The sequence below is a fragment of the Roseateles sp. YR242 genome, assembly GCF_900109745.1.
Taxonomy (GTDB): Bacteria; Pseudomonadota; Gammaproteobacteria; order Burkholderiales; family Burkholderiaceae_C; genus Roseateles.
On sequence record NZ_FOAV01000014.1, the window covers coordinates 1 to 57,407 of the forward strand.

A 57,407-nucleotide genomic window follows, 5' to 3' on the forward strand; every position below is an offset into this window, starting at 1 on the left:
CGAGGTTCTGGCAGCGTCTAAAGGCTCAGAACAAACCCGGTAAGCTGATCGTCGAGGCCTGCATGCACAAGCTGCTGGCCATCGTCTACGGCGTGCTCAAGTCCAAGCAGCCCTTCAACCCCCACCAAATCTCGATCGAAGAGACTTGACGCTTAGAACGGTGTCTTGACTTACGTAAACAGCCCCCGAATCGCCGCTTCCCGTCACCGAGCCCCCCCACGACTGCCCTACGCCACCGCCCTTGCGCCCCCACCGGCATACCAAGTCCTCACACCGCTGCCAAACTTCGCCGCTCTCGCGCCAGGAGCGGCACGAATGACGCTTCTGGGTAGTCATTGCTTCCTGCTACCAAGTCCTCACGGTTGCCCTATTTCGTCGCATTAACGCCCCGACGTACGAATGTGGTTTCACGATAGTCATTGCCGGCAGTAACGAGAACAGACGGCTACCTTACTTCGCCGCCTTCCTCCCGACGGGCACGGATGGTATTTCTGGGTGGTCCTTGCTTTGGGAAAGTGACGGTTCGGTGCCCTTTTCCGTAAGTCAAGGAATGAATGGCTGGCGAAGCCAGACAGAAGGGACATGGAGGAAAAGGGTACCGAAGCGGCGCTTTCCGGCGCAGGCAGAGGACCAAACGAGCCATGGACGAAGAGGGAGCCGAAGCGGCGCTTTCCGGCGCAGGCAGGGGACCAAACGGGCCATGGACGAAGAGGTGAGGAAGCGGCGCTTTCCGGCGTAGGAGAACAAAAACTGAGCCACCGAGGAAAGGGTGCCGAAGCGACGCCTTACAGCGCAGGCAGGGGACAACACCAAGCCCTGAATCCAAACCCAGCCATATCAGAAATAATAGGGACAGATTGCACAACGCAACCAAGCTCCTCAGATATGGCACGACTCGCAAGACTGGCACTGGCCAACCACCTCCACCACATCATCCACCGAGGCCACAACCTGCAGTTGATCGCCCAGGATGACGACGACCGCCGCGCCTTGATGGCCGCGCTGCAGGACTGTGCTGCCACCCACAAGGTCGCCATCCACGCTTATGTGGTGATGCCCAACCACCTCCACCTCCTGGCCACGCCCACCACCGACCAGGGCTTGAGCCGCATGATGCAAGCCCTGGGCCGCCGATATGTGGCGGCTTACAACCAGCGTCACCAACGTGTCGGTACGCTCTGGGAGGGGCGATTCCGAGCCGCTCCCGTTGAGGCCGCGACCTTCCTGCTACCCCTGATGCGCAGCCTCGAACTGAATCCCCTGCGCGCCGGCCTCGCCACCGAGCCGGCCGATTACCCGTGGTCATCCGCAGCCCACCACCTGGGCCGCCGCCGCGACCCATTGATCACCGACCCGCCAGGTTTCTGGGCCTTGGGCAACACCCCTTTCGAACGCGAACTGACTTGGCGGCGTTGGCTCGAAGAGGGCGAGGTGGAATCAGAACGCAAGCGCATCGTCGATGCCGCCATCAAAGGCTGGCCACTTGGCTCCGCCGCATTTCTGGCCTCACTCGGTGATCTGAGCGCCCGCCCCACCAGCCCAAGACCCCGAGGCCGCCCTCCCAAGATTAAATCTGTCCCCATTTAATGAGCAACGCTGCTTCCGTCTGACGATAATTCGACACTGACCCCATTTAGTTCTGCTTGTGTGCGCTAGGTGACAGCAGTAATCTGCGCGAGTTTGTCATAGACCCCCTGGAGGCCACCGATGTCGGCAGCTCAAGATCGTCAGGCGCATCCCGCCGCCCCATCCACCGCAATGTCTTCGGTGTCGTCCATGGCCTCGGCGTCAGGCGTCAATCCCTCCACGGAGACCTCCGCCGAAGAAATCCGCGCGCTCGCTGAACACGGGCTGTACCGCCCGTCCAATGAGAAGGACGCCTGCGGCCTGGGTTTTGTGGCCCACATCAAAGGCCAGAAGAACCACCACATCGTTCAGCAAGGCCTGAAGATCCTGGAGAACCTCGACCATCGTGGCGCCGTGGGCGCCGACAAGCTGATGGGCGATGGCGCGGGCATCCTCATCCAGATCCCGGACGACTTCTATCGCGAAGAAATGGCCAAGCAAGGCGTCTTGCTGCCGCCCCCCGGCGAATACGGCGTGGGCATGATCTTCCTGCCCAAGGAACATGCCTCCCGCCTGGCCTGCGAACAGGAACTGGCCCGCGCCATCAAGGCTGAAGGCCAGGTGCTGCTGGGCTGGCGCGATGTGCCCGTGGACCGCGACATGCCCATGTCGCCCACCGTGCGCGAGAAAGAACCCATCATTCGCCAGATCTTCATCGGCCGCGGCCCGGACATCATCGTCCCCGATGCGCTCGAACGTAAGCTCTATGTGATCCGCAAGACCGCCTCCAGCGCCATCCAGGCGCTGAAGCTGACGCACAGCCGCGAGTACTACGTGCCCAGCATGAGCTGCCGCACCGTCATCTACAAAGGCCTGCTGCTGGCCGATCAGGTGGGCAAGTACTACCAGGACCTGGCCGACCCCCGCGTGGTCTCCGCCATCGCCCTGGTGCACCAACGCTTCTCCACCAACACCTTCCCGGAATGGCCGCTGGCCCACCCCTACCGCATGGTCGCCCACAACGGCGAAATCAATACCGTCAAGGGCAACTTCAACTGGATGCGTGCCCGTGAAGGGGTGATGAAGTCGCCAGTGCTGGGCGACGACCTGAAGAAGCTGTACCCCATCAGCTTCGAACACCAGTCCGACACCGCCACCTTCGACAACGCCATCGAGCTGCTGACCATGTCGGGCTATCCGCTGGCGCACGCGGCGATGATGATGATTCCCGAGGCCTGGGAACAGCATGAGCTGATGGATGAACGCCGCCGCGCCTTTTACGAGTACCACGCCGCCATGATGGAACCGTGGGACGGCCCCGCCGCCATGGTGTTCACCGACGGTCGCCAGGTCTGCGCCGCGCTGGACCGCAACGGCTTGCGCCCCGCTCGCTATTGGGTGACCGACGACGACATGGTGGTGCTGGCCTCCGAGTCCGGCGTGCTGCCCATCCCCGAATCCCGCGTGGTGAAGAAGTGGCGCCTGCAGCCCGGCAAGATGTTCCTGATCGACCTCGAACAGGGCCGCATCATCGATGACGAAGAGCTGAAGACCCAATACGCCAACGCGCGCCCATATCGTCAGTGGATCGAGAACGTGCGCGTCAAGCTGCACGACGTCCCCACCCCTGAAGCCGCCGCGGCCGCGCCTGCCGAGGATGCTGCCGGTGCTGCCACCTCGCTGCTGGACCGCCAGCAGGCCTTCGGTTTCACCCAGGAGGACGTCAAGTTCCTGCTGGCACCGATGGCCGCCAACGGCGAAGAAGGCATTGGCTCCATGGGCAATGATTCGCCCCTGGCCGTGCTCTCCGACAAGAACAAGCCGCTCTACAACTACTTCAAGCAGCTGTTCGCGCAGGTGACCAACCCGCCGATCGACCCGATCCGCGAAAACATCGTGATGTCGCTCAACAGCTTCATCGGCCCCAAGCCCAACCTGCTGGACATCAACGCGATCAACCCGCCAATGCGGCTGGAAGTGACGCAACCGGTGCTGGACTTCGAGGACATGGCCCGCCTGCGCGCCATCGAATCTCACACCAATGGCAAGTTCAAACCGTACGAGCTGGACATCACCTACCCGCTGGCCTGGGGCCGCGAAGGGGTGGAGGCGCAACTGGCCTCGCTGTGCGCCGAGACGGTGGACGCCATCCGGAGTGGCCACAACATCCTGATCATCACGGACCGCCGCCTGAGTGCGGACCGCGTGGCCATCCCCGCGCTGCTGGCACTGTCCGCCGTGCACCACCACCTGGTGCGTGAGGGCCTGCGCACCACCGCCGGCCTGGTGGTGGAAACCGGCACCGCTCGCGAAGTGCATCACTTCGCGGTGCTGGCCGGCTTCGGCGCCGAAGCCGTTCACCCCTATCTGGCGCTGGAGACCATCGCCTCGATGCACGCCGAGCTGCCGGCCAGCCTGTCTCCGGACAAGGCCATCTACAACTACATCAAGGCGGTGGGCAAGGGGCTGTCGAAGATCATGTCCAAGATGGGCATCTCGACCTACATGTCCTATTGCGGCGCCCAAATCTTCGAAGCCATCGGCCTGAAGAGCGACTTCGTTGCCAAGTACTTCCGCGGCACCCCCACGCAGGTGGGCGGCATCGGGGTGTTCGAGGTGGCGGAAGAAGCGCTGCGCCTGCACAAGGCCGCCTTCGGCGACGACCCGGTGCTCGAAAACATGCTGGACGCCGGCGGCGAATACGCCTGGCGCACCCGCGGTGAAGAGCACATGTGGACGCCGGACGCGATCGCCAAGCTGCAGCACGCCACCCGCTCCGGCAAGTTCGACACCTACAAGGAATATGCGCAACTGATCAACGACCAGAGCCGCCGCCACATGACGCTGCGCGGCCTGTTCGAGTTCAAGTTCGACCCTGCCAAGGCCGTGCCGCTGGAGGAAGTCGAATCCGCTGCTGACATCGTCAAGCGTTTTGCCACCGGCGCGATGTCGCTGGGCTCTATCTCCACCGAGGCCCACGCCACGCTGGCCGTGGCCATGAACCGCATCGGCGGCAAGAGCAATACCGGTGAAGGCGGCGAGGATCCGGCGCGTTATCGCAATGAGCTCAAGGGCATTCCCATCGCTGCCGGCACCAAGGTGTCGGACGTCGTGGGCCCCAAGGTCATCGCGGTGGACTACGAGCTGAAGGCCGGTGACTCGCTGCGCTCCCGCATCAAGCAGGTGGCCTCCGGCCGCTTTGGGGTGACGACCGAATACCTGGTGAGCGCCGACCAGATCCAGATCAAGATGGCGCAGGGCGCCAAGCCGGGTGAAGGTGGCCAACTGCCTGGCGGCAAGGTGACCGAGTACATCGGCTTCCTGCGCCACTCGGTGCCGGGCGTGGGCCTGATCTCGCCGCCGCCGCACCATGACATCTATTCGATCGAAGACCTGGCGCAGCTCATTCACGACCTGAAGAACGTCAACCAGCGCGCCGACATCTCGGTCAAGTTGGTGTCCGAGGTGGGCGTGGGCACGATTGCCGCCGGTGTGGCCAAGGCCAAGGCCGACCACGTGGTCATCGCCGGCCATGACGGCGGCACGGGCGCCTCGCCCTGGTCGTCCATCAAGCACGCCGGCACGCCGTGGGAGCTGGGCCTGGCGGAAGCCCAGCAGACGCTGGTGCTGAACCGCCTGCGTGGCCGCGTGCGGGTGCAGGCGGACGGCCAGATGAAGACTGGCCGCGACGTGGTGATCGGCGCGCTGCTGGGCGCGGATGAGTTCGGTTTTGCGACCGCACCGCTGGTGGTCGAAGGCTGCATCATGATGCGCAAGTGCCACCTCAACACCTGCCCGGTGGGTGTGGCCACGCAAGATCCCGCGCTGCGCAAGAAGTTCAGCGGCCAGCCGGAACACGTCGTCAACTACTTCTTCTTCGTGGCCGAGGAAGCCCGCCAGATCATGGCGCAACTGGGCATTCGTAAGTTCGACGAACTGATCGGCCGGTCCGACCTGCTCGATACCCGCAAGGGCATCAGCCACTGGAAGGCCAAGGGCCTGGACTTCACCCGCGTGTTCCACCGCCCGGAACTGCCGGCCGAAGTCGCCCGCCTGCACAACGACCGTCAGGAGCACGGCCTGGAGCGCGCGCTGGACGTGAAGCTGATCGAGAAGTGCCTGCCTGCCTTCGAGAAGGGCGAGAAGGTGCAGTTCATGCAGGAGGTGACCAATGTGCGCCGCACCGTGGGCGCGATGCTCTCGGGCGAGCTGATCCGCCGCAAGCCGGAAGGCCTGCCGGACCACACCATCTTCATCCAGTTCGAAGGCACGGGCGGCCAGAGCTTTGGCGCGTTCCTGGCATCGGGCATCACCTTCTATCTGATCGGTGATGCCAACGACTACACCGGCAAGGGCATGTCGGGCGGTCGCATCGTGGTGCGTCCGTCCATCGACTTCCGCGGCGACGCCACCAAGAACATCATCGTGGGCAACACGGTGATGTACGGCGCCACCAAGGGCGAGGCCTTCTTCCGGGGCGTGGGTGGCGAGCGTTTTGCGGTGCGTCTGTCCGGCGCTTCCGCCGTGGTGGAAGGCACCGGCGACCACGGTTGCGAGTACATGACCGGCGGCACGGTGGTGGTGCTGGGCAAGACCGGGCGCAACTTCGCGGCGGGCATGAGTGGCGGTATCGCCTACGTCTACGACGAGGACGGCCAATTCGCCAAGCGCTGCAACACCAGCATGGTGACCCTGGACAAGCTGCTGCCCTCCCACGAACAGGAAACAACCGTGGACCGCGCCATCTGGCACCACGCCGGTGACGGCGAAGGCAAGACGGACGAGGCGCTGCTGCGCAAGCTGATCGAGGACCACCATCGGTGGACCGGGAGCCAGCGCGCTCGCGACATCCTGGACCATTGGGCCGAGTCGCGCGCCAAGTTCGTGAAGGTGTTCCCGAACGAATACCGCCGCGCGCTGGGCGAGATCAATGCCGCCAAGGAAACCGCCGTGACCATCGCCCAAGCCAAGGCCCCTGCGGCCAAGGCGAAGGTGTGATGCGCCGCTGACGTCAGAGACAAGATCAGGATCAGGAGAACGCCGACATGGGAAAAGTCACCGGCTTCATGGAATACGAGCGGCTGGAAGAGGGCTATGAGCCCGTTGCCGTCCGCCTCAAGAATTACAAGGAATTCGTCATCGGCCTGAACACCGAGCAGGCGAAGGTACAGGCTGCCCGCTGCATGGATTGCGGCACACCGTTCTGCAACAGCGGATGCCCGGTCAACAACGTGATTCCCGACTTCAACGACCTGGTGTACCGGGGCGGCGAGACGGATTGGAAGAGCGCCATCGCGGTGCTGCACTCGACCAACAACTTCCCCGAGTTCACGGGGCGCATCTGCCCGGCACCCTGCGAGGCCGCCTGCACGTTGAACGTGAATGACGACGCCGTGGGCATCAAGTCGATCGAGCACGCCATCATCGACCGCGCCTGGGCGGAGGGCTGGGTGACGCCACGGCCGGCCCCGGTGAAGACCGGCAAGACGGTGGCCGTGGTGGGCTCCGGCCCGGCGGGCCTGGCAGCGGCGCAGCAGTTGGCGCGGGTGGGCCACAGCGTGACGGTGTTCGAGAAGAACGACCGCGTCGGCGGCCTGCTGCGTTATGGCATCCCGGACTTCAAGATGGAGAAGAGCCACATCGACCGCCGCGTGGCGCAGATGGAAGCCGAAGGCGTGGTGTTCCGCACCGGTGTGATGGTGGCCCATCTGCCGGAAGGCTCGAAGGTGACGAACTGGGCCAAGGACGTGGTGTCCGCTGGCGAGCTGCTGGAGCAGTTCGATGCGGTGGTGCTGGCGGGTGGGTCGGAACAGTCACGCGATCTGCCGGTGCCGGGGCGTGACCTGGCCGGTGTGCATTTCGCGATGGAGTTCCTGCCACAGCAGAACAAGGTGAATGCCGGTGACAAGCTGAAGAACCAGATGCGGGCCGATGGCAAGCACGTGATCGTGATCGGCGGCGGGGATACCGGCAGCGACTGCGTGGGCACCAGCAACCGCCACGGCGCCAAGAGCGTGACGCAGTTCGAGCTGCTGCCTCAGCCGCCGGAAGTGGAAGACCGCCCGATGACGTGGCCTTACTGGCCGATCAAGCTGCGGACTTCTTCCAGCCATGAGGAGGGCTGCGAGCGCGAGTTCGCGATCGCCACGAAGGAGTTCATCGGCGAGAAAGGCAAGCTCACCGGTGTGAAGACCGTGCGCCTGGAATGGGTCAACGGCAAGATGACCGAGATGGAAGGCTCCGAGCAGGTGCTGCAGGCCGACCTGGTGCTATTGGCCATGGGGTTTGTGTCGCCGGTGGCCTCCATCGTGGACGCGTTTGGGGTGACCAAGGACGCGCGTGGCAATGCCAAGGCGTCTACCGACTTCACCGGCGGATATCGGACCAACGTGGGCAAGGTGTTCACGGCCGGCGACATGCGCCGGGGCCAGTCGCTGGTGGTCTGGGCCATCCGGGAAGGCCGGCAGGCGGCGCGGGCGGTGGATGAGTTCCTGATGGGGACGAGTGACTTGCCGCGCTGATCGCTTCCTGATCAGTCTTTGGTTCGAGAGGGCCTCCTGTTGAAAGACAGGAGGCCTTTTTCATGGGTGGTTGGCGCGCTGCCAATGAAAAAGGCCTTCGTCGTGAGACGAAGGCCTTTGTTGGGGTGCCAGATGTCTGGCGGGGCTGATCAGATCAGGATCAGTTGCGCAGCGGGATTTCGCGCCAGTTGATCAGGCGGCTGGAGCCCGTCGAGCCCGAAAGGTTACCACCCAGCGGGGTGTCCTTGTTGGTGGTCAGGCCCGTGGAAGTCGTCGGGTCAAGAGGCGCTTCGTTGCCGGAGACGGTGGCGAAGACCTTGCCATCGAATTCCACGAATCGCGTCGAAGTGACCAGGAAATTGACCTGGTAATTCGTGACCACCCCGGTGACCAGGTCGATCAGACCCGACCACGACGTGCCTGTGGTGGAGCAACCGCCATTGGCCGCTGTCGGTTGAATGGCGGAGTACACCAGATAGTTGCCGTAACCATCACCCTCACCAATGACACGGTACCCGGTGGTGCCGGTGGCCGTCCGCAGGTCGATGAAGTAACCCATCTTGTCGTTGGCCAACGGCGCCTGCATGGCCGTAGTGCTGTTGTTCTGCAGGTCGTGACGCGTAGTGTTGCTCTCCCGGATGGGCCAGGACACACCGACCGGCAGGCTGGCCGCCGTCGCAAAGCTGTTGTTGCCACCATCGCGAATGGCAAAGTAACGGTCCTGCGCGGTACGCGAGATGTCATCGGTACTGAGCAACTGGCCCGTTCCCACCGCCACCCAGCGACGACCCAGGTCGTCCACATGGATCACAGGCTTGCTGGTGACCTGCAGCTCGTTGTTGCTGGCATCCGTGAGCTTGGCAATCTTGACAGGCGCGGGGAAGGTGCCCGTGCCCGAGACGTCCAGGCGCCACAGGTTGCCGTGGAGGTCGCCTGCGTACAGGCTTTCCGCCGTGAGGTCGGTGGAGTCCGGTTGCCACACACCGATGTGGGTCAGGCCCGTCGGTGCTGCAGTGGTGCCGTCGTCCAGTGTTCCCGACGTGCCAGTGGTCGGCAGCGCCACACGTTGCAGCAGGGCGCCGGTGCGGGCGTTCAGGATGTAGAAGGCCCCCTTGCCGTCCGACGTGTTCATGCCGGCACCAAACACCACCACCCAGCCGTATTGCGCCATCTTGGTGACGATCGGCTTGCCGAAGGTGAAGCCCATCCCCGTGTCGGTGTATTCCCACAGCACCTTGTTGGCAGCGCCTGCCTCCGTGCTGGTGGAAGCTGCCGTGGTCAGGTCCAGTGCAAAGATGCTGCGGCCGCCCTTGCCCAGGCCGCCCACCACGATGCTGTGCCAGTCATTGGCCGAGGCCGTAGAGCCCGCCGTCTTCTTGAAATCCACTTCGGCCACGGCGAAGTAGCCGTTCACCAGGTAGTGGTGGACGTAGTTCGGGTTGCCTACAGCGGCCATGCCGTCTGCGCTTGGCGTGCCGCTCGGGCCGGTGATGGCTGCCGATGGGACATAGGCGAAGAGCTCGGTGCCCGCAGCGTCCGCCGTCAGCGAACCATTGATGATGTGCACCATGCCCGCGTTGTCGCCGGCAATCAGGATGTTGGGGCGCGACACATAGCGGGTGGCATGGGCGGCGTAGCCCGGGTTGGCCGCGTCCGACAGTCTGCCGGCTTCGGTGGAGGGTTTGCCCAGCACCGCCACGCCACCTTCGCCGATGTCACCGACCATCTTGGTGGCGGTGCGGACGCGGTAGGCGCGGCTGCTGCTGGTGCTGACGGCGTTCTGCTCCTGGCTCTGGTCGCCACGCAGGTACTTCACGTAGAGATCACCGTCGGCTGCAGAGGTGTAGGAGGGATCCAGTGCCGTCTTCTGCGCGGCCGTCAGGCTGTCATACCGGAAGGGTATACCAGCGCCGGTGGTCGGGTTGTAGGTCACGATGCGGCGGCGATCCCAGCCCTGGCCATCCGTGCCCATCTGGGTGTAGAGCTTGTCCGAGAAGCTCCAGCTGACCCGGTTGTACTGGATCGGCTTGCCCTCTTCGATGGCGCCCACAGGTGCCGCCCAGACGTCACCGGACCAGCCGCTGGAGTCGTAGGTGGTGCCGTAGGAGGCTTCACCCACGTCCAAGGTGTTGTCGGCTGTCTGGAACGACGAGGTGGGCGCCTGGATGGCCGCAGCAATGGACGCGAAGGCGGTGGTCAGCCCCGTCACCATCGTGTCTGCCTTGGCGGCCGTGTAGTAGGTGTCCGGACGCAGTTGCGAACCCACGGTATCGGTATCCGGGCCGGAATGCCACCAGCTCTTGTTGGTGGAGAAATCCGCCGCCGTGGCCGTGGCAGGGTCAAAGCCGGTGGGGACCGTGAAACCACCGTACTTGGCGGCCAGGTAGAACTGGTTGTTGGCCTCGAACGCCTGGTACTCCAGCACGTCCAGCCAATAGGTCTTGATGGTCTGCGTGCCTGTGATGTCGGCACGGATGTCCGTGGTGTTGGCGTAATACGCCATGCCCGCCATCAATGCACCGTTATTGTTGCAGCACCCGTTGTAAGGCTGTGTGCTGCCTAGCGTGGTCCCCAGGCCCTGTAGCACGCCAACCCGGTTGGTCCAGGCCACCGTGTCCAGCGTATCGGCAGAGACAGTCGCCGGCTTGGTGGGTTCGGACTTGCCGGTGGCGCCGGGAAGGTCCCGGTCCGCGTGGGTGTTCACGTCCCCAATGCCCAGAATGAAGTTCTTCTGGCAGGCGTAGAGAATGGGATCGTCCCAGGTGCTGATGGCCGGGAAACCGTCCGCCCAGGTGGTCTTGGTGGACGTGCTGGCGCTGCCAGGGGCGGAATACTCCGGGACATTGCCCAGATTGCGGTAGTAGCGCAGCGCGGCGTAATACAGCTCGCCCACCGGGTCATACGTCTTGTAGGAGCCGGGGGTGATTTCGCCAAACTTGTTGAGGTAGTTCATCACCCCGCTATTGCTGATGGTGATGCCGTAGTAGGTCGACATCGCCGCCGCATCGGCGGTGTCCGGGTTGGTGATCATCACGCCGGTCGTGCCGTTCCACTCCGCCACCGTGTTGGTGATCGGATCCGCACCAGGCACCGGCTTGGTGGGGCCCACGAACTTCATGCGTGCGCGAAGGGCGCCGCCATCGCGTGTCAGCGTGGCATCGTTCAGGTAGCCGAAGGCGCTGAAGCGGATCTTGTCCGAGTACTGCTGGATCAGCCCTTCGGGCTTGTAGCCGGAGGCGTACTTCACGCAGTTGGCTTCCAGGCTGCCGGCCGCCGTGCTGGAATCGCACACCTTCACCCGTGCGCTGACCTCATAGACGGTGTCCTCGGCCATCTTGTCAGTCGAACCATAGGCTGTAGCCGTCGAAACCTTGTTGTTGTCGCCGGTGGAAGTGAACCAGAGCTTGTTGCCCAGGCCCTGGATGCGCAGCTTCACCGTGCCCCAGGACAGTGGCGTGGCAGTGGTGATGTTGGTCTTCATCGTCCGGTCGGGGAAGTTGCTGGTCCCCCCCTGGCCCGTGGCGTAAGCCTTTTCGATGATGGTCTCGGTGGCTGTATCCCGCACGCGATACCCACCCGTCAACGCCCACCGGAACGGGTCGATGGTCTGCATCGTGGCCCAGTTCAGGAAGTTGCCGCTCCACTTGCTGCTGCATGCGTGGTTGGTGCCCGCCAGGCCGGCGGGCTGGAAGTAGCGCTTGGACTCGTCGGAGTCGTAGTTGTAGGTGTAGCACTTCGCCGGGTCGAAGTAGCCGATGTAGTTGGTCGCCGGCACATAGGTCGAATCCAGGTGGGTGTTGCTGACGGCCGTTGGGTATTCCACCGACAGCGTCAGGGCCAGGTTGCCCGGGGCTGCAGTGGAGGCCAGCACCGGCTGGTTCGCCAGGGTGGTCTGTGCCTGTACCGTGCCGGACAGCAACATGCCGGCCAACATCGTGGCCGCGCCGATGCGGCGAGGTAGGGAAGAGAACTGGTTCATGAGAGGCCTTAGTTGCTCAAGGTCGCCTGATAGAACGATTGCGATCCGCGGGGTCCATCGACCCGCACCGTGACGCGGTAGACGGGTTTGCTGGTGGTCGGAATGCCGCCGGAACCGTCCGTGCCCTGGCTGGGATTCGACGGTGTGAGGCAGTTGCCGGTGTCCATGTCACCGGTGGCCCGGCACAGGCGGTCGATCACGTAGTACATGGTGACCTTCGGCGCGATGGCCGTGCCGTAGGCGGGAGCGGCGGTGAGGTCCACCACGTTGGAAGCGGCGCCCAGACCGCCGACCGTGGTGGGCGTGGTGCCCAGCAAGGCATTGGGGATGCCTTCCGGGGTGGTGGGCAGCATGGTGGCGCTGTAGTTGATCGAGGTGGCGTTGCTCGTGAGCGCAACGCCGCTGTTCAAGCCGACCATCGCCTTTCGCAGGGCGATTTCGGCCTGGTTGCCCATGTCGCGTTTCATGCCGACGTTGCCGGCGCCGGTCAGCGTGGCATTCATCGCGCGCAGGGCCGCGACCGCGCCCACCATCATGATGGCGAGCGTGATCAGCGCAATGACCATGATGATGCCGCGCTGACGGCGGGGAAGAGGAGAGTGCTTGCGCATGGAGTTGGTGAGGTTGGAGCGCCGGAGCGGATGCGGGGTGTTCACGACGGAATCGCCGTTCTGACGCTGGCAAGCACGTTGCGCAGCGGCACGGTGAACTCCACCACGTTGTGGCGGCGCTGGCGGTCCGCGACCGTGTAGGTGTCCTGCAGGGCCGAACCCAGGCTGGAGAACAGCCTGAGGGTCGGAGGCGCCACGAAGTAGGTGGACCGGGTCGTGGACTGGTTGGTGTTGCTGCTCTGGTCTTCGATGGTGTCCGAACGCAGCACCATGGAGATCTTGACCGCGATCACCTGTCGGGCCCTGGCCTGGTTGGTGGTGATGTCGGTGGCGGTGTAGTTGACCGCGTCCGGCCGAACCCACGAGTCGATGATGCCGTCGCCCGTGGAGTCGATGCCATAGCGCACCCGCATCATCATCACGCCATCAGCCAGCGGCACTGGCTCCGTGGACGAGGCACCGCCGTTGCCAAAATTCAGCAGGTCATAACGCACCAGTTGGTTGCTGGCGTTCACCCCCAGCAGGTTGAAGCGCGGCGGATTGTTGTTGGTCGCGTTGCCTACGATGAAGGACTTGGCGTAGCTGGCGCCCGTCGCCCGGTCGTTCAGGGCCTGGCCGTTGATGACCGCTGCGTAGTAGGCGCCGGCCAGGTCCACCTGGTCGCTGGTGCCGGTGTAGGAGGCGGACACCTGCTCCAGCATGCAGGGGCGACCGGCGTCGGTGATGAGCAGCAGGTCATCGGCCTGTATGCCCACGGTGGAGGTCAGCCGCATGATGTTGGTGGCCACGCTCTTGGTCCGCAGCGGATTGGGGACTTCGCCCACGCCGCCCGTCCCGGTCATCACCTGAATGACGTCCGAGCCGGTGGCGGAGGCCGCCGCCGCCACGGGATACACCACCAGAGGCACCATGCGAATGGACTGGGGCACGCTGGCAAACGGTTCAGGGAAGGCTGCAGGCGCGGGCAAGGCCTGGGCGCTGTTGCGAGAAGCGGTCAGCTCGCAGCCGTAGGTATCGGACCAACTGGTCGAGAAGCCGGAGCCAGCGCTGCGAATCTGTCGGTCGATGTCGTAACTGAGGAAGGCCGAGGTCGACGACATGTCCGAGGAGGACGCGCTTTCGCGCTTCGCAGTCTCGAACTTGTTGCTGAGCAGACCCATGGTGATGATCAGGCCCATGCCGATCACCAGGGAGACCATCAGCTCGACGAGCGTGAACCCGCGCGCAGCGCGAGCACGTTGACCGGGCTGGAAGAAGCGAAGCTTGGTCATGATCAGTTGTTCAGCCGCACGTCGGTGAAATATTGGCGCGGAGTCGTCGAACCTGGCGGCTGCCAGGTGATGAGGATCCGCGCGTAATTGATGCTGGTGTTCGGCTGGGTGACCGAGCCGACACCGGTGGCCAGCCCCATGTCGGTGGGGCTGGCCACACGGGTCCTCCAGGCGGCCAGGGTGGCGGCAGGCACGTTCACCGAGCCACGCAGCCACATTTCCGTGGCCAGTTCGTTGGCCAGTGAGGCCGCACGCTGGGCGTCATCGGTCGCCACGGTGGCCTGGGAGGCCTTGGCCATGACGGAGACCAGGCCCAGCAGGCCCAGCGTCATGACCAGGATGGCGCACAGGATCTCGATCAGCGTCATGCCACGGGCACGGCGCCGGTGGGGCAGGGGGCGGAGTGTCGGCTTCATGTCGTAGGCGTCTGGTTGACGGCAGGGCACCCATCGGGTGCGGCGGAGGACAGACGGTTGGAATCGCAGGTGCGCACCGAACCCCCCAGGTTGATCCACACCTGCAGCTTCTTCACATTGGCCGTGCTGGTGGTGGTGTCCACGCCGTAAATGATCCGGTTGTCCGTGCCGGTGGTGCAGGCGACACCCACGCCGGTGATGCCGCTGGCGAGTGCTGTCGGGCGGCCGGCACCGCTGAAGCAGACCGCCGTCGGGCCGGTCACGGCCACGGTTGGCGCCGCTTCGGTCAGGCTGCCGCAGAACGCGACCGTGGCGCTTTCCGTGGAGACGATGGGCAGCAGTTTCACCACCCAGCGCGTGCCGGTGGATGACGCCTGCGCCGTACCGGTGCAGGTGGTGGCCGCCGTGCGGAAGAACACCACCTGGCGGAAGGTCCGGGAGGCTTCGGCCTGGGCCTGCTTGACAGCCACCTGCAGGCTGGTGGCCGTCGTGCGCAGCTGCGCATTGGCGGACCAGGCCCGCAGGCCCGGCATGGCCAAGGCGCTCAGCATGGCAATGATGGCCACGACGATCATCAGCTCCAGCAGGGTCAGCCCGCGGTGATGGCGGCGTGTCAATTGCATGAGTCGCCCTTGCGCGTGATCCACTTCGTGCCGGTGCAGGTGGCGGTGTTCCAGCCCGGGGTGTTGGTGATCGTGGTGGTCTTGGAATCCAGCTGGTTTACCGTGTAGGTGAAGCCGGCGACGTTGCCGCTGCCCGTTGCGGTGAGCTTGTAGGCCGACGCGGTCACGTCGGCGGTCGGGCAGGTGATGGTGAACTTGCCCACCACCATGCCCGTGCTGACGGCGGCGCAGGGCGGAGAGGTGGTGCCGACGGCCTGATAGGTGCGGTAGTCCTGGTAGTACCGTTCCATGTCGGCCCGCATGTTGGTCAGGCCGGTGATGGCGTCCGTCACTGAACCACGAAGGACATAGTCCTTGTAGGCGGGCAAGGCCACCGCCAGCAGCACGCCGATGATGGCCACGACCACCATCAATTCGATCAGCGTAAAACCGCGCTGACATGCATTTGCCAGCTTCTTAACTTTGAATTGCGCGTTCCCAAGCATGAATCACTCCTGTTTGCAGAAATTATCGACATCGACATGATGAAGACCAGTCCGCTCATCGCGCCTCGGGTTCCGCCCGTCTTGCGGGGTGCTTGATTTGTGAACTTCGTCACACTTGGCAGGGGAGAGACAATGCTTTTCCTGGCGGGGACGGTCACCGCCTTTCACCGCGTTCGTCACGGTTTTCCTCCTGGCGTCAAGGCGCTTCACGGAACTGTCGCAATTCCTCAGCGCCCGGGGTGAGCTCCGGCATCGATTCAGGCTTTACCCTATGATCCCGGCTCCCGGTCGGCCGCCCGCCCGCCGAACATCTGAACAATGGCCTTTACCGATCCCCATCCCACAACTCCAGCTGGTCCTCTGATTGAAGTAAGGGGTGTGACCTGCGGATATGCAGATCGCGTCATCCTGAGCAACGTCAATCTGAGCCTTGCCCGCGGCAAGGTGTTGGCGCTGATCGGCTCGTCCGGCGGCGGCAAGACCACGCTTTTGCGCCTGCTGACGCGGCAACTGCGGCCCCAGGCCGGCCAGGTGCTGTTCGACGGGCAGGATCTCGCACCCATGGCGCAGGACCAGCTCTACGCCCAGCGCCGTCGCATGGGCATGCTGTTCCAGTTTGGTGCGCTGTTCACCGATCTGAGTGTGTTCGAGAACGTGGCATTTCCCCTGCGGGAGCACACCACGTTGTCGGAACCGATGATCCGCGACCTGGTCCTGATGAAGCTCAACGCGGTCGGCCTGCGCGGGGCCCGCGACCTGATGCCCAACGAGATCTCCGGCGGCATGGCGCGCCGGGTGGCCCTGGCCCGCGCCATCGCCCTGGACCCTGACCTGGTGCTGTATGACGAGCCCTTTGCCGGCCTGGACCCCATTTCGCTGGGCGTGACTGCCCGCCTGATCCGGGACCTGAACGACGCGCTGGGCCTGACCAGCGTCATCGTCACCCACGACCTGCACGAGACCTTCGCCATCGCCGACCATGTGGTCATGGTGGCCAACGGCGGTGTGGTGGCCCAGGGCACACCGGACGAACTTCGCTCCAGCGACGACCCGCTGGTACGCCAGTTCGTCAATGCCCAGCCTGATGGCCCCGTGCGGTTCCATCAGCCCGCGCCCTCCGTGCAGGCCGATTTCGGCATGCCTGAATCCGAGGAGGCCGCATGAAGGCCCTGCCAACCGCTATCGGGCGTGGCCTGAGGCTCAAACTGGTCGATTGGGGCTCCTCCGCCCGTTTGCTGGCTCAGTTGGTGCTGGGCCTGGGCACCTGCCTGCGCCGGTTTGTGCTGGTGCGCGAACAGATCTTCTTCCTGGGCAACCGCTCGCTGTCCATCATTGGCGTGTCCGGCCTGTTTGTCGGCTTCGTGCTGGCGCTGCAAGGCTACTACACGCTGCAGCGCTACGGCTCGGCCGAAGCAGTGGGCCTGCTGGTGGCACTCAGCTTGGTGCGTGAGCTGGGCCCCGTGGTGGCGGCACTGCTCTTTGCCGGGCGCGCCGGCACATCCCTGACCGCGGAAATCGGCCTGATGAAGGCCGGTGAACAGCTCAGCGCGATGGAAATGATGGCGGTGGACCCCATCAAGCGGGTCCTTGCACCGCGGTTCTGGGCCGGTTTCATTGCCATGCCCTTGCTGGCGGCCGTGTTCTCGGCCATCGGTATCGTGGGCGGCTGGCTGGTGGCGGTGCCGCTCATCGGTGTGGACTCGGGGTCGTTCTGGTCCCAGATGCAAGGCAACGTGGATGTCTTTGCCGATGTGGGCAACGGCGTGGTCAAGAGCCTGGTGTTTGGCCTGACGGTGAGCTTCGTGGCCCTGCTGCAAGGTTATGCCTGCAAGCCCACGCCGGAAGGCGTTTCCGAGGCCACCACACGGACGGTGGTGATTTCCTCGCTGGCCGTGCTGGCCCTGGACTTCATGCTGACGGCCATGATGTTTTCGATCTGAGCGGGCGCCAACGCCTGGTCCGCTGTCTCGCGTATTTTTTGATTTCGTTTTGATTTCGATTTGATCCGGAGTTGCAGATGCAATCCTCTCGTTATGACGCCTGGGTCGGTTTCTTTGTGCTGCTTGGCGGCGCGGCGCTGCTGTTCCTGGCCCTGAAGGCCGGCAATCTGCTCAGCCTGAACCTGGAAGACACCTATACCGTCACCGCCAAGTTCGACAACATCGGCGGCCTGAAACCCCGCGCCGCCGTCAAGAGCGCTGGTGTGGTGGTCGGCCGTGTGGATTCGATCAGCTTCGACGACAAGAGCTTTCAGGCTCGTGTGGTACTGAAGTTGAACCAGGGTGTCGCCTTTCCCAAGGACAGCTCGGCCAAGATCCTGACCTCCGGTTTGCTGGGTGAGCAGTACATCGGCCTGGAGCCGGGGGCTGACGAGAAGAATCTGGCGGCGGGCGACATGATCAAGCAGACCCAGTCCGCTGTCGTGCTGGAAAACCTGATCGGCCAATTCCTCTATAACAAGGCGGCCGATGCTTCTTCGGGAGAGAACAAATGACGCACAACGTCTCCTTCGACCTGCGTGCCGGGTGGTTGAGCGCTGCACTGCTGGCCGCCGCCTTGGCGGCCCCGGCAGCGCACGCCAACGCGGCACCAGACGCCGCGCTGGAACAGGGGCAGGCCCAGGCGGCTGAAGCCGCCGACCAGGCCGCTTCCGGCGCGGACGCCTCCGCAGGCGCCGCTGCGGTGCCGCCGCCCGCCGAGGCCACCGACGCCGAATCGGCAGCGCCCGCTGCCGCGCCTGCATCGGCCGCTTCCGGTGCTGAAGGCGCCGCTGGTGACACCAAAGTGCCCGCTGCTGCCGGCCAGGCCGGTCAGGCTGCACAGGCCGTGCAGCAGGGCGACGCCCCGCTGCCGGCGCCCGGCCCGCGTGTGCGCAACCGGCTGGACCCGTGGGAAGGCTGGAACCGCAAGGTGTTCCATTTCAATGAGAAGCTGGACGAGAACGTGCTGCGTCCTGTCGCCACGGCCTACAGCCAGCTGGTGCCGTCACCGGCGCGCCAGGCGGTGGACAACTTCTTCGGCAATTTCTCGGACGCATGGTCGGCCGTCAACCTGTTCCTGCAGGGGCGGTTCAAGACCGGTGCCCAGCAGACCATGCGGGTGGCCGTCAACAGCGTGCTGGGTCTGGCTGGCCTGATCGACATCGCCACTCCGGCGGGCCTGGAGAAGACCTCCGAAGACCTGGGCCGCACCCTGGGCTACTGGGGTGTGAAGACCGGCCCCTACATCGTCTGGCCGCTGCTTGGCCCGTCGAACCTGCGGGATTCGGTGACGCTGCCCGTCAATATCTATTACTCGCCGGCTTATCTGTTTGATGACGGCGAATACAAGGTGGCCATCTCCGCCCTGCAACTCATCAACACCCGTGCCGGCCTGCTGAAGGTGACGGACATGCTGGATGGCATTGCGCTGGACAAGTACACCTTTGTCCGCGACGCCTATATGCAGCGCCGCACCATCAAGGCGCGTTCCAGCAGCGACGACGAGGAAGACGACTACGAAGTCATCACCCCGGACGAGAAGCCGGCCACGCCCTGAGGCGCGGAAGCCGGTACACCCATCATGGACCTGGCACGTTGTAGCCATGTCCCTGCCTAGAGAGAAAGGACAAGCATGATTTCCACCAAACGCCTGTTGCTGAAGCTGGCCCTGTCTGTGGCCGCCGTGAGCCCGCTGGCTGCCTTTGCCGCTGACGGCAGCGCCCCCGATCAACTGATCCGACAGCTCTCCATCGAGACGCTGGATGCGGTCAAGACCGACAAGTCCATCCAGAGCGGCGATGTCAACAAGCTCATGGAGCTGGTGGACACCAAGGTGATGCCGCACGTGGACTTCCAGCGCATCACGGCCTCGGCGGTGGGGCGCTTCTGGCGCCAGGCCACCCCGGAGCAGAAGCAACGCCTGCAGGACGAATTCAAGACCCTGCTGGTGCGCACCTACGCCGGTGCCCTGACGCAAGTGCGTGACCAGACCATTGCCCTCAAGCCCCTGCGCGCAGCGCCGGAGGATACGGAAGTGGTCGTGCGCACCGAGATCCGCGGCCGTGGAGACCCGATCCAGCTGGACTACCGTCTGGAGAAGACCGACGCTGGCTGGAAGATCTATGACGTGAATGTGCTGGGCATCTGGCTGGCCGATCAGTACCGCAACAGCTTCGCCCAGGAAATCAATGCCAAGGGCATCGATGGCCTGATCAAGGCGCTGGCTGAGCGCAACGCCAAGCCGGCCCCGGCCGCTTCGGCACCCAAGAAGGGTTGAGGCGATGCTGAAGCTGCCTGCCCGGCTGCGCATGGATAACGTGCCGCAGGTCTGGGCTCAGCTCGAAGGCGCATTGCGCGCCGAGATGGTCCAGGTCGGCAATGCCGCCGGCCGGTCCGTCAGCCTGGACGCGAGCGGGTTGAACGATTTCGACTCCGCCGCGCTCAGCCTGCTGCTCAGCGCCTTGCGCATGTGTGGCCAGAACGACTGGCAACTGGAATTGCTGCAGCCGCCCCGCAAGTTGCGCGAGCTCGCGCGGGTCTACGGCCTGGAATCGCTGTTCTGGGCTGATGCGCCCCCGCATGAGGTGGAAGCCTGACGCGGTTTTCACTTCTGCAGCAACACCAACGGGGCCTGACGCCCCGTTTGTTTTTGGCGATCGCGACAACAGCGGGTGTGCCGGCGACTACTGTGCGTAACGCTTGCTGCGCAGGTTCTTCTTGATCTCCTGCAGCATGGGGCGAAGGTTTTCGCCCAGGCGCAGCGCCACGCCGGTCGTCAGGATGTCCACCACGATCAGGTGCAGCAGGCGCGACACCATCGGGCTGTAGCGGTCGTAGTCCTCCGGGTGGTCCACCGCCAGCAGCACCTGGCCGGGCAACTGCCCCATCTGTGCCAGCGGTGAGCCGCTGGCGGTGATGATGATGGTGGTGGCGCCCTTCTTGCGCGCGATCTCCGCGGCGTCCATCAAGTCGCGGCTGCGGCCGGAGTTGGAGATGACTACCGCGCAATCGCCAGCGCCCAGCATGGTGGCGCTCATCAGCTGAATGTGGCCGTCACTGCAGGCGAAGGTGTTCACGCCCAGGCGAAAGAACTTGTGCTGGGCATCCATGGCGACGATGCCGGAATTGCCCACGCCGTAGAACTCGATGCGCTTTTGCTGCCTGCCGGCTTCGGAGAGCGCGCCAATGGCCCGGTCGAAGGCATGGCTGGCGGCATCGTTGCGGTAGTGCAGCAGTGCGGCAACGGCGTTGTCGACCACCTTCACGATCAGATCGCCGGGCTTGTCGTCCTCGTCCACCGCGCGGTGCACAAAGGGCACGCCTTCGTTGACGCTGCCCGCCAGCTTCAGCTTGAAGTCGGCCAGGCCGTCATACCCCACGCTGCGGCAAAAGCGCACCACTGTCGGTTTGCTCACATGCGAGCGGTCCGCCAACTCGCTGACGGGCAGGCTGGCGAAAGCGCGCGGATCGGCGAGCAGCAGTTTGGCCACCCGCTGTTCGGCGGGCGGCAAGGCCGGCAGTGCGGCCTTGATACGTTCCAGCATGCTCATGTCAGGCGCTCCTGAGGCGCCCGTGGGCGAAGAGGCCCATGCGGGTGAGGGCTCAGCACTCTTCGATCCAGGAATGCCCGTCACGCGCCACCAGTGCGCTGGCGGCCGGCGGCCCCCAGGTGCCCGCCACATAGGTGCGCGGCCCGGTGCTGTCGCTTTTCCAGTAGTTCAGGATGGGCTCCACCCATTTCCAGGCCTGCTCCTGCTCGTCGCTGCGGACAAAGAGGTTCAGTCGTCCGGCGATGGCGTCCAGCAGCAGGCGCTCATAGGCACCCACCCGGTTGGTGGCGAAGGCCTTGTCGAAGTCCAGGTCCAGGGACACCGGGCTCAGCGGCTCGGAGCTGGATCCGCCCTTGGCGGCCATCAGTTGCAGCTCCAGGCCATCTTCCGGCTGCAGCTTGATGATCAGGCGGTTGGGGCAGCTGCCCCCCGGGAAGATCGGGTGCGGTACCGGGCGAAAGTTGATGACGATCTGGGCGTCCCGCGCCGCGAGCCGCTTGCCGGTGCGCAGGTAGAAGGGCACGCCGGCCCAGCGCCAGTTCTGCACTTCGGTGCGCAGCGCAACAAAGGTCTCGGTGTGGCTGCCTGCCGGTACCTTGGATTCGTCCAGGTAGCCCGGCACCTGCTTGCCTTCGGACGTGCCGGCGCGGTACTGGCCACGCACCACGTCGCGCGCCACCGTCTCGGGCGTGAACGGCTTGAGTGAGCGCAGCACCTTGAGCTTCTCGTCGCGGATGGCGTCGGCGTCGTTGCTGGAGGGGGCCTCCATCGCAATCATGGTCAGCAGTTGCAGCGCATGGTTCTGGATCATGTCGCGCAACGCACCGGTGCCGTCGTAGAACGGGCCGCGGGTGCCCACGCCCAGCGATTCCGCCAGCGTGATCTGGATGTTGGCGATGCTGTCCCGGCGCCACAGCGGTTCGAACAGGGCGTTGCCGAAGCGCAGCGCCATCAGGTTCTGTACCGAGGGCTTGCCCAGATAGTGGTCGATGCGGAAGGCCTGCGTCTCATCGAAGACACTGCGCACGACGCGGTTGATCTGCTGCGCGCTGGCCAGGTCATGACCCAGGGGCTTTTCCAGCACCACGCGGACTTTCGGGCCGTTCAGGCCGGCGGCACCGAGTTGCTCGCAGATCTGGGTAAAGAGATGAGGGCTGGTGGCCAGGTACAGGACCACGGTATCGGCGTTGCGCTCACCCAGCCATTCCTTGAGGCGCTGGTAGTGGTCCGGCTGGGACAGATCCATGCGGCGGTAGTGCACCAGGGCCGCAAAACGCTCGAATTCCTCGTCCGAGGGGCGCTTGCCTTCGTCCACTTCCCGGAAGCGTTCTTTCAGCCATTCGCGATAACGCTCGTCCGGCATTTCGTCCCGGGCCACGGCCAGGATGCGGCCGTTCTCAGGCAGCTTGCCGTGCCGGAAGGCCTGAAACAGCGCTGGCATGAGCTTTCGCCAGGTCAGGTCACCAGTGCCACCAAAAAGGACGAGATCGAAGGACATGTGCGCGGCGCCCCTGCGAGGGAGCGCGGAAGTTGGCTGACGTCTTGATGTAACGAAGTTACCGGATTTATGATGCCGCAGTTTCTTCGGACGGTCAATCCGCCTCACGGTGCGCCCAGGAGCATTCGGGTGCACCCATGAAGGGGATCGGTGGGCGTCCGGGGAAGCGCGCCAGTCCGGTTCTAATAGGGGCTGTCGGGCTGTTGCCCACGCCCCTCAGGGCAAGGCTCATGCCCCGCCCTTGTTCCGGACTCAACCCACCGATTGTGACCGCCCTGGCGCGTCCCCCCACTATGAACCAGCTCGAACAACTGAAGGCCTACACCACCGTGGTGGCCGACACTGGCAACTTCAAGCAACTGGCGCAGTTCACCCCGCGCGATGCGACCACCAACCCGTCGTTGATCCTGAAGGCGGTGCAGTCGCCCGACTATGCGCACCTGCTGGAGGACTCGGTCGCCGCCAACAAGACCGAAACGCTGGACCTGATTGTGGACAAGGTGCTGGTGGCCTTCGGCCTGGAAATCCTGAAGGTCGTGCCCGGCCGGGTCTCCACCGAAGTGGATGCGCGCCTGAGCTTCGACACCGTGGCCACGCTGGCACGTGCGCGCCGCATCATGGCGCTGTATGAGGCCGCAGGCATCGGCCGTGACCGTGTGCTGATCAAGATCGCGGCCACCTGGGAAGGCATCCAGGCGGCCCGCGAACTGGAACGCGAAGGCATCCATTGCAACCTGACCCTGCTGTTTGCCTTCTGCCAGGCGGTGGCCTGTGGCGAGAACGGCATCCAGCTGATCTCCCCCTTTGTGGGCCGCATCTATGACTGGTACAAGAAGTCTGCCGGCAGCCAGTGGGATGAAGCGGCCCGTGCCGGCGTGAACGACCCCGGCGTCCAGTCGGTTGCAGCCATCTACAACTATTTCAAGAAGCAGGGCATCGCGACCGAGGTCATGGGCGCGAGCTTCCGTAATATCGGTCAGATCCAGGCGCTGTCCGGCTGTGACCTGCTCACCATCAGCCCCGACCTGCTGGCCCAGCTCCAGTCCCATGAAGCACCGCTGGGCAAGGCGCTTGACGCTGACGCTGCCAAGGCCCTGGATTTGCCCAAGGTCTCGTTCAACGAAGCGGCCTTCCGCTTTGCCCTCAACCAGGACGCCATGGCCACCGAAAAACTGGCCGAAGGCATCCGCCAGTTTGCCGCTGATGCCGGCAAGCTGGACCAGATGATCGAAAGCCTGCGATGAGCCTGTTCCCGCGTTGCGACAGCAGCCCCCATTGGGCCGCCCTTCACAACCACTTCCAGCAATCCGGCGCCGCCTTCGATGTGCGCCAGGCCTTTGAGGCCGAGCCGGACCGGTTCCAGCGCCTGTCGCTGCAGGCACCCGAGGTGTTTGCCGACCTGTCCAAGAACCGCATCGACGCCAGGACGCTTGAATTGCTGCTCGGCCTGGCGGCGGACGTGAAACTGGAGGCGCAACGCGAGGCGCTTTTCAACGGCGATCCCATCAACCACACCGAAGGCCGCGCGGTGCTGCACGCCGCCCTGCGCGCGCCCGCGGGCCAGGCGCCTTTCAGCGATGAGGTTCAGGCCTCGCTGGCGCGCATGCTGGCCTTCGCGGCGCAGGTGCGAGACCAGGCCCGCAGTGGCATCACCGATGTGGTGCACATCGGTATCGGCGGCTCGGACCTGGGGCCGGCCATGGTGGTGCAGGCCCTGCAGGCCTATGTGCCCGCCACGCTCAAGCTGCACTTCGTCTCCAATGTGGACGGGCATGACCTGGCCCCGGTGCTGCGTGGCCTGAACGCAGCGACGACGCAGTTCATCATCGCCTCCAAGACCTTCACCACCCAGGAAACGCTGGCGAATGCCCAGGCTGCCAAGGCCTGGTTCCTGCAGCAGGGCGGCACCGATATCGCCCGCCACTTCGCTGCGACCACCAGCAATGCCAAGGCCGCGGCCGAGTTCGGTATCGAGACCACCTTCGGCTTCTGGGACTGGGTGGGTGGCCGGTATTCGCTGTGGTCGGTGATCGGCCTGCCCATCGCCATCGCGGTGGGCCCGGACAACTTCAAGGCGCTGCTGTCCGGCGCCCACGCCATGGACGAGCACTTCCGCCAGGCGCCCCTGGCGGCCAACCTGCCGGTGCTGCTGGGCCTGCTGGACGTCTGGTATCGCAACTTCCATGGCTTCACCAGCCGCTCGGTGGCGCCGTATCACCAGGGCTTGCGCCGCCTGCCGGCCTATCTCCAGCAACTGGAGATGGAAAGCAACGGCAAGGGGGTGGACCGGGACGGCCAGGCGCTGAGCTACGGCACCAGCCCGGTGGTTTGGGGCGAGGCGGGTACCAATGGCCAGCATGCCTACTTCCAGATGCTGCACCAGGGCACCGACGTGATCCCGGTGGAGTTCATCGCGGTGAAACAGCCGCAATTCGGTGACCATGTGGCTGGTGAGCTGCTGACCCGGCTGCAGGACCAGCACACCAAGCTGCTGGCCAACTGCCTGGCCCAGTCGCAGGCCCTGATGCAGGGCAAGACGGCGGAGGCTGCGCGCGCGGAATCCGCCCCGACGGCTTCCCGCGATCTGGCCCCCGACGTGCTGGCCCGCCACCGCAGCTTCCCGGGCAACCGGCCCAGCACGACGCTGATGCTGGACGCCCTGACCCCCGCCTCGTTGGGCGCGCTGATCGCGCTGTATGAGCACCGGGTGTTCGTCAGCGGTGCCGTCTGGAACATCAACAGCTTCGACCAATGGGGTGTGGAGCTGGGCAAGGCCTTGTGCAGCAGCCTGCTGCCACGCCTGACCAGTGGCGACACCACGGGTTTGGACGCATCGACGGCGGGCCTGCTGGGTCGCCTGCGGAGTTAATGCATGAGCAAGGCGATGAAGATCGTTTTTGATTTCGGCGGTGTTCTGTTCCGCTGGCACCCGCCCAGCTTCCTGGCTCGGGTATGGCCGCACCGCGTGGCCGACGAAACGGTGGGCGCCGAAGTGGCCAAGGAATTCTTCCAGACTTACACCGGGGATTGGGGCGCTTTCGACCAGGGGCTGGCCGATGCCAGCACCACCGCAGACCGCATCGCGGCGCGAACCGGCTGGACACGGGAAGAGATCGTGGCCGTGATGGACGCTGTGCCGCAGGAGCTGCAACTGATTGAGGGCACGGCTGCCCTGATCCAGGAGCTCAAGCAGGCCGGCCACAGCTTGCACTTCCTCTCCAACATGCCCGAACCGTACGCGGACCATCTGGAGAGCAGCCACCCGTTGCACGACTGGTTCGTGTCGGGCATCTTTTCCGGACGGGTCAAGCAGTCCAAGCCGCACCAGCCGATCTTTGATCTGGCGCTGGCGCATTTCGAGGCAAAGCCGGACGAGGTCCTGTTCCTGGACGATCTTCCGGCCAACATCGAAGCCGCCACCGCCCTGGGCTGGCAGGCATGGCTGTACACGACGCCGGAGGCGGCGCGCGTGGAACTGGTGCGGCGGGGGCTGCTGCCGGCCTGAGCGGCCTGAGTCCGGGTCTCAGTGTTCGGCGTCGTTCTCGTTTTCCGTGGTCGGCGGCGCGGCCACGCGGAAAGACTCGTCCGCCCAATGGCCGAGGTCGATCTGCCGGCAACGTTCGCCGCAGAACGGGCGCCAGAGATTGCTGGGTTCGAAGATGCTGTCCCCGCCACAGGTGGGGCAGGGCACGATGCGTGGGCGGGCGACAGCAGAGGTGGAAGAAGACGGCTTGCTGGTCATGACTACGTGAAGGTGCTGGGACAGAGGACGGCCGACGCCGGGTCACTCAGGCGCACAGCGTCAGTTCAAATGTGGCGTCCACAGGGGCAGGTTTCAAGCGGCCTTCCTCATCCTGGCGCATCAGCCGGATGGAAACCATCAACCGGTGGCCGCTGATTTCGGGCACCAGGCCCAGGCTGGGGTCGATACGCATGCGCAGCAGCTGGAAACTACGGCCTTGCGGCAGGCTCTGCTGATATTGGCCACCATGGGCCGCCACCTTGTGCGGCGAGCCGCTGTCCCGCAGCAGGCCCAGCAGCACGTTCAGCGCCTCGGCCAGCGGCATCAGGGTCTGGGCCCACTGCATCAGGTCGTTACGGCGCCTGGCGGGCAGGTACTGCTGCCAGGTGTAATACCCGGGCAGGTCGAACTCGCAGGTGCCGCCCGGGATCGAAATCCGGCTGCGGATGCTCATCAGCCACTCATTGGTGGTCAAGGTCTGGCCCGCCTTGCCGGGCAACTGGTTGAGCTTGTCAAACGCATGATCGATGCGCCCGACCACTTCATCCAGCACCGATTCGGCGATGGCGGGATTGCCTCGGTAGCTGTTGAGCTGGGAGCGATGGCGCTCCAGTTCCTTGAGCAGATCGGCTTTCAGGTCGGCGCGGGACGCCACATCCATCACTTCGAAGATGGTGGCGAGCGCGTAGTGGTGGTCGAGCGCAGTGTCACGCGCGACCAGTTGACCCAATCGATCGAACAGATGCTCCAGCCTGAGCATCGTGCGAATGCTCTCGTTGAACGGGTATTCGTAGAGGATCAAGTCGACCATCCTGTTACGGCAAGGGGCCATTGTTCCACAGGCCAGACAGGGACCACCCCGACAGGTAAGGGGTGGTCAGAACAGGGGACTTGTCAGCAGGGAGGCAACTGCCTGATGCAATTGATCCAGGGAGATGCCGTCGTTATAGATCACGGCATCTGCTGCGGCGCGGCGCTGGGCACGGGTGGCCTGCTGAGCCACGATGGCGCGTACGGCCGCCTCGGTGAGTTGAGACCGCTGCACCACGCGGGAGATCTGGGTGGCTTCCTCGCAATCCACCACCACCACCCGCTGCACGCGCTGGCGCCAGCGGCCGGACTCCACCAATAGCGGCACGTCGAAGACGATCCACTGGCCAGGGCTCGCGGCCTGGGCCTGGTGCTCGGTTTCTTCGCTGATCAGCGGGTGCAGGATGGCTTCCAGGGCCCGCTTGGCGCCGGGATCCTGGAAGGCCAGTTCGCGCATGGTGGCCCGGTCCAGCGCGCCGTCCGGGGCGACGAAACGAGAGCCGAACTGCTGGGCGATGGCCGGCATGGCCGCGCCGCCCGGGAGCGTAAGCGCGCGGGAAATGGCATCGGTGTCCACCAGATGGACCCCGCCCAGCGTGACCATGGCCCGGGCGACGGTGCTTTTGCCGCTTCCGATGCCGCCGGTCAAGCCGATGCGCATGGTGGGGCCTGTCAGCCGCCCCAGCCCAGCCAGGCCATGACCTGCTGTTTGCCGATGAGCAGCACGGCCAGACCTCCGCCGGCCAGGAAGGGGCCGAAGGGCACATAACGGCCTTCGCGAAGGCCGCCGGAAAACTTCAGGCCCAGGCCCACGAGGGCGCCGATGAGCGAGGCGATCAGGGCAATGGGCAGGATCATCTGCCAGCCCAGCCAGGCGCCGAGGCCGGCCAGCAGCTTGAAGTCGCCGTAGCCCATGCCTTCCTTGCCGGTCACCAGCTTGAACACCCAGTAGACCGACCAGAGGGACAGGTAGCCCGCCAGGACGCCGCCGAGCGACTCCGTCAGTGAAACCGGCAGCATGCCGGCACCTGCAGCCACCAGCCCGGCCCAGAGCAGGGGTTGGGTGATGCTGTCCGGCAAGAAGGTGGTGTCCCAGTCGATGCCCGCCAGCGCCACCAGGGCGGCGGCAAAGCCGCAATACAGCAGGGTTGCGGCCTGCGGGCCGAAGTGCCAGCCAATGGCAGCGAACAGCAGGCCGGTGAGCAGTTCCACGCCCGGGTAACGAGCGGAGATCGGTGCCTTGCAGGATGCGCAGCGGCCGCGCAGACGGAGCCAACCCAGCAGTGGCAGGTTTTCATGCCATCGCAACTGGTGGCCGCAGTGCGGGCAGCGCGAGCGCGGTGTGACCAGGCCCAGCGGCGGCAGGGCTTCCAGGGCCTGGCGCACCGGCAGCACGCTGGCGGCTACCGCCTGCGCCTGCGCGGGCGTCAGCTTCAGCGCCTGCTCAAGGTCCTCAGACGAGGACAGCTGGTTTTCACAGTCGGCCAGCCACTGACGCTGCATCATCACCGGCAAGCGATAGATGACCACGTTGAGGAAGCTGCCGACACACAGGCCGAGCAGCCCCAGATACCACGGCGACAGCAGCAGTTCTAAAACTTCCCGGTCCAGCAATCAGACCACCGCGCCGAGCTTGAAGATGGGCAGGTACATGGCAACAACGATGCCGCCGATCAACACGCCCAGGAACACGATGATCAATGGCTCCATCAGGCTGGACAGGGCCTTCACGGCTTCATCCACTTCGTCTTCATAGAAGTCGGCGGCCTTGCCCAGCATGTGGTCCAGCGAACCGGACTCTTCACCAATGGACGACATCTGGAGCACCATCACCGGGAACAAGCCGGTGGTCTGCATGGAGTTGGTCAGCGAGGCGCCCGTGGAGACGTCACGCTGGATCTTTTCGGTACCTTCCACAAAGACCGCGTTGCCGGAGGCGCCGCCCACGGAGTCCAGGGCTTCCACCAGCGGAACACCGGCGGCGAACATGGTCGCCAGCGTGCGGGTCCAGCGGGCGATAACCGACTTGTAGATCAGATCGCCAAAGATGGGCACCTTCAGAAGCAGGCGGTCCATGACCTTCTGCATGCGCACCGAGCGCTTCCAGCTCTGGAAGAAGAAGTACAGGCCGCCACCGACGGCGCTGAAGATCAGCCACCAGTAACTGACGAAGATGTCGGACAGCCAGATGACGAACAGCGTCGGCGCAGGCAGATCCGCACCGAAGCTCTTGAACACGTCCCGGAAAGTCGGGACGACGAAGATCATGATGATGGCGGTCACCACAAAGGCGGCCACCAGCACGGCGATGGGATAGGTGAGGGCAGACTTGATCTTCTGCTTCAGGGCCACCGTCTTTTCCTGGTAGATGGCCAGGCGGTCCAGCAAGGCTTCCAGAATACCGCCCGACTCACCGGCTTCCACCAGGTTGCAGTACAACGCGTCGAAGTGGAGCGGGTGCTTGCGGAAGGCGACCGAGAGGCTGGTGCCGGTCTCGACGTCCTGACGGATGTCGGTCAGCAGCTTGGTCAGGCGCGGATTGGTGCTGCCTCGGGCGACGATGTCGAAGGCCTGCAGCAGCGGCACGCCAGCGCGCATCATGGTGGCGAGCTGGCGGGTGAAGATGGCGATATCCCGCTGCTTGATGGACTTGCCACCCCCGGTCCGGCGCTTCTTGACCTTGGTGACCATGACGCCCTGGCGGCGCAGCGAGGCGCTGACCACGGCTTCACCGCCCGCACGCATTTCACCGCGAACGATCTTGCCGTTGCGGTCCTTGCCTTCCCACTCGAAGATAAATTCCTTGATGCCCTGCTTTGCGCGGGCACCCGCGGTGGTCGTCGCCATATCACCTCCAGCCGTCGCGCCAAGCGAACGGCGCTCCCAATCAGTTGTTTAGTTCCCAGGTGTGCTGGTCGTGGAGCCGCGTGTGCCGGCTCCCCCATTATTCATTGGTCGCCGCCAGCACCTCTTCGAGTGTGGTGACACCCAGGCGGACCTTCACCAGCCCGAACTGTCGCAGATCCCGCACGCCGTCGGCACGGGATTGGTCCGCGATGTCCAGGGCGGTTCCCTCTGCCAGGATGATGCGTTGAATCGCTTCACTAATGGGCATCACTTGGTAAACACCGACGCGACCCCGATAACCATTGTTGCAATTGGAGCAACCGACGGCACGGTAGGGTTTCCACGAGCCATCCAGGTCGGTCTCGACATAACCGGCGCGCAGCAAGGCCTCGCGGGGGTAGTCCGCCGGGGCCTTGCAGCTTTCGCACAGGCGCCGCACCAGGCGCTGGGCGGTGATCAGCAGCACGCTGGACGCGATGTTGAACGGCGCCACGCCCATGTTGAGCAGACGGGTCAGCGTCTTGGGGGCGTCGTTCGTGTGCAACGTGGACATCACCATGTGGCCGGTCTGAGCGGCCTTGATGGCGATGTCGGCGGTTTCCAGGTCCCGGATTTCACCCACCATGATGATGTCCGGATCCTGACGGAGGAAGGACTTCAGGGCGGCGGAGAAGGTCAGGCCCGCCTTGTCGTTGACGTTGACCTGGTTGATGCCCGGCAAGTTGATTTCCGCCGGGTCTTCCACCGTCGAGATGTTGGTACCCGGCTGGTTCAGGATGTTCAGGCAGGTGTAGAGCGACACCGTCTTGCCGGAACCTGTCGGGCCGGTGACCAGGATCATGCCGTAGGGGCGCTGGATGCACTCCAGCAGCCGCTCCTTCTCGATCTTCTCGTAGCCCAGCGCATCAATGCCGAGCTTGGCCGAGGACGGATCAAGAATACGGATCACGATCTTCTCGCCGAAGAGCGTGGGCAGGGTGGAAACCCGGAAGTCGATCGCCTTGGCGCCGAACTTCAGCTTCATCCGCCCGTCCTGCGGCACCCGGCGCTCGGAAATGTCCATGCGCGAGATGACCTTGATGCGGGAGGCGAGTTTTTCCTTGATCGCGATGGGCGGCTGGGTGATTTCACGCAGCTCGCCGTCCACCCGGAAGCGGACCCGGTAGTGGTATTCGTAGGGCTCGAAGTGCAAGTCCGACGCCCGCATGTTGATGGCGTCCACCAGCATCTTCTGCAGGAAGCGTACGACCGGGGCGTCTTCGACATCCCCAACGTCCTGGGCTTCTTCCTGGGGCGGGGTGTCTTCCTCGGCGATGTCGAAGTCGAAGTCGTCGCCCGCGATCGCTTCGAGCTGCTCCGACGTGCTGCCGCCGGCATTGGCGCCCAGCAACTTGGACAGCTTGTCATGCTCGACGATGATCCATTCGGGCGTCAGCTGGGTGGCGAACTTGATGCGTTCGACGACTTCCTGGTCGGTGGGGTCGGCCCCGCCGATGAACAGCCGGTTGCCACGCCGGGCCAGCACCACGACCTGGTGCTGCGCCGCCAGCTTGGCGTCGATGATGTTCTGGGGCAGCTTGTGCGAATCGACCGCGCTCAGGTCGAGCAGCGGCATGGCCAGCGCGTGGGCCAGGGTGTGGGCCAGGTCGGAGGGCGTGACCGTGCCCGCCGCCATGACGGCATTAACGAAGCTGGTCTTTTTCTCCCGCGCCAGGCGGACCAGATCCTCAGCCGCTTTGGGCTGAAGCTTGCCAGCGTGCACGAGCACGCGGGCGACGCCCGAAAGGGCGGACTGAGGTGGTTCGGCCAGTGTGGTGTCCATCGCCTCTCACTTTACCCCCTTGTGCCGGGGCGTGACGCGCCTCGGCACAGGGTGTTTCACGGAAGTCTGGAGCTTCGTGCAATTTCGTCCTTTCCCGAGGGGATCGGACCACTCCGCATCCGGTGATCAGTGAAGAAATACCTGGCTCCGTGCAGTTCGGTCAAGGTAACCAACTGTGAGAGGCGTGGTTTGGCCGCATCGAAGCTCAGGAATCGTTGGTCTTGGCGCCGGCCGCTGCGGGCCAGCCCCCACCCCCCAGCACCTTGTACAGGGTGACCCGGTTGGTCTGGTCCAGCAGCCGCAGCGTCACCAGCGTCTGGCGGGCCGAGAACAGCGAGCGCTGGGCATCCAGCACGGTCAGGTAGCTGTCCGCTCCATTCTTGAAGCGCGCGTCGGCCAGCGTGAAAGCCTCCTGATAGGCATCCACCAGCGCTTGCTGGGACGCCAGCCGCTCGGCCAGGGTGCTGCGCACGGCCAGGGCATCCGCCACTTCGCTGAAGGCGGTCTGCACCGTCTTTTCATAGGTGGCCAGCTGGATGTCGCGCGCCGCCTTGGCCGAGTCCAGGCTGGCGCGGCTACTGCCGCCGTCGAAGATGGGCAGGCTGATGGACGGAATGAAGCTCCAGGCGCCGCCCTTGAACAGGTCGGACAGCGCGGTGCTGGCCGTGCCCGCCGTGGCGGTCAGGCTGATGGTGGGAAACAGGGCCGCCCGTGCGGCGCCGATGTTGGCGTTGGCCGCGATCAGCAGATGTTCCGCCGCCAGCACGTCCGGGCGCCGCTGCAGGACCGAGGAGGGCAGGCCGTCTGGCGGCATGCTCAGCTGGGTGGCGGCGTCGGTCGTCATGGCCGCCGGCAGCAGTCCGGTGGGCACGGCGGCGCCGACGAGCAAGGCCAGGGCATTGCGGTCCTGCTTCACCTGGGCGGTATAGCTGGCCACGCTGTTGCGGGCCGATTCCACCGTGGTGCGGGCCTGGGCCGTGGTCAGAGCCGAAGCGCCGCCCAGCCGCTGGCTCTGCTGCGTGCGTTCGTAGCTGTCCTGCTGGGACACCAGCGTCTGCTGCGCCAGCGCCAACTGGGCCTGATCGGCCGACAGCGTCAGCCAGGCGGTGGCCACTTCGGCGATCAGGCTCAGGCGGGTGCTGCGCTGCGCCTCCTCGGTGTTCAGGTAGCTCTGCAGCGCCGCATCCTTCAGGTTGCGCACGCGCCCGAACAGATCCAGTTCATAAGAGGTCAGGCCGACCTCCGCGCCGTACTGCCGGGAGAGGCTGGCCTGACCGCCGTTGGCCTGCGCCGGCGTGCGCTTGACGGTGTCCGTCGCGCTGGCATTGAGCGTTGGCAGCTGGGCCGCTTCCTGGATACGGTAGGTGGCCCGTGCCTGCTCGATGTTGAGCGTGGCAATGCGCAGGTCCCGGTTGTTGGCCAGGGCCAGGTCGATGACCTTGCGCAACTGTGGGTCCGAGATGACCGAGGTCCAGTCTGTGGCCGGGACCATCGCCTTGCCGGCATCGGTGGCCGGGGCGGTTCCTGACGGGGTCGAGGCCGCCGCATCGGGCCAACTCGACGGGATGGGCGCTGCCGGGGTGGAATAGGCAGGCGCCAGTTGGGCGCAGGCGCTCAGGGTCAGGATGGCGGCCATGGCGGTCGCCAGGGTGACCGCGCGTGCCACGGTGGCGATGGGGGTGAGCCGAAAGGTCGGGAAGGTCATGCTTGGTTCTCCACCACGTCGGGTTGGCCAGCGCTCATGGCGGGCGTGCCGGTGGTTGTGGAATCGGAAGACGAGCGGGCGTTGCGCTTGCGCTCCACGAGGCGGCGAACCACCACGTAGAACACCGGCACGAACAGCACCCCCAGCACGGTGGCGCTCAGCATGCCGCCGAGCACACCGGTGCCAATGGCACGGCGGCTGCCGGCGCCCGCACCCGTGGCGATGGCCAGGGGCAGGACGCCCAGCATGAAGGCCAGCGAGGTCATCAGGATGGGGCGCAGCCGCAGGCGGACGGCTTTCAACGCGGCGTCGAAGGCGGTGGCACCCTGCTCCTGGAGTTGCTTGGCGAACTCCACGATCAGGATCGCGTTCTTCGCCGCGAGCCCCACCGTGGTGAGCAGGCCCACCTGGAAGTACACGTCGTTCTCCAGCCCCATCAGCCCGGTCAGGGCGACGGCGCCGATCACACCCAGCGGCACCACCAGCATGACCGAGAAGGGCACCGACCAGCTTTCATACAAGGCAGCCAGGCACAGGAAGACGAACAGCACCGAGACGGCATACAGGATGGGCGCCTGCGAGCCCGACAGGCGTTCCTGGTAGGACTGGCCTGCCCATTCGATGCCAATGCCTGCCGGCAACTGCTTGACCAGGTCTTCCACAGCTGTCATGGCCGTGCCGGAGCTCACGCCCGCAGCAGCCTCGCCGACGATCTCATAGGACGAGAACCCGTTGTAGCGCTCCAGCTTGGGGGCACCGAAGGTCCAGTTGATGGAGGTGAAGGCGGAGAAGGGCACCATGGCGTTGTCGCCATTGCGCACGAACCAGCGCAGGATGCTGTCGGGGGCCATGCGGTAGGCGGCGTCGCCCTGCACGTACACCTTCTTCACACGCCCCTTGTCCAGAAAGTCGTTCACGTAGCTGCCGCCCAGGGCGGTGGCCAGCGTGGTGTTGACATCCGCCGTGGCGACCCCCAGGGCACCGGCCTTGGCGTCGTCAATGGTGATGCCGAGCTGCGGCGCGTCCTCCAGGCCGCTGATGCGCACCTGCGACAGCGCCGGGTTCTGGCGGGCCAGTTGCAGGAACTTGTCGCGGGCGGCGACCAACTGGTCGTGCCCAAGACCACCACGGTCCTGCAGCTCGAAGGTGAAGCCGGCGCTGGAACCGAGGCCGCGCACCGGCGGCGGCTGCATGATGAAGACCCGGGCGTCCCGCAGGCTGGCCAACTCGCGGTTGGCGCGGCGGGCGATCTCGGCGGCGCTCTGGCCGGCGGCCTTGCGCTCGTCCCAGGGCTTGAGCTTGATGAACAGGCGGCCGCTGGCCTGGTCACCACCGATGCCGGTGATCACCGTGTAGCCGGCGATGTCCGGCTGCTGGGCCAGCCATTGTTCGGTGGCCTTGAGCGACGCCATCAGGCGTTCATCGGTGGCACCGGAGGGCAGGCGAACTTCGCCCATCAGCACGCCCTGGTCTTCATCGGGGAGGAAGGAGGTGGGCAGCCGGTGGTAGAGCACGGCCATGGCAGCCACCAGCGCCAGGTAGACCAGCATCACGCGGCCGCTGCGGCGCAGCATGCGGCCCACCACGGACTGGGTGCCTTCGCTGCTGCGGTCGAAGCCGCGGTTGAAGGCGCCATAGAAGCGGCCCAGCAGGCCGGGACGGCCCGGCCGGCCGGCTTCACCGTGACCGGCCGGCTTGAGCAGCGTGGCGCACAGGGCGGGCGTGAGGCTCATGGCCACCGCCACCGACAACAGCATGGCCGAGACCACGGCGATCGAGAACTGGCGATAGATCACGCCCGTGGAGCCGCCGAAGAACGCCATGGGGATGAACACCGCCGACAGCACCAGGGCGATGCCCACCAGCGCGCCGGTGATCTCACCCATGGACTTGCGGGTGGCTTCCTTCGCGGACAGCCCCTCCTCGTGCATCACACGCTCGACGTTCTCCACCACCACGATGGCGTCGTCCACCAGCAGGCCGATGGCCAGCACCATGCCGAACATCGTCAGGCTGTTGATCGAGTAGCCGAAGACCGACAGCACACCGAAGCTGCCCAGCAGCACCACCGGCACGGCGATGGCCGGGATCAGCGTGGCGCGCCAGTTCTGCAGGAACAGCAACATCACGGCCACCACAAGTGCCATGGCTTCCACCAGGGTGATCACCACCTCCTCGATGGAGATCTTCACGAAGGGTGTGGTGTCGTAGGCGGTGACGACCTGCAGGTGGTAGGGGAAGGACGGTTGCAGTTCGGCCAGCTTGGCATTCACCAGGTTGGCCACGCCGATGGCGTTGGCACCGGTGGCGAGCTTGATGCCCATGCCGGCGGCCGGCCGGCCTTCATAACGGGAGGAGATGGTGTAGCTCTCGCCGCCCATCTCGATGCGGGCGACGTCGGAAAGCTTCACGCGGCTGCCGTCGGTGGCGGTCTTCAGCAGGATGTCCTGGAACTGCTCCACGGTCTGCAGCTTGCTGCGGGCCGTGATGGTGACGTTGAGCTGCTGGCCGGTGATGGCCGGCAGGCCGGCCACCTGGCCGGCAGACACCTGGGCATTCTGCGCGGTGATGGCGGTGCTCACGTCCGAGGGCATGAGCGCATGGCTGGCCAGCTTGGCCGGGTCCAGCCAGATGCGCATGGCGTGGCCGGTACCCAGGGTCTGCACATCACCCACGCCTTCCAGGCGGCTGATGACGTCCACCAGGTTGGAGGTGATGTAGTCGCCGATGTCGATGGCGGAGGCGCTGCCGTCTGCCGAATACAGGGCGACCACCATCAGGAAGTCGGTGCCGGTCTTGGTGACGGTCACGCCTTGGCTCTGAACCGCCTGCGGCAGCTGGGCCTCCGCCTGCTGCAGCTTGTTCTGCACCTGCATCTGGGCCACGTCGGCATTGGTGCCGGCGTTGAAATTCAGGGTGATGCTGGCGGAGCCGGAGGACGAGCTGGAGGACTGCATGGAGAGCAGGCCGTCCAGCCCCTTCATCTGCTGCTCGATCACCTGGGTGACGGAGTCTTCGATGGTCTTGGCGGAAGCGCCGGGGTAGGTGGCACTGACCGTGACCTTGGGGGGCGCGATGTCCGGGTATTGCTCCAGGGGCAGGGTGGTGATAGCCAGCGCGCCGGCCAGCATCACGACGATGGCCAGCACCCAGGCGAAGACGGGACGGTCGATGAAGAATCGGGCCATGGTCGTCTCCTCAGACGGGTGCCGAGGCCGCCGTGGTGGCGGCGGCAGTGATTGCGCCGGAGGCCGGGGCGCTGGCAGAAGCTGCGGGCGCAGTAGCCGGCAGGTTGGTGGGGTGGGCCTGGACGGTGTCACCGTCCTTGACCTTCTGGCCACCTTCCACGATGACGCGGTCACCGGCCTGCAGGCCGCTGCTCAGCAGCCAGCGGTTGCCGACCACGCGGTCCAGCACGACCACGCGCTTGTGCACGCGGTTCTGCGCGTCCACGGTCAATACCGAGGTGGCGTTGCTGGTGTCGCGGGTGACGGCTTGCTGCGGCACCAGCAGGGCCTGGTCGAGCTTCACGGTCTGGAGCTGGGCGCGCACGTACATGCCGGGCAGCAGCAGGCCATCGGGGTTGTCCACCACCGCACGCAGGGTGACGGCGCCGGTGCTGGTGTTGACGGAGACACCGCGCACGCTCAGCTTGCCGGCGCGGGCGTAGGTGCTGCCGTCTTCCAGGATCAACTGCACGGCGGCGGCATCGTTGTCCGCGCGCTTGAAATGGCCGGCGGCGAGTTCACGACGCAGCTTCAACCAGTCGCTGCTGGACTGGCTGATATCCACCTGGATGGGGTCGATCTGGCGGACGGTGGTGAGTGCGGTGGTCTGCTCGGCCGTGACCAGGGCACCCGTGGTGACGCTGGACACATCGGCCAGGCCGGTGATGGGCGAGGTGACGACCGTGCGCTGCAGGTTGATGCGTGCCGTGTCCTGGGCGGCCTTGGCCGAAGCCAGGTCGGCCTCGGCCTGCTTCAGGCTGGCTTGGGCGTCCTGCTGGTCCTGTTCACTGACGGCCTGGATCTTGAGCAGCTCGGTCTGGCGCTGGGCGGTCAGCCGAGCGGACTCCAGCGTGGCTTGCGCCTTGGCGACGGCAGCCTTGGCGCTGTCAAAACTGGCTTGGTAGCTGGCGGCGTCGATCTGGTAGAGCGCCTGGCCGGCCTTGACGCGGCCGCCCTCGGTGAACTGGCGGGCCTGGATGATGCCGCCCACTTGCGGGCGGATCTCGGCGACCAGCGGGGCGGTGGTGCGGCCCGGCAGCTCGGCGCTCAGCGCAAGGGCTTCATCGCTGATGGTGTAGACGCCCACGGCCGTGGCGGCGGGCGCGCCTGGCGCCGGTGCGGCAGAGCCGCTGGCGTCATTGCAACCCGAGAGCGTGAAAGCCATCACGGAGATGGCGGCCAGCGCGAGGATCAGGGAGGTGAGGGCGGGGCGGCGGGTGACGGTTTGACGCGTCGCGGGCGCTGAGGAGCAGAGGTGCGGCAAAAGCATGACAGACGGTCCTGGAAAGTGCTGACCACCATGCTCGGGACCAAATGTGCAGGAACTTTGGAGACGCACGAACGCCCATGTTTCCGGTCGGTCAAGTTCACGCCGATGGGTGTGGCGGGGTAGGCTTCGTGCCCATATGAAACGATTCGGCATCACGACACGTGTGTTCCTGGCGGTCCTGGCCATCGCCGCTTTTGCGGTGTTGGCCATGGGCTGGGCCACGCATCTGAGCTTTTCTCGCGGCTTCTTCGGCTATCTGAATGAGCAGCAGCTGGCGCGCATGGAATCTTCCCTGCCGCGCCTGAAAAAGGCGTTCAAGGAGCATCAGAGCTGGGAATTCGTGAGGGACCGGCCGGATGTGTGGTTCCGCCTGCTGGGGGCGGAGCAGACCATGATCGAGCTGGGCGTGCCGCCGCCGGAAGCGGAGATGGATGTCATCGCATCGGATCTGCTGGGGGCCGGCCGTCGGATGATGCTGCTGGATTCGCAGCGGCTGCGGGTCATCGGCTTCCCGTTCATGATGCCCGAGAGCCAGGAGCGGGCCATCGTGGTGGATGGCCAGACGGTGGGCTGGCTGGTGATTGCTCCGGTGCAGGCGGCCACCGACGAGGCGGCGCTGCGTTTCCTGGGCGGGCAGCTGAAGGCGGTGATGTGGGTGGGGCTGGCGGCGTTGGTGGCTGCGGCGCTGGTGGCGTGGTGGGTGGCAAAGGGCCTGCTGGCGCCGGTGCGGCGCGTCGCTGCCGCTACCCACCGCCTGGCCGCCGGCGACTACGGCGCCGAAGTGGTGGTGCAGGGGCATGATGAGGTGGCCCAGCTCGGGCAAGACTTCAACCAGCTGTCCCGCGCGCTGGCGCGCAATGAGCAGATGCGGCGGGATTTCATGGCGGACATCTCCCATGAGTTGCGCACGCCGCTGGCGGTGTTGCGCGGTGAACTGGAGGCCATCGAGGACGGTGTGCACCCCATGACGCCGGAACTGTTGCAGCTGCTGCAGACCGAAGTGGCCACGCTGGGCCAACTGGTGCAGGACCTGCATGAGCTGGCGCTGGCGGATGCGGGCGCGCTGACCTACCGCAAGGAGGATCTGGATCTGGTCACGCTGGTGGCGCAGGAAGCCCAGGCTTTCACGGCCGCTTGTGAGGAGCGGCCGTTGCGGTTCGAGGTGGTGCTGCCGGCCGGGGACATGACGGTATCGGCCGATGCCTCGCGCCTGCATCAGCTCCTGCACAACCTGTTGGACAACTCGATCCGGTATACCCATCCGGCGGGTGTGCTGCGGCTGTCGTTGCGGCGGGCAGGGGAGGATGCCGTGATCGATCTGGAAGACTCGCCGCCCGGTGTGGATCCGACGCTGTTGCCGCGTCTGTTCGAGCGCTTCTTCCGCGTGGAAGGTTCGCGCGGACGTGCGGGTGGGGGCAGCGGACTGGGTCTGGCCATCTGCCGCAGCATCGTGGAGGCGCATGGCGGTCATATCCTGGCGCGGCCGTCGTCGCTGGGGGGCATATGGATCGAACTGCGATTGCCGCTGACCCGGCGCGCAATGGAGGGCAGCCATGAGTGATGTCCCGATGGTCCTGGTGGTGGAGGACGAACCGCGCCTGGCACAGCTATCGCATGACTATCTGGTCCGCGAGGGGTATGCCTGCCAGATCCTCCACGAGGGCGGCGGTGTCGTGGCCTGGGTGCGAGCCCATGCGCCCGACCTCCTGGTGCTGGACCTGATGCTGCCGGGCCAGGACGGGCTGAGCATCTGCCGCGAGCTGCGCGCCTTCAGCGACGTGCCCATCATCATGGTGACGGCGCGGGTGGAGGAGGTGGACCGGCTGATTGGCCTGGAGGCCGGTGCGGACGACTATGTCTGCAAGCCCTTCAGTCCGCGCGAGCTGGTGGCACGGGTCAAGGCGATCCTGCGTCGGCAGCGGCGGGATTCTTCCGCTGTCAGGGTGGGGGATGCACCGTCTGTGACCGGATTGGTGCTGGATGCGGAGCGCCATGCGGCTACCGTGAACGGCCAGATGCTGGATCTCACGCCGGCGGAGTTCCGGATGTTGAAGGCGTTTGTCGACGCACCGGGCCGGGTGTTCTCGCGGGATCAACTGCTGGACAAGCTGCACGATGACCAGCGCGTGCTGAGCGACCGCACGGTGGACAGCCACGTGAAGAACCTGCGGCGCAAGCTGGAACAGGTGTGCCCGGGGCAGGAGCCGATCCGATCGATCTATGGGGTTGGGTATCGGTTTGAGCTGGAGTAGGGGCGGCCGCCGGCAGGTGGGTCGCTGCTAGCTATCGGCTATCGGCTAGCCGCTGGCAGCTCGGTAACTCGACGGGAGATAGGCCCGACACGGCTCGCTCCCACATGCGCAGGTACAGGGCCTCAAGGTCCCGGGCGAAGCCTGCGGAGTCGATCCACGGTGTGGCGGCACGACGCGGACGCTGCGCATCCTGCGGCCGTTTCACCATCAGGCAGGCCTTGTCCACGTAGTCGGCCGGGCTCTCGCAGATCAGGTCTGCCAACCCCGCTGCCGTCAGCAGGCTGGCCGCCACGCGGCTGGCGAAGCCTTTGCCTTGGATGGTCAGCACCGGAACGCCTGCGGCCAGCGCGTCGCTGGTGGTGGTGTGGCCGTTGCACGGCCAGGTGTCCAGCGCCAGGTCCGCAGCGGCCAACCGTTGCCAGTGGGCGGCCATGTCCGTGGGCGGCATGAACACGATGCGATCACCGGCAATGCCGCGTTGCTCGGCCTCCAGGCGCAACTGTGCATCTGCCTGCTCGCCGCCGCTGAGTTGCCAGAGCAATGCGTCGGGCAGGCGATGCAGGATCTCCATCCAGGTATCAAAAACCTCCGGCGTGATCTTGTAGACCGGGTTGGCGCCCAGCAGGACGATGGCGTCTTCAGGCAGCCCCAGCGACGTGCGGGGTGATGGGGTGATCTGCCGCGTGCTGTCGCCCGGCTGATAGCAGCGGGGCAACTGGGCGATCTTCTCGCTGTAGGCGGCGGCATCGCTCAGCGGGGTGACGATCTCATCGCCAATGATGTAGTCGATGAAGTCGGCACCGCAGGTGCCGGGAAAGCCCAGCCAGGACGCCTGCACGGGCGCGGGGCGGCAGGCCAGCGCGATGAAGCGGCTGCCGGCCGTATGGCCCTTCAGGTCGATGGCGATGTCCACGCTTTCTTCGCGCATGCGGGCGGCGATGGCGGACGGGTCCAGATCGGACACATCGATGAAGCGGTTGCAGGCCTGGCGAATGCGTTGCTGCAGCGGCGACCCGTCATCGGGGCCGTGCGAGAACAGCAAGATCTCGAAGCGATCGCGGTCATGGTGTTCCAGCGTCTCGACCAGCAGCGCTGCGGTGGCATGGGTGTGGAAGTCACCGGAGAGATAGCCGATGCGCAGCTTGGTGTTGCCGGTCTTCGCCTTGGCCTTGATGGCTGGCAATGGCTGGAGGCCTCGGCTCAGGAAGCGGGTGCTCAGCTGGGCAACCTTGAGCAAGTCGGCAGGTTCATGGGGAAGCCCCACCAGCGTGAACGGCACGCCGAATTCATCACTGGCGTCGTCAGGCTTTTGGTGGATGGCGGTGAGCAGGGCCTGCAGGTTGGTGTCGAAATCCTGCCAGCGTGCGCATTGCTGGTCCCCGTGCGCAAGGTAGGACTGGGCCATCACGCTCTGCGGCTGCAGGGCGGCCACGGTGCGGAAGCACTCGGCGGCCTCGGCCTTCATCTGCAGGGATTGCAGCGCGAAGGCCAGCTGCAGGTAGGCGTCCACGTCATCCATCTTCAACGCCAGGGCCTGCATCAACGGACCCACTGCATCCTGTGGGCGTCCGCTGCGGCGCAGGGATTCACCGTAATAGCGCTGAAGCTCGTTGGACTGCAGGTGTGCAAAGGGCGCCAGCAGGGCGGCCGCTTGGGGCCAACGCTGGCGGCCCATCTCCGTCAACGCGGCTTGCAAAAGGTCCTGGAGGGAATTCATCGTGGCCCTGTGGTTGACTGCCCACCGCGTGGAGTGAAAGGACGCAGTTGGATGCGTGTGGGCGGATTGTCGGGGATGCGATGGTGCGGACAGCCGATGGCCTCAGCAATGGAGATTCGAAACTCGTCGTCCAGGAGTGAAATCGACGTCCCAGGGGGCACCAACTGGGCTGGTCGGAGGGGTTGGGATAGCTCACGCGGTCGGCCTTTGTTGGGGATCAAGGCAGCAATGGCAGCTCCAGCACCTTGAGGAACTTGTTGCGCCACCAGCGCCGCATGCACCGCCGCTAGGTCGATCTCGTCTCCGCTGTGCTCACATAGCGGAAGATGTTGCCCACTCGGCGCGAGCAGCGCTGCTCTTCCTTGCGGGATTGGAGGTGTCGATGATCTTGTCGATGTGCTCGGGCAAGAGTTGGATGCGTCGCCTGCTCTTCTCGAAGTGCCCAGCCGCATGGATGAACAGCACGTCGCCAGGCTTCTTTCACGTCTTCAGCACCAGGATGCACACGGGGATGCCGGGGGAGAAGTGACCCAAAACAAAAAAGCCCAAGTGCTTGATTCACTTGGGCTCTTTCGTCTCTTGTCTGGTCGGGGTGAGAGGATTCGAACCTCCGGCCTCTACGTCCCGAACGTAGCGCTCTACCAGGCTAAGCTACACCCCGATGGTGCCCATCAGTTTCCTGATGGCAGTTCATTGCTTCTGCAATGCATGTCTTCACTGCGCACTTGAACTCGCGTTCTGTCGTCAAAGATTTCCCGCAAAGAACCGCATGAATCAACCTTGCGGTTACTCATCGAGTCTTCAGGAATTTCTCTCTACCGACTGAGCCGCAAATTCTAGCAGACTTTCTCGCCACTTGTTAAGAGGCAATTCGTTCAAGCAGTGCTTCGCTTGTTCGACTTCGCTGCGGGCGGCGTCGCGGGTGGCGTCCAGGGCGCCAGTGCGGCGCACGATCTGGACGATGTCCTTCAAGCGCTCGACCTCTCCATGCTCGATGGCGTGGCGGATCAGTGCGCGCTCCTGCTCGGTGCCGCGCTCCATGGCAATGAGCAGCGGCAGCGTGGGCTTGCCTTCACGCAGATCGTCGCCGACGTTCTTGCCGAGTGAGTCACTGCTGCCCTCGTAATCCAGTGCATCGTCGATCAGCTGGAACGCCGTGCCCAGGGCGCGGCCGTAGCCGGCGCAGGCTTCTTCCAGAGCAGGCGGTGCATCGGCCAGCACGGCGCCCAGGCGTGCGCTGGCCTCGAAAAGCTTGGCCGTCTTGTAGCGGATGACGCGCAGGTAGCTGTCCACCGCCACGTCCGGGTCATGCATGTTCATCAACTGCAGGACCTCGCCCTCGGCGATGACGTTGGTGGCATCCGCAAGCACTTCCAGCACGCGCATGCGGTTCACCGACACCATCATCTGGAAGGCGCGGGAGTACAAAAAGTCGCCCACCAGCACGCTCGCCGCATTGCCAAACATCGCGTTGGCGGTCTGCTTGCCGCGGCGCAGCTCGGACTCGTCCACCACGTCGTCATGCAGCAGCGTGGCGGTGTGAATGAATTCCACCACCGCCGCCAGTTCGCGGCTGGCCGGGCTGTCTGCGCCCAGGGCATTGGCGAACATCAGCACCAGCTTGGGCCGCATGCGCTTGCCGCCTGCATGAATGATGTAGGCGGAGATCTGGTTGATCAGTGCAACGTCGGAAGAGAGGCGGCGCGCGATGACGGCATCGACTTCTTCCATCTGCACATTCAGCGCCGCGAGGACCTCGGCAACAGGGGTAGAGGCAATAGGCTGCACTCTTGGCTCACAAAAGGGGGGAACGGTGATTATAGAAAGCCCTGCGGCTCCGCCGGGGCAGTCCAACGGTTTCTCGCACGCTTGTTGACGTCCTCGCACCACCCGGCGGGTCGGGGTCGGGTGTTGTCAGGGTTCGGCAAGCACGTGGTGGCAGCGGCTGAGTGGCCGTGTAAGGCGGGTGTGCGCCATGGCGGCAGGCTGGGGTGCCGCATGTGGTTGATCAGCCTGGGCGCGGCCAATTGTGTGTGCTTCGTGAAGAATTCACGGCGCCTGTTCTATGGGCTGGCGCCTTCGGTCTCTGGTGGCGTGCTGCAGGCCTTGATGCTCACCCTGAAAACCCCATGCCCAGGGCCCCGCGCGGGCTATTGCCTTGCCTACGGGAAATCCCCTGTGCTAGTATCGCGGGCTCCGCAACTTTTTGCGGTGTGTTGTCTTTGGCGAAGAAAAAGGACCACCCTGAGCGGGCTGGAGCGAGACTTGGAACGAGAGTTGGAACATTGGCTTGAAGCCTTGGTTGCAGTCTTGAGATCAGTCTCGGTTTAAGAACCATGCTCGGAGGTTGGGAGCGCCGGCCACCATGTTGGTGGCTGGTTGAAGCCAGGACGTAAGTTGAAAGGGCTGATATGTACGCGGTCATAAAAACCGGTGGCAAGCAATATAAGGTTGCTGCTGGCGAAAAGATCAAGGTAGAACAGATTGCTGCGGAAGTTGGCCAAGAGATCGTGATCGAGCAGGTGCTCGCCGTGGGTAACGGTGCAGACCTGAAGATCGGGACTCCCTTGGTTGCTGGCGCCAGCGTCAAGGCCACCGTGGTGGCACAGGGCAAGCACGACAAGGTGCGCATCTTCAAGCTGCGTCGTCGCAAGCACTACAAGAAGAGCCAAGGCCATCGCCAGACCTACACCGAGCTGGAAATCAGCGCGGTGATCGGCTGAATCGTCGGCTGATCCAGGCAACCATTTAGGAGTAATCCATGGCACAGAAAAAAGGCGGCGGCTCAACACGAAATGGCCGCGATTCCAAGCCCAAGATGCTGGGCGTGAAGGTGTATGGCGGTCAAGCCGTGTCGGCTGGCTCCATCATCGTTCGTCAACGTGGCACCAAGTTCCACGCTGGCACCAACGTGGGCATGGGCAAGGACCACACGCTGTTCGCTCTGATCGACGGCGAAGTGTCCTTCACTGTCAAGGGCGAAAACAACCGTTCCACCGTCGTCGTTACGCCGGTCTGAATCTGTTGTTGAGTTCCTGATGCGCAGATGCCGGGTTCGTCCCGGCGATGCGCAACGCCAGAGCCCCGGCATTGCCCGGGGCTTTTGTTTTTCACAGTTGTGAAATGTAGGGCCCGCGCGGGAGCGCAGCGCCATGAATTACGATTGTTCCGCTCCGGGACAGAAGGCCATCCATGAAATTCGTTGACGAAGCCACCATCGACATCGCCGCCGGCAATGGCGGCGCGGGCTGCGCGAGTTTCCGTCGCGAGAAGTTCCTCCCCTTTGGTGGGCCGGACGGCGGTGATGGCGGCCGGGGCGGCAGTGTCTACGCGGTGGCAGACCGCAACCTGAACACGCTGATCGACTACCGCTACGCCCGCCGCCATGAAGCGCGCAACGGCGAAGCCGGCCGCGGTTCGGACCAGTTCGGAGCGGCAGCCGAAGACATCGTGCTGCGCATGCCGGTGGGCACCATCGTGCGAGACCTGGAGACGGACGAAGTCATCGCCGAGCTGCTGGAGCATGACGAGCCGGTGATCCTCGCCAAGGGCGGGGACGGTGGCTTTGGCAACATTCACTTCAAGACCAGCACGAACCGCGCCCCGCGCCAGAAGACCCCCGGCTGGCCCGGAGAGGTGAAGAAGGTGAAGCTGGAGCTGCGTGTGCTGGCAGACGTCGGCCTGCTGGGTCAGCCCAATGCGGGCAAGTCCACGCTGATTGCCGCAGTCTCCAATGCGCGCCCCAAGATTGCTGACTACCCCTTCACCACGCTGCACCCCAACCTCGGTGTGGTGCGTGTGGCGCCGGAGAAGAGTTTTGTCATTGCGGACATTCCTGGCCTGATCGAGGGTGCCGCTGAAGGCGCAGGCCTGGGTCATCGGTTCCTGCGCCACCTGCAACGCACGCGTGTGCTGCTGCATGTGGTGGACCTGGCCCCGTTCAACCCGGATGTGGATCCGGTGGCGGAAGCCAAGGCCATCGTGAAGGAACTGCAGAAGTACGACCAGACCCTCTACGACAAGCCGCGTTGGCTGGTGCTCAACAAGCTGGACATGGTGCCGACCGACGAGCGTGCCGCCCGCGTGAAGGACTTCATCAAGCGCTACAAGTGGAAGGGCCCGGTCTTCGAGATCTCCGCGCTGACCCGCGAAGGTTGCGAGCCGCTGATCCGCGCCATCTACGAACACGTGGCCTCCATCAAGGCGCCGCCGGTGGACGATCCGGACGTGCGCTTCGACGAGCCCGTGCCTGAGGCGCCCAAGGCCTTCCAGGAAACCCGCGCCACCCGCGCGGCCAAGGCCAAGGTCGTCAAGCTGGCCAAGGAGGCCAAGGCGGCCAGTGAGGCCAGTCAGGCCGATGAGGCCATCGAGGCCACGGGTGACGAGGCCGCCGCCAAGACGCCTAAGACGACCAGGGCGACCAACACAGCCAAGGCCAGCAAGACTGCCAAGGGCAAGAAGGCGGACAAGGCTGAAAAGGCACCTGAGCGCGATCCCCGCTTCGATCCCGCGTCATGACCGGCGTGCTCCAGGGCGCACGGCGCATTGTCGTCAAGGTCGGTTCCAGCCTGGTCACCAACGAAGGCCGTGGCGTGGATGCCGAGGCCATCGGCAACTGGTGCCGTCAGTTGGCGCAACTGGCGCTGGAAGGGCGCGAGGTCGTGATGGTGTCCAGCGGCGCCATTGCTGAAGGCATGAAGCGCCTGGGCTGGTCTACCCGTCCAAAGGAACTGCATGAACTGCAGGCCGCCGCCGCCGTGGGGCAGATGGGCCTGGCCCAGATGTACGAGACGAAGCTGCGCGAGCAGGGGCTGACCAGCGCGCAGGTGCTGCTCACCCATGCCGACCTGGCGGACCGTGAGCGTTACCTCAACGCCCGCTCCACCCTGCTGGCCCTGTTGCAGCACCGGGTGCTGCCGGTGATCAACGAGAACGACACCGTCGTCAACGACGAAATCAAGTTCGGCGACAACGATACCCTGGGCGCCCTTGTGGCCAACTTGGTGGAAGCCGATGCCCTGGTCATCCTCACCGACCAGAAGGGCCTGTATTCCGCCGACCCCCGCAAGGACCCCAACGCCCGCTTCATCGACCAGGCCGTGGCCGGTACGCCGGAGCTGGAAGAGATGGCTGGCGGCGCAGGCAGCAGCCTGGGGCGCGGCGGCATGATCACCAAGATCCTGGCTGCCAAGCGTGCGGCCAGCAGTGGTGCCTCTACCGTCATCGCCTGGGGGCGTGAGCCCGATGTGCTGCTGCGCCTGGCCCATGGCGAAGCCATTGGCACGGCGCTGCTGGCCAGCACTGCCAAGCTGGCGGCCCGCAAGCAGTGGATGGTGGACCACCTGCAGCTGCGCGGCGCTGTCCGCGTGGATGCCGGCGCTGCCATCAAGCTGCGCGACGAGGGCAAGAGCCTGCTGCCGATCGGTGTGCTGGACGTGCAGGGCGAGTTCCACCGCGGCGACGTGATTGCCGTGCTGGACCAGGCCGGCCAGGAGCTGGCGCGCGGCCTCACCAACTATTCCAGCGCGGAAGCGCGCCTGATCGCGCGTAAGCCGTCTTTCGAGATCGAGCGGGTCATCGGCTACGCGGCCGAGCCGGAGCTGATCCACCGGGACAACCTGGTGCTGCGCTGAAAAAAACCCGCCAGCCGGCGGGTTTGTTCTTTGTAGGCGGCAGACAGGCCGCCCGACATGGACGCGCTCAGTCGCGCGAGGGCTCGTCAGGCCCATGAGGCCCACGGGCACCATGTGCTGCACCTGGCATCACCGGGCTCTCTGTCGCAGCAGCGGTATCTTCCCGGGGCGCCTGTCCATCGTGGGCCGGCCGGTCGTGAAGACGATCGGGCTCGTGTCTCTCGTGCCCCTCCTGCCCCTCCTGCCCATGATGACCTTCGTGGCCATGCCCGTCATGACCATGTCCTTCATGCCGCTCATGTCGTTCGGGCCGCTCCCCCCGCGGCGGCGGCCGCATGCCGGCCCGCAGGTAGCGGTTATGGTGATTGAGCCGCGGCAGGAAGCGCGCCAGCTCGGTCAGCGCCATCTGGTAGACGCCGCGCTTGAACTCGATCACGGCTTCCAACGGCACCCAGTATTCATTCCATCGCCAGGCGTCGAACTCCGGGTGGTCGGTGGCGCGCAGGTTCATGTCGCTGTCGCGCCCGGTCAGTTGCAGGAGGAACCAGATCTGTTTCTGCCCGCGATAGTGCCCCCGTGCATCACGCCGGATGAAATGGTCTGGCACTTCATAGCGTAGCCAGTCCCTGGTGCGCGCAATGATGCGCACATGGTCTGCAGTGAGGCCCACTTCCTCATGCAGCTCTCTGAACATCGCCTGCTCGGGCGTTTCCCCATGCTTGATGCCCCCTTGGGGGAACTGCCAAGAATGGGTGCGTATGCGCTTGCCCCAGAACACCTCGTTCTTGTGGTTGAGCAGGATGATGCCGACGTTGGGCCGGAAGCCTTCACGGTCGAGCATAATCAACCTCAAATCATTCGTTGAGTCGATTATTGCACCGGGGCTGCGAACCGGCGCGATTGTCGGTAACCCGCAGTCCTGCCGCTCTTTTGTCCTGCGCGCTGGCGGCTCCCATTTGACCCTCGATCGCCTCTTGATCGACCTCTGATCGACCCCCTGATCGACCTCTGATCGCCCATGAAAGCCTCCCAGTTCTTCATCTCCACCCTCAAGGAAGCCCCTGCCGACGCCGAGATCGCCAGCCACAAGCTGATGATGCGCGCCGGCATGATCAAGCGGCTGGGCGCCGGCCTGTACAACTACATGCCGATGGGGCTGCGGGTGATCCGCAAGGTCGAGGCCATCATCCGCGCCGAGATGAATCGCGCTGGCGCGATCGAACTGTTGATGCCCGTGGTGCAGCCTGCCGAGCTCTGGCAGGAAACCGGCCGCTTCGACAAGATGGGCCCTGAACTGCTGCGCGTGAAGGACCGCCATGGGCGCGACTTCATCATCCAGCCGACCTCCGAAGAAGTCATCACCGACATCGCCCGCCAGGAACTGCGCAGCTACAAGCAGCTGCCGCGCAATTTCTATCACATCCAGACCAAGTTCCGGGACGAGCGCCGCCCCCGCTTTGGCGTGATGCGTGGGCGCGAGTTCACCATGAAGGACGCCTACTCCTTCGACCGTGACGTGGAAAGCGCAGGCCGCAGCTACGAGAACATGTATGGCGCCTACTGCCGCATCTTCGAGCGGCTGGGCCTGCAGTACCGTGCCGTGGCGGCGGACACCGGCGCCATCGGTGGTGACCGCTCGCATGAGTTCCAGGTCATTGCCGACACCGGTGAAGACGCCATCATCTACAGCCCGGACGGCACTTACGCCGCCAACATCGAGCTGGCCGAAGCGCTGCCCCTGCTGGCCGCACGTGGCGCTGCCACGCAGGCCCTGACCAAGACACCGACGCCGGGCAAGTCCACCTGCCCGGACGTGGCCGAGCTGCTCAAGCTGCCGTTGACCCAGACCGTCAAGTCGCTGGTGCTGGCCGCCGACGAGACCAATGACGAGGGCGAAGTGGTCAAGACCCAGGTCTGGCTGCTGCTGGTCCGTGGTGACCACGACCTCAACGAAGTCAAGGCGGGCAAGCTTGAAGGCCTCAAGACCGGCTTCCGTTTCGCCACCGTCGCGGAAATCGACAAGCATTTCGGCACCAAGCCCGGCTACCTGGGCCCCATCGGCCTGAAGCGCGCGGGCAGCGAGGCCGGGGCTGAAGAGGGGGTCAAGGTCGTGGCCGACCGCACCGTCGCCCTGATGGCTGATTTTGTCTGCGGGGCCAATGAAGCCGATGCCCACTACACCGGCGTGAACTGGGGCCGTGACCTGCCCGAGCCGGATCTCGTGGCCGACATCCGCAACGTCGTTGAAGGTGATCCGTCGCCAGATGGCAAGGGCGTGCTGGCCATCCAGCGCGGCATCGAAGTGGGTCATGTGTTCTATCTCGGCACCAAGTATTCGGCCGCGATGAACGCCACCTACCTGGACGAAAACGGCAAGCCCCAGCTGATGGAAATGGGCTGCTACGGCATTGGCGTCACCCGCATCCTGGGTGCCGCCATCGAGCAGAACCACGACGAGCGCGGCATCATCTGGCCGGACGCCATCGCGCCCTTCACCGTGGTGGTCTGCCCCATCGGCATGGACCGCAGTGAAGAGGTCAAGGCTGCCGCCACCAAGCTCTACCAGGACCTGATGGACCTGGGTGTGGACGTTCTGCTGGACGACCGTGGCGAGCGCCCGGGTGCGATGTTCGCAGACTGGGAACTGGTCGGCGTACCGCACCGCGTGGTGATTTCCGACCGTGGCCTCAAGGAAGGCCAGGTGGAATACCAGGGCCGCCGTGACGCCGAGGCCACCAAGCTGCCTCTGGCGGACGTGGTGGCTCACCTCCAGCAGCGCCTGAAGTGACCCTGGCGGCTTCCCCACCGCAACGCGTCGCGGTGGTGGACGCGCTGCGCGCCGTGGCACTGCTGCCGGTGGTGGTGGTGAACTGGGTCGGTTATCCGGCCCTCCCGGATGGCGGGCCGCTGAGCCCGCCGGCGCCCATGGATTCTGCGCTGGCGCAGGTGCTCTCCTGGCTGCTGCACGGCCTGATCGCCGGCAAGGGCATCAGCCTGCTGGCCTTTCTCTTTGGCTACAGCCAGGCGCTGTCGCAGACCGCCCGGTCCGCGTCGGCCCTGGAGCACCGCCGCCAACGCCTGAAGCGCATGGCCATCCTCGGCCTGTTGCACGGTTGCCTGCTCTACATGGGCGACATCCTGACCACCTATGCGGCCTGTGGCTGGCTGATGCTGGGCTGGATGGCGCGCACCATGGGCGAGCTGCGGGTGCGGCTGCGCGTGGTGGTGGCGTTGAACCTGCTGATCATCCTGCTCACGCTGGTGCTGGCACAGATGCCGATCAGCGGCGCCACATCCGTCTCGTTGAGCGCGCCCTCGCCATGGAGTGTCTGGGTGATGCGCAACATGGGGCATTACCTGGGCACCATGCTGATGGTGATCGTGCTGGGCCTGCCGCTGCCACTGCTGTTGATGACGCTGGGGCTGATGGCCGGCCGCCTGCGGCTGTTCTCTCATCCCCGCTGGCGGCCCATGCTGGCTCGCTGGGTGCGCCGCTGGTGGCTGCCGGCCTTGCTGCTGAACCTGGTGGGTGTGTCGGTGTTGTGGCCTGGCTTGCAGACCGGCGACGCCTACGCCACCAGCCGCTACGCCATCGGTTATCTCTACCCCACCATGCTGCTGCTGAGCGTGGCGGTGCCGGCCCTGGTGATGGCCTGCCACCAACGCCCAGCCTGGCTGGCGCTGCTGGCCCCACTGGGCCGCCACACGCTGACCCTCTACATCGGCAGCTCGGTGCTCAGCCTGCTGCTGTTCAGTGGCGCGGGCCTGGCCTGGCAGCCTGGTACCGCCGTGGTGCTGGCGTTGGCGCTCCTGTACTGGGGCGGCGGCCTGATACTTGCGCACAAGCTCGGCTCGCGGCGCCTGCCGCTGGAAGCCTGGATGTCCCGTTGAATGTCATGAAGCACGCGTTGCGTTCTCTCTCTCCCTGGCGCTCCCCCCGCCCGGGCGTGTCGGCGGAAGTGTCGTCCGAGCTGGCCGGGCCGCCGGCCTGCGACGACTCGGCACTGGCGCGACGCCGTCTCCTGTTAGGGGGCGGTGCGGCGTTGCTGGGCGGCTTGGCCCTGGCACCGCGGGCCGCCTGGGCAGGCGCCCAGGTGGAGGAGCCGCTGGCCGACGCGGTGCGTTCTGCCCTGTCCGCCGCCGTGGCCTATGACGCGCCCCCGAAGCCGCATTTCGACAGCATCGAACCGCGCCTGGCCTATCTGCGCTGGCTGGGGGAGATGGGCGACCGGCTCAAGCGCCAGAAGGCCGAGGCGCAGACCCGAATCGAATTCCTGGAGACCGTCTGGTATGAGAGCACCCGGGCCGGGCTGGAGCCGGCCCTGGTGCTGGGGCTGATCCAGGTGGAGAGTGGTTTCCGCAAATACGCCATCAGCGTGGTCGGCGCGCGCGGCTACATGCAGGTGATGCCTTTTTGGGCCCGGCTCATCGGGGACGGGCAGGTGTCTCGCCTGTTCCACATGCAGACCAACCTGCGCTTCGGCTGCGTCATCATGCGGCACTACCTGGACCGGGAGAACGGTGATCTCTTCCTGGCACTGGGCCGCTACAACGGCAGCCGGGGGAAGCGGGAATATCCGGACCTGGTCTTTGGTGCCCGCAAGCGCTGGCTGCCCTGAGCCTTGCGCGTGCGGTACGGCCGGTATTACTTGAGCCCGTTCCAGGCCTGCGGCGCGGCGCCTGGCAACTGCGACAGTTCCAGCACCCGTTCCACCGTCTCCGCCACCATCTCCTCGATGGATGCCGGCTTCAGATAAAGCGCCGGCAGCGGTGGGAAGATGATGCCGCCCATCTCGGTCACGGCCGTCATGTTGCGCAGGTGGGCCAGGTTGAATGGCGTCTCGCGCACCATCAGGATCAGCCGGCGACGTTCCTTGAGCGTGACGTCGGCCGCACGGGTCATGAGGTTGTCTGACAGGCCATGCGCGATGGCGGCCAGCGTACGCATGGAGCAGGGCGCCACCACCATGGCGGCGGTGGAAAAACTGCCGCTGGCCACGCAGGCGCCCACGTCGCCAGGTGCGTAGGCCCGGTCGGCTTCGCGCTCCAGCGCGTCGCGGTTGAGCCCCAGCTCATGGTGCGCGTTCAGCACGCCGGCAGGGCTGAGGATCAGGTGGGTTTCCGCGCCCAGGGCTCGGGCACGGCGCAGCAGCTGCAGCCCGTAGGCCGCACCGGTGGCGCCCGTGATGCCCACCACCAGCCGGGGGCGAGGCCGGGTCTGCGTGTGTTCCCCGGCCGGTGTCATCCCGTTCAGGCCTTGGCCAGGAGCTGTTGCAGCTCGCCGCTCTCGTACATCTCCATCATGATGTCCGAGCCGCCGACGAATTCACCGTCCACGTAGAGCTGGGGGATGGTGGGCCAGTTGGCATATTCCTTGATGCCCTGGCGCACGCCTTCATCTTCCAGCACGTTGAAGGTCTTCAGGTCGGCGGCGCCGCTGGCCTTCAGGATCTGGATGGCGCGGCCGGAGAAACCGCACATCGGGAACTGAGCGGTGCCCTTCATGAACAGCATGACCCGGTTGCTCTTGACCAGGTCGTCAATGCGTTGTTGAACGTCGCTCATGGCGGGAATCCTTTCGTTGAATGTGGCGGCCAGGTCAATGCCCATGGGCTCGATAGGCGGATTATCGGCCACGCGCCAAGACCGTGCGTGATCCGGTGATTGTGCCCGCGGGCAGGGACGCGTCCGCCAGCCTCGCGGCCAGGGCGCGGGCCATCCCGGTGCGGCAGGAGGCGTTCCCGCTGACGCGGGTCGATCCGCCTGCGGGGGTCAGAAGCTGTAGCTGACGCCGAACTGCAGCACGGGCTTGAACCGTGTGTCGCGGCTCACGTCGTCCAGCGGAGCGTTGTTGCCCAGCCGCAAGCCGGGCGCACCGTTGGCCAGCAGGCCCAGGTCGGCGCTGAACCCCCAGCCACCGCGCAGCGAATAGCTGGTGTAGCCCAGGCCGAGGTAGGACAAGGACATGTTGGGTTCACGCTCGGCGGCCGTCAGCAGGCTGAGGCTGCGTTGGCCGACAGACAGATAAGGGGTGAGGCTGGACCCGCGGCCCAAGGCCAGGCCGGAACTGCTCTGCACCAGCGACAACGGGCCGACCAGCAAGCCGCCGGTGGCACGCAGGCCGCCCCGCGTGCCCTGGCCCAGGCCGGAGCCGGTCAGGTAGTAGTCGCCGAGAAGATTGGCGCTCAGGATGCGGCTGCCGTTGCGCGCGTCGTAGCTGCCATTGGCATCATCCAGGCTCTGGTTCAGCTGCACGCGCGCCTGCCAGTTGCTGGCTGTGGCGGCCTTGCCGCCATAACCGGTGTTCGCACTGGCGTTGGCCGAAGCCGTAGCAGTGCCGCTGTAGGCGTTGGATTTGAGTTGCAGGCCCTGCTGCGCCAGTACGGAACCGGCCGAGCTGACACCGGCCAGGAACATAACCAGACGCAGGAGCACAAGTGCGGCGCGCATTGGAGGTCTCCCAGTCAGGCTCGACCCTGATGTCGCGCCTTGAGAAGTCATGCTACGCGGTGACCTCAAGCTTGGGTAGCCCGAGATGCAAGGGGATCCGTCGCTTGTTGCAGTTTTGGCCCGCCGGGCCGACACACTCGCGGGAACCGAGCCTCAGGTGTTGGTAGGAAGCTGCATCGGTGTGGCGCCGATGCAGCAGGCGCCGTGAGTCAACCCGCAGTCAATCCGCAGTCAGCCCGCCCAGCGTCCGCCGCTGGCGCGAGGCTGGCCGCCCAGGTCATGCCGAAGCGACGCTTCCTCAAAACCGCGTTCCCGCAGCAGTGAAGCGACGGCATCGGCCTGATCCCAGCCATGTTCCAGCAGCAGCCAGCCGCCCGGCCGAAGCCAATGTGGCGCTTGCTGCGTCAAGTGACCAAGGTCAGCCAGTCCGTTACCTTCCGGTGTAAGGGCGCTGCGGGGTTCGTGACGTAATGCCTGCAGATGCTGGTCGTCGCCCGCGACATAGGGCGGGTTGCTGACGATCAGGTCAAACGGTGCCTGCCCGGCCAGCGGTTCGAACCAGCTGCCTTCATGCGCCTGCACGGCCAGCCCCAGCCGGGTGGCGTTGTCCTGGGCCACCGCCAAGGCGCCGGGGCTGGCGTCCACCATGTGGATCACGGCATCCGGCCGCTGCGACGCCAGGGCCAGCGCGATGGCGCCGCTGCCCGTGCCCAGGTCCACCACCCGCGGAGCGGTCAGGCCCTGCAGGCGCTCCAGAGCCCAATGCACCAGCACTTCCGTGTCCGGACGCGGTACCAGGGTGTCCGGAGTCACGCGCAGCCGCAGCCCGAAGAACTCCTTGTCGCCCACCAGATAGGCCAGCGGCACCTCGTCCAGCCGGCGAGCCAGCCAATCCTGGAAGCGTTGCTGCTGCCCGGCCGTGAGTGGATCGGTGTCATGGGCGATCAGCCAGCTGCGCTTGCAGCCCAGTACCGCCTGCAGCAGATACTGCGCCTCCGCGCGGGGCAGGCCGGCCGCGACGGCGGCACGCAGGGCGCCCGAGACGTTCATCATGCACGCCCCTCCAGCGCCGCGAGCTGTTCCGCCGCCTGCGCCTGCTGCAGGCCCTGGAGCACATCCGCCAGGTCGCCGTCCATGATGGCGCCCAGCTTGTAGAGCGTCAGGTTGATGCGGTGGTCGGTGAACCGGCCCTGCGGGAAGTTGTAGGTGCGGATCCGGTCACTGCGGTCGCCGCTGCCGATCAGGCTCTTGCGCTGGGCCGCTTCCTTGGCTGCGCGTTCGTTGCGGTCCTTGTCCCGCAAGCGCGCTGCGAGCACGGCCATGGCCTTGGCCTTGTTGCGGTGCTGGCTGCGGTCGTCCTGGCATTCCGCCACCAGGCCGGTGGGCAGGTGGGTGATGCGGATCGCGCTGTCGGTCTTGTTGACGTGCTGGCCACCGGCGCCGCTGGCGCGGAAGGTGTCGATGCGCAGGTCGGCCGGGTTGAGCTGGATCTCCTCCGCCTCGTCCGGCTCCGCCATCACCGCCACGGTGCAGGCACTGGTGTGAATGCGCCCCTGCGATTCGGTCGCCGGCACCCGCTGCACGCGGTGGCCACCGGATTCAAACTTGAGCCGGCCATACACCCCGTCGCCCTCCAGCCGCAGCACCAGTTCCTTGTAGCCACCCAGGTCGGATTCGTTGGACGACAGCACCTCATGGCGCCAGCCCTGGCTCTCGGCAAACCGGGTGTACATGCGGGCCAGGTCGCCCGCAAAGAGCGCCGACTCATCACCGCCGGTCCCGGCCCGGATTTCCAGGAAGGCCGGCCGTTCGTCGTCCGGGTCCTTGGGGATCAGGGCCAGTTGCAGCGCCTGGTCCAGTTCGGCCATGTCAGCTTCGGCGGCGGTGATTTCCTCCCGCGCCATGGCCATCATCTCGGCGTCGCCACTGTCCAGCAGCTCCCGCGCGGCGGCCAGGTCACTTTCGCGCTGCTGGTAGCGCTGGTAACGCGCCACCAGCGAGGACACTTCCGCCTGCTCACGAGTGAGGGCGCGGTAGCGCTTCATGTCGGCCGCGACGCTGCCGTCGGCCAGCGTGTTGTCCAGCTCGACCAGGCGGAAGCCGAGGCGCTCGAATTGTTGGCGAAGGGTGTCGTTCATGGCGGTGGGCTCGCTGCGCTGGATGAGTGCGCGCTGTCGGGCGTTGGGCCTCGCTCCGAAGGGGGTGGGTGCAGGCCGAATGGTGGGGAGCCGGACCGGCTGACCGGCGCACGGGCCAGTCTGGGTGCGGTGCGCGAGATGCGCAGGGGGCTCGCTGGGCCGGGCGCTGTGGGCCCGGCGTTGCCAATGGAGCGTCGCTAAGACTCGGCGCTGTCGCGGCCTGCGGCACCGCCGCCGGACCCATCGACCTCCCGCGCGGTGTTGCGCAGGAAGAGCCGCGAAACGGTCTGGGCCATGGCCAGACGTTGCTCACCATCGCTGCTGTTGAGCTCCGCCATGGCGCCGTGCAGCATCTTCTGCGTGAGCCCCTTGGACAGGGCTTCCAGCACGGTATCGATGTCCTGGCCCTTGGCCAGCATCTTGCGGGCGCGCTGGATTTCGGCCTGGCGCCAGGTGTCGGCTTGCTGGTGCAGGGCCTGGATCAGCGGCACCGTGTGGCGCTGGCCCAGCCAGTGCACAAAACTCTGCACGCCGTTTTCGATGATGGCTTCCGCCTGCTGGACCGCCGCCTGGCGCTTTTCGCCAGCGGTCTGGACCAGTTGGGAGAGATCGTCCACGGTGTAGAGATAGACGTCGTCCAGTTGAGCGACTTCGGGTTCGATGTCCCGCGGTACGGCCAGGTCCACCATGAACATCGGGCGGTGTTTGCGGCGCTTGAGCGCGCGTTCCACGGCGCCCAGGCCGATCAGCGGGAGGCTGGAGGCGGTGCAGGAGATCACCGCATCAAATTCATGCAGGCGCTGCGGCAGGTCTACCAGCCGCACCGCTTCGGCGCCCAGGTGGGTGGCCAGCTTCTGCCCGCGCTCCAAGGTGCGGTTGGCGACCGCCAGGCCCTTGGGGCCCTTGGCGGCGAAGTGCGTGCCGACCAGTTCGATCATTTCGCCCGCACCGACCAGCAGCACGCGGATGTCGGCCAGGTTTTCAAACAGTTGCGATGCCAGCCGAACCGAGGCGGCCGCCATGCTGATGGAGTGGCTGCCAATTTCGGTGGAGCTGCGGACTTCCTTGGCCACCGAGAAACTGCGCTGGAACAGCTGGTGCAGCGTGGTGCCCAGCGTGCCGGCCTGCTCCGCCTCCCGGACGGCCTGCTTGAGCTGGCCGAGGATCTGCGGTTCACCCAGCACCATCGAGTCCAGCCCGCTGGCCACGCGGAAGGCGTGCCGTGCGGCCTTGCTGTCTTCCGCCACGTAGGCATGGTCCATCAGCGTGGCACTGCCGACGCCGCCCATGCCGG

Annotated in this window: 46 protein-coding genes, 1 tRNA gene and 2 pseudogenes (1 of these 49 running past the window's edge); 21 read left to right on the forward strand and 28 right to left on the reverse strand. The window is 65.4% G+C overall.

The features are described 5' to 3' along the window. The first annotated feature begins 885 nt into the window (after positions 1-885). From BMY53_RS20815 to BMY53_RS20825, 3 genes are all read left to right on the forward strand, one after another. The gene (locus BMY53_RS20815; protein WP_092948421.1) at positions 886-1,587 is read left to right on the forward strand and encodes a transposase; all 702 of its coding nucleotides are present in this window, start codon (positions 886-888) and stop codon (positions 1,585-1,587) included. Positions 1,588-1,776: 189 nt separating this feature from the next. After that, complete coding sequence (locus BMY53_RS20820) at positions 1,777-6,564, forward strand: glutamate synthase-related protein (RefSeq protein ID WP_092948511.1); 4,788 nt, start codon at positions 1,777-1,779, stop codon at positions 6,562-6,564. A 47-nt stretch (positions 6,565-6,611) separates the two neighbouring features. Then, entirely contained in the window at positions 6,612-8,087 is a 1,476-nt protein-coding gene (locus tag BMY53_RS20825; protein WP_092948422.1) for a glutamate synthase subunit beta, read from the forward strand. 160 nt (positions 8,088-8,247) lie between these two features. On the opposite strand, the gene BMY53_RS20830 is transcribed toward BMY53_RS20825, so the two are convergent. The 6 genes from BMY53_RS20830 to BMY53_RS20855 are packed head-to-tail and all read right to left on the reverse strand — an operon-like array spanning position 8,248 to position 15,472. Further along, on the reverse strand, positions 8,248-12,066 hold the full coding sequence (locus BMY53_RS20830; protein ID WP_092948423.1) for a pilus assembly protein: 3,819 nt from the start codon (positions 12,064-12,066) through the stop codon (positions 8,248-8,250). A gap of 8 nt (positions 12,067-12,074) precedes the next feature. Next, positions 12,075-12,722: a pilus assembly PilX family protein gene (locus BMY53_RS20835; protein ID WP_092948424.1), complete on the reverse strand. Its 648-nt coding sequence runs from the start codon at positions 12,720-12,722 to the stop codon at positions 12,075-12,077. Beyond that, complete coding sequence (locus tag BMY53_RS20840; RefSeq protein WP_092948425.1) at positions 12,719-13,948, reverse strand: PilW family protein; 1,230 nt, start codon at positions 13,946-13,948, stop codon at positions 12,719-12,721. The genes BMY53_RS20835 and BMY53_RS20840 overlap by 4 nt, the downstream gene beginning before the upstream one ends. A 2-nt stretch (positions 13,949-13,950) precedes the next feature. Beyond that, a complete protein-coding gene (locus BMY53_RS20845; protein WP_092948426.1) occupies positions 13,951-14,364 on the reverse strand; it encodes a prepilin-type N-terminal cleavage/methylation domain-containing protein in 414 nt (137 codons plus the stop codon). Beyond that, positions 14,361-14,987, reverse strand: a complete 627-nt coding sequence (locus tag BMY53_RS20850; RefSeq protein ID WP_092948427.1) for a pilus assembly FimT family protein — start codon at positions 14,985-14,987, stop codon at positions 14,361-14,363. Before BMY53_RS20850 ends, BMY53_RS20845 begins: the two co-directional genes overlap by 4 nt. Then, the gene (locus BMY53_RS20855; RefSeq protein ID WP_092948428.1) at positions 14,978-15,472 is read right to left on the reverse strand and encodes a type IV pilin protein; all 495 of its coding nucleotides are present in this window, start codon (positions 15,470-15,472) and stop codon (positions 14,978-14,980) included. The genes BMY53_RS20850 and BMY53_RS20855 overlap by 10 nt, the downstream gene beginning before the upstream one ends. Before the next feature lie 318 nt (positions 15,473-15,790). Here BMY53_RS20855 and BMY53_RS20860 point away from each other — a divergent pair, with 318 nt between their 5' ends. The 6 genes from BMY53_RS20860 (at position 15,791) to BMY53_RS20885 (ending at position 20,048) form a co-directional block, all read left to right on the forward strand. Next, complete coding sequence (locus BMY53_RS20860; protein WP_092948429.1) at positions 15,791-16,636, forward strand: ABC transporter ATP-binding protein; 846 nt, start codon at positions 15,791-15,793, stop codon at positions 16,634-16,636. Then, entirely contained in the window at positions 16,633-17,412 is a 780-nt protein-coding gene (mlaE, locus tag BMY53_RS20865) for a lipid asymmetry maintenance ABC transporter permease subunit MlaE (RefSeq protein WP_092948430.1), read from the forward strand. The genes BMY53_RS20860 and mlaE overlap by 4 nt, the downstream gene beginning before the upstream one ends. 77 nt (positions 17,413-17,489) lie before the next feature. Beyond that, the gene (gene mlaD, locus BMY53_RS20870; protein ID WP_092948431.1) at positions 17,490-17,966 is read left to right on the forward strand and encodes an outer membrane lipid asymmetry maintenance protein MlaD; all 477 of its coding nucleotides are present in this window, start codon (positions 17,490-17,492) and stop codon (positions 17,964-17,966) included. Next, on the forward strand, positions 17,963-19,009 hold the full coding sequence (locus BMY53_RS20875; protein ID WP_092948432.1) for an MlaA family lipoprotein: 1,047 nt from the start codon (positions 17,963-17,965) through the stop codon (positions 19,007-19,009). The genes mlaD and BMY53_RS20875 overlap by 4 nt, the downstream gene beginning before the upstream one ends. A gap of 75 nt (positions 19,010-19,084) precedes the next feature. Continuing rightward, on the forward strand, positions 19,085-19,729 hold the full coding sequence (locus BMY53_RS20880) for an MlaC/ttg2D family ABC transporter substrate-binding protein (RefSeq protein WP_092948433.1): 645 nt from the start codon (positions 19,085-19,087) through the stop codon (positions 19,727-19,729). A 4-nt stretch (positions 19,730-19,733) separates the two neighbouring features. After that, positions 19,734-20,048: an STAS domain-containing protein gene (locus BMY53_RS20885; protein ID WP_092948434.1), complete on the forward strand. Its 315-nt coding sequence runs from the start codon at positions 19,734-19,736 to the stop codon at positions 20,046-20,048. An 87-nt stretch (positions 20,049-20,135) separates the two neighbouring features. Here the strand turns inward: BMY53_RS20885 and BMY53_RS20890 are convergent, their stop codons facing one another. After that, on the reverse strand, positions 20,136-20,996 hold the full coding sequence (locus BMY53_RS20890) for a MurR/RpiR family transcriptional regulator (RefSeq protein WP_092948512.1): 861 nt from the start codon (positions 20,994-20,996) through the stop codon (positions 20,136-20,138). Between the two features lie 58 nt (positions 20,997-21,054). Then, the gene (gene zwf / locus BMY53_RS20895; RefSeq protein ID WP_092948435.1) at positions 21,055-22,500 is read right to left on the reverse strand and encodes a glucose-6-phosphate dehydrogenase; all 1,446 of its coding nucleotides are present in this window, start codon (positions 22,498-22,500) and stop codon (positions 21,055-21,057) included. Between the two features lie 293 nt (positions 22,501-22,793). Here zwf and tal point away from each other — a divergent pair, with 293 nt between their 5' ends. Genes tal through BMY53_RS20910 form a run of 3 tightly spaced genes read left to right on the forward strand, consistent with a single transcriptional unit; the run spans position 22,794 to position 26,005 of the window. Further along, entirely contained in the window at positions 22,794-23,744 is a 951-nt protein-coding gene (tal, locus tag BMY53_RS20900) for a transaldolase (protein ID WP_092948436.1), read from the forward strand. Then, positions 23,741-25,369: a glucose-6-phosphate isomerase gene (pgi, locus tag BMY53_RS20905; RefSeq protein WP_092948437.1), complete on the forward strand. Its 1,629-nt coding sequence runs from the start codon at positions 23,741-23,743 to the stop codon at positions 25,367-25,369. The genes tal and pgi overlap by 4 nt, the downstream gene beginning before the upstream one ends. A 3-nt stretch (positions 25,370-25,372) precedes the next feature. Continuing rightward, positions 25,373-26,005 (forward strand): HAD family hydrolase, encoded by a 633-nt coding sequence (locus tag BMY53_RS20910; RefSeq protein WP_092948438.1) that lies wholly within the window; start codon positions 25,373-25,375, stop codon positions 26,003-26,005. An 18-nt stretch (positions 26,006-26,023) separates the two neighbouring features. On the opposite strand, the gene BMY53_RS20915 is transcribed toward BMY53_RS20910, so the two are convergent. The 9 genes from BMY53_RS20915 to BMY53_RS20955 form a co-directional block, all read right to left on the reverse strand. Then, a complete protein-coding gene (locus tag BMY53_RS20915; RefSeq protein WP_092948439.1) occupies positions 26,024-26,242 on the reverse strand; it encodes a DNA gyrase inhibitor YacG in 219 nt (72 codons plus the stop codon). A 46-nt stretch (positions 26,243-26,288) separates the two neighbouring features. After that, positions 26,289-27,044, reverse strand: a complete 756-nt coding sequence (zapD, locus tag BMY53_RS20920) for a cell division protein ZapD (RefSeq protein WP_092948513.1) — start codon at positions 27,042-27,044, stop codon at positions 26,289-26,291. A gap of 75 nt (positions 27,045-27,119) precedes the next feature. Beyond that, positions 27,120-27,713, reverse strand: coding sequence for a dephospho-CoA kinase (gene coaE, locus BMY53_RS20925; RefSeq protein WP_092948440.1), 594 nt, complete (start codon positions 27,711-27,713; stop codon positions 27,120-27,122). A gap of 11 nt (positions 27,714-27,724) precedes the next feature. Next, complete coding sequence (locus BMY53_RS20930) at positions 27,725-28,663, reverse strand: prepilin peptidase (protein WP_092948514.1); 939 nt, start codon at positions 28,661-28,663, stop codon at positions 27,725-27,727. Positions 28,664-28,666: 3 nt separating this feature from the next. Further along, positions 28,667-29,899, reverse strand: coding sequence for a type II secretion system F family protein (locus BMY53_RS20935; protein WP_092948441.1), 1,233 nt, complete (start codon positions 29,897-29,899; stop codon positions 28,667-28,669). A gap of 97 nt (positions 29,900-29,996) precedes the next feature. Then, positions 29,997-31,721 carry a type IV-A pilus assembly ATPase PilB gene (gene pilB / locus BMY53_RS20940; protein ID WP_092948442.1) on the reverse strand — a complete coding sequence of 575 codons (1,725 nt, stop codon included), beginning with the start codon at positions 31,719-31,721 and terminating at the stop codon, positions 29,997-29,999. Between the two features lie 205 nt (positions 31,722-31,926). Next, positions 31,927-33,426 (reverse strand): efflux transporter outer membrane subunit, encoded by a 1,500-nt coding sequence (locus tag BMY53_RS20945; protein ID WP_092948443.1) that lies wholly within the window; start codon positions 33,424-33,426, stop codon positions 31,927-31,929. Further along, positions 33,423-36,614: an efflux RND transporter permease subunit gene (locus BMY53_RS20950; RefSeq protein ID WP_092948444.1), complete on the reverse strand. Its 3,192-nt coding sequence runs from the start codon at positions 36,612-36,614 to the stop codon at positions 33,423-33,425. Before BMY53_RS20950 ends, BMY53_RS20945 begins: the two co-directional genes overlap by 4 nt. A 10-nt stretch (positions 36,615-36,624) precedes the next feature. Further along, the gene (locus BMY53_RS20955) at positions 36,625-37,923 is read right to left on the reverse strand and encodes an efflux RND transporter periplasmic adaptor subunit (protein ID WP_092948445.1); all 1,299 of its coding nucleotides are present in this window, start codon (positions 37,921-37,923) and stop codon (positions 36,625-36,627) included. A gap of 136 nt (positions 37,924-38,059) precedes the next feature. On the opposite strand from BMY53_RS20955, the gene BMY53_RS20960 reads away from it, so the two are divergent. Together BMY53_RS20960 and BMY53_RS20965 are read left to right on the forward strand one after the other, a co-directional pair. Next, positions 38,060-39,484: an ATP-binding protein gene (locus tag BMY53_RS20960; protein WP_092948446.1), complete on the forward strand. Its 1,425-nt coding sequence runs from the start codon at positions 38,060-38,062 to the stop codon at positions 39,482-39,484. Positions 39,485-39,491: 7 nt separating this feature from the next. Next, positions 39,492-40,175: a response regulator gene (locus BMY53_RS20965; protein WP_218151284.1), complete on the forward strand. Its 684-nt coding sequence runs from the start codon at positions 39,492-39,494 to the stop codon at positions 40,173-40,175. A 31-nt stretch (positions 40,176-40,206) separates the two neighbouring features. Here BMY53_RS20965 and BMY53_RS20970 read toward each other — a convergent pair whose 3' ends face one another. From BMY53_RS20970 to BMY53_RS20985, 4 genes and pseudogenes are all read right to left on the reverse strand, one after another. Then, on the reverse strand, positions 40,207-41,892 hold the full coding sequence (locus BMY53_RS20970) for an O-linked N-acetylglucosamine transferase, SPINDLY family protein (RefSeq protein ID WP_092948448.1): 1,686 nt from the start codon (positions 41,890-41,892) through the stop codon (positions 40,207-40,209). Positions 41,893-42,109: 217 nt separating this feature from the next. Continuing rightward, positions 42,110-42,417 (reverse strand): annotated as a pseudogene (locus tag BMY53_RS26745) (N-6 DNA methylase); the annotation flags it as partial. A gap of 59 nt (positions 42,418-42,476) precedes the next feature. Next, positions 42,477-42,553 (reverse strand) — tRNA-Pro (locus BMY53_RS20980). Between the two features lie 140 nt (positions 42,554-42,693). Further along, entirely contained in the window at positions 42,694-43,623 is a 930-nt protein-coding gene (locus BMY53_RS20985) for a polyprenyl synthetase family protein (RefSeq protein ID WP_092948449.1), read from the reverse strand. Between the two features lie 680 nt (positions 43,624-44,303). On the opposite strand from BMY53_RS20985, the gene rplU reads away from it, so the two are divergent. The 4 genes and pseudogenes from rplU to proB all read left to right on the forward strand — a co-directional run bounded on the left by rplU (position 44,304) and on the right by proB (position 47,525). Beyond that, complete coding sequence (gene rplU, locus BMY53_RS20990) at positions 44,304-44,615, forward strand: 50S ribosomal protein L21 (protein ID WP_092948450.1); 312 nt, start codon at positions 44,304-44,306, stop codon at positions 44,613-44,615. A 38-nt stretch (positions 44,616-44,653) separates the two neighbouring features. Further along, complete coding sequence (rpmA, locus tag BMY53_RS20995; protein WP_058934001.1) at positions 44,654-44,911, forward strand: 50S ribosomal protein L27; 258 nt, start codon at positions 44,654-44,656, stop codon at positions 44,909-44,911. A 173-nt stretch (positions 44,912-45,084) separates the two neighbouring features. Next, a pseudogene (obgE, locus tag BMY53_RS21000) lies at positions 45,085-46,200 on the forward strand (GTPase ObgE); the annotation flags it as partial. A 206-nt stretch (positions 46,201-46,406) separates the two neighbouring features. Then, the gene (gene proB, locus BMY53_RS21005) at positions 46,407-47,525 is read left to right on the forward strand and encodes a glutamate 5-kinase (RefSeq protein ID WP_092948452.1); all 1,119 of its coding nucleotides are present in this window, start codon (positions 46,407-46,409) and stop codon (positions 47,523-47,525) included. Positions 47,526-47,592: 67 nt separating this feature from the next. Here proB and BMY53_RS21010 read toward each other — a convergent pair whose 3' ends face one another. Beyond that, positions 47,593-48,366, reverse strand: coding sequence for an RNA pyrophosphohydrolase (locus BMY53_RS21010; protein ID WP_255370308.1), 774 nt, complete (start codon positions 48,364-48,366; stop codon positions 47,593-47,595). Between the two features lie 177 nt (positions 48,367-48,543). On the opposite strand from BMY53_RS21010, the gene BMY53_RS21015 reads away from it, so the two are divergent. From BMY53_RS21015 to BMY53_RS21025, 3 genes are all read left to right on the forward strand, one after another. Further along, positions 48,544-50,313, forward strand: a complete 1,770-nt coding sequence (locus BMY53_RS21015; RefSeq protein ID WP_092948453.1) for a proline--tRNA ligase — start codon at positions 48,544-48,546, stop codon at positions 50,311-50,313. Beyond that, positions 50,310-51,416: a DUF418 domain-containing protein gene (locus tag BMY53_RS21020; RefSeq protein WP_092948454.1), complete on the forward strand. Its 1,107-nt coding sequence runs from the start codon at positions 50,310-50,312 to the stop codon at positions 51,414-51,416. The genes BMY53_RS21015 and BMY53_RS21020 overlap by 4 nt, the downstream gene beginning before the upstream one ends. A gap of 113 nt (positions 51,417-51,529) precedes the next feature. After that, on the forward strand, positions 51,530-52,144 hold the full coding sequence (locus tag BMY53_RS21025; protein WP_404947897.1) for a lytic transglycosylase domain-containing protein: 615 nt from the start codon (positions 51,530-51,532) through the stop codon (positions 52,142-52,144). A 26-nt stretch (positions 52,145-52,170) separates the two neighbouring features. Here BMY53_RS21025 and BMY53_RS21030 read toward each other — a convergent pair whose 3' ends face one another. From BMY53_RS21030 to hemA, 6 genes are all read right to left on the reverse strand, one after another. After that, complete coding sequence (locus tag BMY53_RS21030) at positions 52,171-52,770, reverse strand: UbiX family flavin prenyltransferase (protein WP_092948456.1); 600 nt, start codon at positions 52,768-52,770, stop codon at positions 52,171-52,173. 5 nt (positions 52,771-52,775) lie between these two features. After that, complete coding sequence (grxD, locus tag BMY53_RS21035; protein WP_092948515.1) at positions 52,776-53,090, reverse strand: Grx4 family monothiol glutaredoxin; 315 nt, start codon at positions 53,088-53,090, stop codon at positions 52,776-52,778. 207 nt (positions 53,091-53,297) lie between these two features. Next, positions 53,298-53,975 (reverse strand): hypothetical protein, encoded by a 678-nt coding sequence (locus BMY53_RS21040; protein WP_092948457.1) that lies wholly within the window; start codon positions 53,973-53,975, stop codon positions 53,298-53,300. 231 nt (positions 53,976-54,206) lie between these two features. Beyond that, positions 54,207-55,028, reverse strand: coding sequence for a peptide chain release factor N(5)-glutamine methyltransferase (prmC, locus tag BMY53_RS21045; protein WP_404947896.1), 822 nt, complete (start codon positions 55,026-55,028; stop codon positions 54,207-54,209). Then, complete coding sequence (gene prfA, locus BMY53_RS21050; protein WP_092948458.1) at positions 55,025-56,113, reverse strand: peptide chain release factor 1; 1,089 nt, start codon at positions 56,111-56,113, stop codon at positions 55,025-55,027. Before prfA ends, prmC begins: the two co-directional genes overlap by 4 nt. 197 nt (positions 56,114-56,310) lie before the next feature. Further along, positions 56,311-57,407: the 3' portion of a glutamyl-tRNA reductase gene (hemA, locus tag BMY53_RS21055; protein ID WP_092948459.1), read on the reverse strand. Its footprint extends 250 nt past the window's final position; the window shows 1,097 of its 1,347 coding nt (coding positions 251-1,347); its start codon lies off the right edge, out of view — the gene reads right to left on this strand; it ends in the stop codon at positions 56,311-56,313.

What these genes read in the sequence shown, in the direction of transcription:
- BMY53_RS20815 (WP_092948421.1), top strand. Translation starts at nt 886, where the DNA reads ATGGCACGACTCGCAAGACTGGCACTGGCCAACCACCTCCACCACATC.
- BMY53_RS20820 (WP_092948511.1), top strand. Translation starts at nt 1,777, where the DNA reads ATGGCCTCGGCGTCAGGCGTCAATCCCTCCACGGAGACCTCCGCCGAA.
- BMY53_RS20825 (WP_092948422.1), top strand. Translation starts at nt 6,612, where the DNA reads ATGGGAAAAGTCACCGGCTTCATGGAATACGAGCGGCTGGAAGAGGGC.
- BMY53_RS20830 (WP_092948423.1), bottom strand. Translation starts at nt 12,066, where the DNA reads ATGAACCAGTTCTCTTCCCTACCTCGCCGCATCGGCGCGGCCACGATG.
- BMY53_RS20840 (WP_092948425.1), bottom strand. Translation starts at nt 13,948, where the DNA reads ATGACCAAGCTTCGCTTCTTCCAGCCCGGTCAACGTGCTCGCGCTGCG.
- BMY53_RS20845 (WP_092948426.1), bottom strand. Translation starts at nt 14,364, where the DNA reads ATGAAGCCGACACTCCGCCCCCTGCCCCACCGGCGCCGTGCCCGTGGC.
- BMY53_RS20850 (WP_092948427.1), bottom strand. Translation starts at nt 14,987, where the DNA reads ATGCAATTGACACGCCGCCATCACCGCGGGCTGACCCTGCTGGAGCTG.
- BMY53_RS20855 (WP_092948428.1), bottom strand. Translation starts at nt 15,472, where the DNA reads ATGCTTGGGAACGCGCAATTCAAAGTTAAGAAGCTGGCAAATGCATGT.
- BMY53_RS20860 (WP_092948429.1), top strand. Translation starts at nt 15,791, where the DNA reads ATGGCCTTTACCGATCCCCATCCCACAACTCCAGCTGGTCCTCTGATT.
- mlaE (WP_092948430.1), top strand. Translation starts at nt 16,633, where the DNA reads ATGAAGGCCCTGCCAACCGCTATCGGGCGTGGCCTGAGGCTCAAACTG.
- mlaD (WP_092948431.1), top strand. Translation starts at nt 17,490, where the DNA reads ATGCAATCCTCTCGTTATGACGCCTGGGTCGGTTTCTTTGTGCTGCTT.
- BMY53_RS20875 (WP_092948432.1), top strand. Translation starts at nt 17,963, where the DNA reads ATGACGCACAACGTCTCCTTCGACCTGCGTGCCGGGTGGTTGAGCGCT.
- BMY53_RS20880 (WP_092948433.1), top strand. Translation starts at nt 19,085, where the DNA reads ATGATTTCCACCAAACGCCTGTTGCTGAAGCTGGCCCTGTCTGTGGCC.
- BMY53_RS20885 (WP_092948434.1), top strand. Translation starts at nt 19,734, where the DNA reads ATGCTGAAGCTGCCTGCCCGGCTGCGCATGGATAACGTGCCGCAGGTC.
- BMY53_RS20890 (WP_092948512.1), bottom strand. Translation starts at nt 20,996, where the DNA reads ATGCTGGAACGTATCAAGGCCGCACTGCCGGCCTTGCCGCCCGCCGAA.
- zwf (WP_092948435.1), bottom strand. Translation starts at nt 22,500, where the DNA reads ATGTCCTTCGATCTCGTCCTTTTTGGTGGCACTGGTGACCTGACCTGG.
- tal (WP_092948436.1), top strand. Translation starts at nt 22,794, where the DNA reads ATGAACCAGCTCGAACAACTGAAGGCCTACACCACCGTGGTGGCCGAC.
- pgi (WP_092948437.1), top strand. Translation starts at nt 23,741, where the DNA reads ATGAGCCTGTTCCCGCGTTGCGACAGCAGCCCCCATTGGGCCGCCCTT.
- BMY53_RS20910 (WP_092948438.1), top strand. Translation starts at nt 25,373, where the DNA reads ATGAGCAAGGCGATGAAGATCGTTTTTGATTTCGGCGGTGTTCTGTTC.
- BMY53_RS20915 (WP_092948439.1), bottom strand. Translation starts at nt 26,242, where the DNA reads ATGACCAGCAAGCCGTCTTCTTCCACCTCTGCTGTCGCCCGCCCACGC.
- coaE (WP_092948440.1), bottom strand. Translation starts at nt 27,713, where the DNA reads ATGCGCATCGGCTTGACCGGCGGCATCGGAAGCGGCAAAAGCACCGTC.
- BMY53_RS20935 (WP_092948441.1), bottom strand. Translation starts at nt 29,899, where the DNA reads ATGGCGACGACCACCGCGGGTGCCCGCGCAAAGCAGGGCATCAAGGAA.
- pilB (WP_092948442.1), bottom strand. Translation starts at nt 31,721, where the DNA reads ATGGACACCACACTGGCCGAACCACCTCAGTCCGCCCTTTCGGGCGTC.
- BMY53_RS20945 (WP_092948443.1), bottom strand. Translation starts at nt 33,426, where the DNA reads ATGACCTTCCCGACCTTTCGGCTCACCCCCATCGCCACCGTGGCACGC.
- BMY53_RS20950 (WP_092948444.1), bottom strand. Translation starts at nt 36,614, where the DNA reads ATGGCCCGATTCTTCATCGACCGTCCCGTCTTCGCCTGGGTGCTGGCC.
- BMY53_RS20955 (WP_092948445.1), bottom strand. Translation starts at nt 37,923, where the DNA reads ATGCTTTTGCCGCACCTCTGCTCCTCAGCGCCCGCGACGCGTCAAACC.
- BMY53_RS20960 (WP_092948446.1), top strand. Translation starts at nt 38,060, where the DNA reads ATGAAACGATTCGGCATCACGACACGTGTGTTCCTGGCGGTCCTGGCC.
- BMY53_RS20965 (WP_218151284.1), top strand. Translation starts at nt 39,492, where the DNA reads ATGGTCCTGGTGGTGGAGGACGAACCGCGCCTGGCACAGCTATCGCAT.
- BMY53_RS20970 (WP_092948448.1), bottom strand. Translation starts at nt 41,892, where the DNA reads ATGAATTCCCTCCAGGACCTTTTGCAAGCCGCGTTGACGGAGATGGGC.
- BMY53_RS20985 (WP_092948449.1), bottom strand. Translation starts at nt 43,623, where the DNA reads ATGGAAGAAGTCGATGCCGTCATCGCGCGCCGCCTCTCTTCCGACGTT.
- rplU (WP_092948450.1), top strand. Translation starts at nt 44,304, where the DNA reads ATGTACGCGGTCATAAAAACCGGTGGCAAGCAATATAAGGTTGCTGCT.
- rpmA (WP_058934001.1), top strand. Translation starts at nt 44,654, where the DNA reads ATGGCACAGAAAAAAGGCGGCGGCTCAACACGAAATGGCCGCGATTCC.
- proB (WP_092948452.1), top strand. Translation starts at nt 46,407, where the DNA reads ATGACCGGCGTGCTCCAGGGCGCACGGCGCATTGTCGTCAAGGTCGGT.
- BMY53_RS21010 (WP_255370308.1), bottom strand. Translation starts at nt 48,366, where the DNA reads ATGCTCGACCGTGAAGGCTTCCGGCCCAACGTCGGCATCATCCTGCTC.
- BMY53_RS21015 (WP_092948453.1), top strand. Translation starts at nt 48,544, where the DNA reads ATGAAAGCCTCCCAGTTCTTCATCTCCACCCTCAAGGAAGCCCCTGCC.
- BMY53_RS21030 (WP_092948456.1), bottom strand. Translation starts at nt 52,770, where the DNA reads ATGACACCGGCCGGGGAACACACGCAGACCCGGCCTCGCCCCCGGCTG.
- grxD (WP_092948515.1), bottom strand. Translation starts at nt 53,090, where the DNA reads ATGAGCGACGTTCAACAACGCATTGACGACCTGGTCAAGAGCAACCGG.
- BMY53_RS21040 (WP_092948457.1), bottom strand. Translation starts at nt 53,975, where the DNA reads ATGCGCGCCGCACTTGTGCTCCTGCGTCTGGTTATGTTCCTGGCCGGT.
- prmC (WP_404947896.1), bottom strand. Translation starts at nt 55,028, where the DNA reads ATGATGAACGTCTCGGGCGCCCTGCGTGCCGCCGTCGCGGCCGGCCTG.
- prfA (WP_092948458.1), bottom strand. Translation starts at nt 56,113, where the DNA reads ATGAACGACACCCTTCGCCAACAATTCGAGCGCCTCGGCTTCCGCCTG.